This window comes from Chimaeribacter arupi (assembly GCF_002858805.1).
GTDB lineage: Bacteria > Pseudomonadota > Gammaproteobacteria > Enterobacterales > Enterobacteriaceae > Chimaeribacter > Chimaeribacter arupi.
In genome coordinates this window covers 1-49,206 of the sequence record NZ_PJZI01000037.1, presented here as the reverse complement: position 1 = coordinate 49,206, position 49,206 = coordinate 1, and the positions used below count along the sequence as shown (strand labels likewise).

Sequence of the window (49,206 nt, the reverse complement as noted above, 5' to 3'; positions counted from 1 at the left end):
CGCCGGTATGATCTGGTGGTCAACCTGGCGGATCAGTGGCGCAGCGCCGTGATCACCCGCCTGAGCGGCGCACCGGTCCGCATCGGCTTTGATTTCCCGAAACGCCGCCACCCGCTGTGGCGCGCCTGCCATACGCAGCTTGCGCCGACCGACGGCCATAACCGCCTGCACACAGTGGAGCAGAATCTCTCGATCCTCGCGCCGCTGGGGCTGACGCCTTTGGATCAGCACGTCACCATGAGTTACACCGCGGATGACCGGGCAGCCGTGACAACGCTGCTGGCCGCGCAACAGGTTGCCGTCCCCTATATTGTGGTGCAGCCGACGTCGCGCTGGTTCTTCAAATGCTGGAGCGAAGAGAAGATGGCTGAGACGCTGCGCGCCCTGCTGGCTGACGGCCACCGCATTGTGCTCACCTCGGGGCCGGATGCCAAAGAGCTGAAGATGGTTGCGCAGATCCAGGCGCTCTGCCCGCAGCCTGGGCTGGTGTCGCTGGCCGGGCAATTGACGCTGCGCCAGCTGGCGGCGCTGATTGATGGGGCGCAGCTATTTATCGGCGTGGACTCGGTGCCGATGCATATGGCTGCCGCGCTCGGGACGCCGTGCCTGGCGCTGTTCGGCCCCTCAAAACTGACCTTCTGGCGGCCCTGGCAGGTTAACGGCCGGGTCATCTGGGCCGGGGATTACGGCATCCTGCCGGACCCGGATGCGATCGATACCCGCACTGACCAGCGCTACCTGAACCTTATTCCGACAGACGCGGTGATTAATGCCGCGCGGGAACTCCTGTTATGACACCTTTCCGTTTGGCGATTGTGCGCCAGAAATACCGCCCGGATGGCGGTGCAGAACGTTTTGTCGCCCGCGCACTGGATGCGCTGGATAACCAGAACCTGGATTTGAACGTGATCACCCGTGAATGGCAGGGCGAAACCCGGCCCAACTGGCACCTTCACTTGTGCAACCCGGTGAAATGGGGCCGCATCAGCCGTGAGCGCGGCTTTGCGGAAGCGGCCCGCGCCCTGTGGCAGCGGGAGAAATTTGATCTGGTGCAGAGCCATGAACGCATTGCCGGCTGTGATATCTACCGCGCCGGGGACGGCGTGCACCGCCGCTGGCTGTTGCAGCGTGCACGGCTGCTGCCGGTGTGGCGGCGTAAGCTGCTGTTTTCTGACCGCTACCACCGCTATGTGATGTGCGCCGAGCGGGCGATGTATGCCGCGCCGGAACTCAAAGCCGTTATCTGTAATGCCGAGATGATCAAGCGCGAGATTGTGGCGGATTTCGGCGTGGCACCGGAGAAAATTTCGGTGATTTACAATGCCATCGACAGCGAGAAATTTGTCCCGGCGGAGGAAGCGGCGCGCCAGGCGTTGCGTCAGCAACTCTCCCTGCCGCCCACTGCACATTGTTTGATCTTTGTCGGCTCCGGTTTTGAGCGCAAAGGGCTGGCCGCCGCCATTCAGGCGCTGGCCGCCACCGACAGCTACCTGATTGTGGTCGGTAAAGACAAAGACGAAAAACGCTACCGCGCGCTGGCGCAGTCGCTGGGGTGCCTGAACCGCCTGCGCTTTATGGGCGTACAGAAACAGACGTTGCCGTTCTATCAGGCGGCGGACGCCCTGCTGCTGCCGACGCTTTATGACCCGTTCCCCAACGTCATCCTTGAGGCGATGGCCTGCGGCCTGCCGGTGATCACCAGCAACACCTGCGGCGGCGCGGAGTTTATCCGCCAGGGTGAAAATGGGTTTGTCTGTGATGCGCTGGATGTGGCAGCGCTGGTGGAGGCGATCCGCGCCCTGCCGGCCTGCGCGCCCGGCTCGGCAATGGGCGAAGCCGCCCGGCAACGCATTCTGCCTGCCACGCCTGCAGCCCTGTCGGCGCAGCTGATTTCACTCTATTCGAGGCTTCTGGACTGATATGCGCATAGTAATGATGATCGATGGCCTGGGCGGTGGCGGTGCCGAAAAAGTGGTGCTGACGCTGTGCGAAGGGATGCAGAAGATGGGCCACCAGATAACGCTGCTCTCCTTGCAGGATGTCTGCGCATACCCGATCCCGGCCGGGATTCACTATCAGGTAATTGCGGACACCAGCCGCGCACCGTGGCGCAAAATGACCGAATTGCCGCGCCGCGCCGCCGCGCTGGACAAGGTTCTCCGCCAGCTGGAAAACGCGCACGGCCGCTTTGACCTGGCGATCTCCAACCTGCACAAAACCGACCGCATTGTGCGCCGCAGCCGGGTGCTGGGCAGCGACCGCCTCTGGTTCTGCGTGCATGGCGTGCTCTCCCGCACCTATCTCGGCCACCGTACCGGGCTGGATCGCTGGCTGAAAAAACGGAAAATGGCGCAGGTCTATCAGCATCAAAACATGATTTCGGTGTCGCAGGCGGTAGCCGAGGATTTGGTTACCGGGCTGGGCGTGAAACCGAACGCCAGCGAAGTGATCAACAACCCGTTTGATATTGACGCCATCCGGCAGCTCGCTGCACAACCCTGTGAATGGGCCGGTAAGCCGTACCTGATTCATGTCGGGCGTTTCCATGAGCAGAAGCGCCATGACCGGTTGCTGAACGCTTATGCCCTTTCCGGCATCACCGCCCCGCTGTTGCTGGCAGGCACCGGCAGCGACGCCCGCACGGCCGCCATCAAAAATCTGGCGAACCAGCTCGGCATCGCTGACCGGGTGATTTTTATGGGCTTCCAGGCGAACCCGTTCCCACTGATTAAACACGCCTCGCTGCTGGTGCTCAGCTCGGACAATGAAGGATTCGGTAACGTCCTGGTAGAAGCGCTGATCTGCGGCACGCCGGTTGTGAGCACCGATTGCCCCGGCGGCCCGCATGAGATTCTGGAAAGTACCGGCATGGGCCGCGGCCTGTCAGCGCTGACCGCGGAATCGCTGGCGGAAAAAATCCGTGAAGGGTTTACGCAGCCCCTGCCGATTCGGGAAGCGGCGCTGCAAAAATACAGCATCCAGGCGATTTGCCGCCGTTATCTGGCGCTTTACCGCAACTGACGCGCCAGCCCTGCGCCATCATCACCGGCAGGCCGCCCCTGCCGGTGTGTTTACCGGGCGCTGTTTTCCAGCGCCTGCCATGCTTCATCCACGCTGACATCCTGACATTCACCGGACGCCGTCTGGAGAATATGGTACTCCCCTGACCACGGGTGCCAGGCGGCTTTATCCGTGTCACCGAAAAACACCACGGTGTTTTTCCCGAGTGCGGAGGCCAGATGCATCTGCCCGCCGTCACTGCACAGAATCGGGTTACACAGGCTGAAACCGGCAATCACTTCCCGCACTGAGGCGGTCGGGTAGAGCGCGACCCGGTCGGAGCCGCATTGCGCCATCAGCGCCTCTGCGCGCGCCTGATCGCCGATGTCATCGGGCGACAGCGTGCCCTGGGGCGACCAGAAGATCAGCACACCGGCATCAGGCTGCTGCACGATGCGCGCAATCACCTCCGCATAACGCTCAACCGGCCAGCGGCGTTTCGGGCTGCGGCTGCTGATGTGCACCCCATAAATTTTCTGCACCGGCGGCAACAGCGCAGCGCGGCGGCGGGCCGCCTCAGTGAGCTCCTCCGCCGTGGGGTAGACGCGCACCGGCGGCACCGGCAGCGGGGTATCGGTGATCGCCTTTAAATAACTGAAGGTACGCTCAACCTGGTGATGGCCGGAAAAGTCTGATTTGCCGAAAGGCCGCGCTATTTCTTTACGCCCCAGATCGGCCCCGATAATATTTTTCGCCCCCACCATGCGCGCCAGTTGCAGGCTATATTTGCAGGGTGAAGGGTTGGCCAGAATTACCGCGTCAAACTTCACCCGGCGTAATTTCAGGATAATCGCGGCGCGTTCCAGATATACGCTCAGCGCAGACTGGTTTTTATCGCGGTGCTTGGCTTTTTTATAGATAAAAAGATGATCAACATGGGGATTGTTCTTTACGACATCTTTGCTGACGGAATTAATCAGCAAATAGATATTGGCGTGCGGATGGGCGGTTTTTACCCCTTCGATTAACGGTGTAGTACAAACCAGATCACCAATATTATCCCGGCGGATAATCAGTATATTTTTCATTTTATCCTTTACGGCAAAAAGTGTCGCCTGCCCCGGACAGCCGCCCGGGCTGCGCAAGATAGCGCCTTTCGGCGGCAGGTATGATACTATTCACGCTACCCCATATAAATGAATTTGATAGAATGTTGCTGCGTTTATATCAGGTATTACTCTACCTCATCCAACCTCTGATCTGGATTCGCTTACTGGTCCGTAGTCGCAAATCCCCGGCTTACCGCAAACGCTGGGCAGAGCGCTATGGCTTCTGCGAAGGAAAAGTAATACCCGGCGGCATCATGCTGCATTCGGTGTCCGTCGGTGAAACGCTGGCGGCTATCCCGTTGGTTCGCGCCCTGCGCCACCGTTACCCCTCGTTGCCGATTACTGTGACCACAATGACCCCGACAGGTTCCGAGCGGGTGCAGTCCGCGTTCGGCAAGGATGTGCACCATGTTTACCTGCCCTATGATCTGCCGGGATCGGTAAACCGCTTCTTAAACAGCGTCAGCCCCAAGCTGGTGATTGTGATGGAAACCGAGCTGTGGCCTAACCTGATCAGCGCGCTGCATCAGCGGGAGATCCCGCTGGTGATTGCCAACGCCCGCCTTTCCGCCCGTTCCGCCGCCGGCTACCACAAAATCGGCGGGTTTATGAAAACCCTGCTGCGCCGCATTACGCTGATTGCCGCGCAGAATCAGGAAGATGGCGAGCGCTTCATCGAGCTGGGGCTGAAACGCAGCCAGCTGGCGGTGACCGGCAGCCTGAAGTTTGATATTTCCGTCACGCCGGAGCTGGCGGTACGCGCGGTATCCCTGCGCCGCCAGTGGGCACCGCACCGCCCGGTATGGATTGCCACCAGCACCCATGACGGCGAAGAGAGCGTGCTGTTGCAGGCACATCGCCAGTTGCTCGCTCAATTCCCCACGCTGTTGCTGATCCTGGTGCCGCGCCACCCTGAACGCTTCTCCACGGCCAAAGATCTCACCGCCAAAGCCGGGATGAGCTATACCCTGCGCAGCAGCGGCGAATTGCCGAACAGCGGCACCCAGGTGGTGATCGGCGATACCATGGGCGAACTGATGTTGCTGTACGGCATTGCCGATCTGGCATTTGTCGGCGGCAGCCTCGTCCCGCGCGGCGGCCATAACCCGCTGGAAGCGGCAGCCCATGCCATTCCGGTGCTGATGGGGCCGCACACCTTCAATTTCAAAGACATCTGCACCAAGCTGAGCGAGGCCGATGGCCTGATCACGGTTAACGATGCCGGAACGCTGGTGAAAGAGATTACCACCCTGCTGACCGATGAAGATTACCGCCTCTATTATGGCCGCCATGCCGTTGAGGTGCTCCACCAGAACCAGGGGGCGCTTCAGCGTCTGCTGCATCTGCTGGAGCCTTACCTGCCGCCCCGGAGCCATTGATGAGCGCCCGTAAACGCCTTTCCGTGGTACTGATTGCCAAAAACGAAGCGGACTTGCTGCCGGACTGCCTGCGCTCTGTGGCGTGGGCGGATGAAATCATCCTGCTTGACTCCGGCAGCCGGGACGCCACCGCAGAGGTCGCCCGGCAGGCCGGTGCCGCCGTTTACCAGAGCCAGGCCTGGTCCGGCTTCGGCAAGCAGCGCCAGCAGGCGCAGCAGTATGCCACCGGCGACTATATTCTGATGATCGATGCGGATGAGCGGGTCAGCGCCCCCCTGCGCCAGGCGATTGAACAGGTGTTGCAGGCACCGGACGAGGGTGCCGTCTATAGTCTTGGGCGGCGCAACCTGTTCCTCGGGCGCTTTATGCGCCACAGCGGCTGGTACCCGGATCGCGTTGTGCGTTTATATGATGCGCGGAAATACCGCTATAACGACAATCTGGTGCATGAGTCGCTGGAGACACAGGGCGCGCGCGTCATCGCTTTGCCGGGGGATCTGCTGCACCTGACCTGCCGCGACCTGCCGGCATTCCAGCAAAAACAGCTGGGTTATGCGCGGGACTGGGCGCAACAGCGCCATCAGCAAGGGAAAGGGTGCAGTTTCTTCTCCATCCTCAGCCATACCGCCGGGGCCTTCTGCAAAACCTGGCTGCTGCGCGCCGGTTTTCTGGATGGAAAACAGGGTTTCCTGCTGGCCGTGGTCAATGCACAATACACGTTCAATAAATACGCAACCCTGTGGGCGCTGCGCCATACCCAGCCAACAAGCGAGCCATCATGAGCAATAAAGCCATCTACCCCGGTACGTTTGATCCGTTGACCAATGGGCACCTTGAGCTGATGACCCGCGCGTCAGTGATGTTTGATCACGTGGTGCTGGCCGTTGCCGCCAACCCGGCCAAAAAACCGCTGTTCTCCCTGGAGGAGCGGGTCGCGCTGGCCCGGCAGGCGCTGGCACACCTGCCGAATGTCGAGGTCATCGGGTTCAGCAGCCTGATGGCACACTTTGCCGAACAGCAGCAAGCCAACATCCTGATCCGCGGTTTGCGGGCGGTGACTGACTTCGAATATGAGAAGCAGCTCGCCGCCATGAACCGCCACCTGTTGCCGACGCTGGAAACCGTGTTCCTGATGCCGTCTGAGCAGTGGGGCTTCCTCTCCTCCACACTGGTGAAAGAAGTGGCGCGCCACGGCGGCGAAATCGACCCGTTTTTACCGGCCCCTGTCGCGCAGGCGCTGAAACAAAAACTGGCCTGATTACTGCTGGCAGCGCGGGCAGAAGAAGGTACTGCGCTGCCCATGCCGTGCGGATTCAATCAGTGAACCGCACACCCGGCAAGGCTCACCCGCCCGGCCATAGACCTGCAACTCCTGGGCGAAATAGCCCGGTTTGCCGTCTGATTGCAGAAAATCACGCAGCGTCGTCCCGCCCTGCTCAATCGAGCGTTGCAGCACTGCTTTGATAGTGGTCACCAGCAACGCCGCTTCACTCTGCGACAGGGAGCCGGCCGCCCGGTCCGGCGCAATTCCGGCCATAAACAACGATTCGCTGGCATAGATATTCCCGACACCCACCACCAGTTTGTTGTCCATCAGCCAGGGTTTGACCAGCGTGCGCTTATTGCGTGCCTTTTCAAACAGGTACTCAGCCGAGAACTCATCATCCAGCGGCTCCGGCCCCAGGTGGGCCAGCACATTGCTGGTGGTCAGGTCTTCACACCACAGCCAGGCACCGAAACGGCGTGGGTCGGTGTAACGCAGCACGTAGCCGTTGTCCATCACCAGATCGACATGGTCATGTTTGCCCGCATCATGCTCCTCACGCAGCATCCGCAGGCTGCCGGACATCCCCAGGTGCACGATAATCCAGCCACGCGGCAGCTCAATCAGCAGGTATTTGGCCCGGCGCTGTACGCTGAGCACCGGCTGGTCGCTTAACGCCATAATCTCAGTGGAAACCGGCCAGCGCAGGCGGCTGTTACGGACAATGGCGTGTTGGATGGTATGGCCGACCATAAAAGGCTCGATGCCGCGGCGGCTGGTTTCAACTTCAGGTAATTCAGGCATGGAGGCTCCCGTTTACTGAACTGGTAAACACACCGCCCGGCCAGGCTGGGTGCCTGTGGCGGCTTCATAAAAACAAAAAACCCGGCCGAAGCCGGGTTTTTCATTAATCCACTAAAATTATTTAATTTTAGCTTCTTTGTAGATCACGTGTTGACGGACAACTGGATCGAATTTCTTCAGTTCCAGTTTTTCCGGCTTAGTACGCTTGTTCTTCGTGGTGGTATAGAAGTGACCAGTACCAGCAGAAGAAACCAGCTTGATCTTCTCGCGAACACCTTTAGCCATGATTCAGTTCCTTAATACTTCTCACCGCGGGTACGGAGATCGGCCAAGACCGCTTCAATACCCTTCTTATCAATAACACGCATACCTTTAGCAGATACACGCAGAGTTACAAAGCGCTTCTCGCCCTCAACCCAAAAACGGTGAGAGTGCAGGTTCGGCAGAAAACGGCGTTTGGTCGCGTTCATTGCGTGGGAACGGTTGTTACCGCTCACCGGGCGCTTGCCAGTAACTTGGCAGACTCGGGACATGTCTATTCTCCAAAAATCAAATCAGCTCGAGCTTCGTATAGGATTTGGCCGCCTCGTCAGGCTTTAGAGCCCATCTCAGCAAATTTCACTGAGAAGACTCGTCATCATCAGGTGTAAAAACCGTCATCAGGTCAGAAACCTGCTGAGATAGGCTCTTAACGCCAAACCCAAGATTCTCAAAGGTGGCGTAGTATACGCTCTGAAGCGTATGTGCTCAAGTCCCGAACAGCTAAAGATCCCGAAGGATCGCGAAAAAAGGGCTCAAATCCAGCCGCGCGCGGCGAAAGAGACCGATTCACCATTACCAATCACCAGGTGGTCCAGCACGCGGATATCCAGTAACTGGCAGGCTTTTATCACCTGTTCGGTTATTATTCTGTCGGCCTGGCTGGGTTCAGCCTTACCCGACGGGTGATTATGCGCGAGAATTAATGCGGCTGCATTAGCCTTCATTGCTTCCCGGACAATTTCCCGCGGATGGATCTCGACGCAATCAATAGTACCAGCAAACATCTCTTCATGGCGAATCAGCCGGTGTTGATTGTCCAGAAACAGCACAAGGAAAATCTCCCTCTCCCGCCGCGCTAATATCCCCTGAATATAACGCGTCACCACTTCCGGCGAACGCAGGGCATCGCCGCAGGCCAGATGGCGGATAACGCTGCGCCGTGCCAGTTCAGAGACGGCGCTTATCTGTGCATATTTCGCCTCACCGATGCCGTCGCACGCGGCCAGCGTCGCGTAATCGGCCGTCATCAACGCATGGAGGGAACCGAATTCCGCCATTAACTGCCGGGCCAGTTGTGTAACGTGCATACCGGGGTAACCGGTGCGTAAAAAAATCACCAGCAACTCCTCATCCGTTAAATGGCCCGCGCCGAACTTCATCAGCTTTTCCCGTGGTGCCATGCCCTCATTCCAGGCCATCGCCTTTTCCTCACCCCTGCTCAAGGCCTTATATCATAACGATTGCCCACCGGGACGCGACACCCGGCGGCTGACGTTGCGAGACGCTTTCCAGTCTTGATCTTTCCCGCCCACAAGCCGGACGCAGTAGCGGTTCTGCCGGAGGGTTATGCTAAAATGCGCGCATTAATGGCTGAAAAGTGGACAACCATAATGGCGGGACTTACCGGTAAACATATTGTGCTTGGCGTCAGCGGCGGTATCGCGGCCTATAAATCCCCGGAGCTGGTGCGCCGGTTGCGGGATCGCGGCGCAGAAGTGCGCGTGGTGCTGACCAGCGCCGCCAAGGCCTTTATTACCCCGTTAAGCCTGCAGGCCGTCTCCGGCTACCCGGTGTCAGATGACCTGCTGGACCCGGCCGCTGAGGCCGCGATGGGGCACATTGAGCTGGGGAAATGGGCTGATCTGGTGATCATGGCCCCGGCGACCGCCGATCTGCTGGCGCGTGTTACCGCCGGTATGGCGAACGATCTGCTGACCACCGTCTGCCTGGCGACCGCTGCCCCGGTCGCCGCCGTGCCGGCCATGAACCAGCAGATGTACCGGGCACCCGCGACTCAGGCCAACCTGGCGACACTGGCCCAGCGCGGCGTCCTGCTGTGGGGGCCGGACAGCGGCAGCCAGGCCTGTGGGGATGTCGGCCCCGGCCGGATGCTGGATCCCCTGGAGATCGTCGAGCGTGCAGTACAACACTTTTCGCCCGTAAAGGATCTGCAACACCTGAAGATTATGCTCACCGCCGGCCCGACGCGCGAAGCGCTGGACCCGGTGCGCTTCATCAGCAACCACAGCTCCGGCAAGATGGGGTTCGCCATTGCCCAGGCGGCGGCCGCACGTGGCGCACAGGTCACGCTGGTCGCCGGGCCGGTGTCGCTGCCGACGCCCGCCGGTGTGACGCGTATTGACGTCACCAGCGCGCTGGAGATGGAACACGAAGTGATGAAGCGGGCCGCCGGGCAGCAGATCTTTATCGGCTGTGCCGCCGTGGCGGACTACCGCGCCGCCCAGATCGCCCCGGAGAAAATCAAAAAGCAAGGCGATGAAATCACGTTGAAAATGGTCAAAAATCCGGACATTGTGGCCGGTGTCGCGGCGATGGCGACCCATCGCCCGTTTGTCGTGGGATTTGCCGCCGAAACCCAGAATGTGGAAGAATACGCGCGACAAAAATTGATACGCAAACATCTCGACCTGATTTGCGCTAACGATATTTCACTGGCCGGGCATGGTTTCAACAGCGATACCAATGCTTTGCACCTTTTTTGGCAGCAAGGGGATGTGCGTTTGCCGCACGCTGATAAAACCCTCCTTGGCCAACAGTTACTAGACGAGATTGTCAGCCGTTATGATGAAAAAAATCGACGTAAAGATTCTTGATCCGCGCATTGGTCAGGATTTCCCCTTACCGACTTACGCTACCCCCGGCTCTGCCGGCCTTGACCTGCGCGCCTGCCTGGATGCCGTCGTTGAACTGGCCCCAGGCCAGACAGCCCTGCTGCCGACCGGCCTGGCGATTCATATCGCCGATGCATCGCTGGCAGCGGTGATCCTGCCGCGTTCCGGGCTGGGCCATAAACATGGCGTGGTGCTGGGCAACCTGGTGGGGCTGATTGATTCTGACTATCAGGGGCAACTGATGGTGTCGGTGTGGAACCGTAGCCAGACCGCGTTCACCGTCGAGCCGGGCGAACGTATCGCACAGATGGTGTTCGTGCCGGTGGTTCAGGCAGAATTTAACCTTGTTGACGCGTTTGACAGCAGCGAACGGGGCGAAGGTGGTTTCGGCCACTCCGGCCGTCAATAAACCCTGTCCCGCGTCGCGCCCGACCGCGATCGTGAACAGCGCTTTACCTGAACATACCTGCCACTAATTACATCTCTTTTTATAAGCCGCAGAGTTTTCTGAACTCATGCGGCATGGGTTGTGGGTTTTCGTTGATTAACGCCGTTATTAGCAAGGATCTTCTGGATATGGCAGAAAAAGAAAATAAAAGGAACCGGCGCGAGGAGATTTTACAGGCCCTGGCACAGATGCTGGAATCCAGCGACGGCAGCCAGCGCATCACCACCGCCAAGCTGGCCGCTACGGTGGGCGTGTCCGAAGCGGCGCTGTACCGGCATTTTCCCAGCAAAACCAAGATGTTTGACAGCCTGATTGAGTTTATTGAAGACAGCCTGATCAGCCGCATCAACCTGATTTTGCAGGATGAAAAAGAGACGTTGGCCCGGCTGCGCCTGATCCTGTTATTAATTCTTGGTTTTGCAGAGCGCAATCCAGGGCTGACCCGAATTATGACCGGCCATGCATTGATGTTTGAACAAGACCGGTTGCAGGCCCGCATCAATCAATTGTTTGAACGGATTGAAGCGCAATTGCGACAGGTATTACGCGAACGTAAATTGCGTGAGGGAACGGCGTTCAATAATGACGAGGCGCTGCTGGTCAGCCAGATGCTGGCGCTCTGTGAAGGAATGCTTTCCCGCTATGTCCGTTCCGATTTCCGCTACCGGCCCACGCAGGACTTCGATCACCGCTGGCCGCTGATTGCCGGCCAGTTGCAGTAATCCGCTTACTGCCATAAACAACAAAAGGGCCATGCGGCCCTTTTCTTTTATGGCAACCGGCTGCCGGGTTTATGGGTTATACACCGTATTGCTGGCGATAAGCGCGCACTGCCGCCAGGTGGTCAGCCATTTCCGGTTTTTCTTCGAGGTAAGCGATCAAATCGTTCAGCGTCACGATGGAAATCACTTTGCAGTGATAGTCGCGTTCCACTTCCTGAATCGCGGAGATCTCGCCACGGCCGCGCTCCTGACGATCCAGTGAGATCAATACCCCGGCCAGCGTTGCGCCCTGCGCGTTGATGATCTCCATCGACTCACGGATGGCTGTCCCGGCGGTAATCACATCGTCCACCAGCATGACGCGCCCCTGAAGCGGGCTGCCTACCAGTGTGCCGCCTTCGCCATGATCTTTGGCTTCTTTGCGGTTGAAACAATAAGGCACGTCGCGCTCATGATGTTCAGCCAACGCCACCGCCGTGGTGGTCGCAATCGGAATGCCTTTGTAGGCCGGCCCGAACACCAGGTCAAAATCAATTCCGGAGTCCATCAGCGCTTCTGCATAGAAGCGCCCCAGCAGCGCCAAATCACGCCCGGTATTAAACAGGCCGGCATTAAAGAAGTAGGGGCTGGTACGGCCCGATTTCAACGTAAATTCGCCGAACTTCAATACCTGTTTATTAAGCGCGAACTCAATAAATGTACGCTGATAGGCTTTCATGGTTTCTCTCCTCGTTTATGACTGATCGCACATATCCCGCAAACGGGACATAAAAAAGGCGACTTAGCGTCGCCTTAAAAAATCTTATTGCTCAAGCGCCGCTTTCTGCGCCGCGAAAATGGTGTCGATTCCCTCGCGCGCCAGCGCCAACAGGGAGAGCAGCTCCTCGTGGCTGAACGGCTCGCCTTCAGCGGTGCCCTGCACTTCAATCATGCGGCCATCTTCGGTCATCACCACGTTCATGTCAGTTTCTGCAGCTGAGTCTTCCACATACTCCAGATCGCATAGCGCTTCACCGTTGACGATCCCTACAGACACCGCTGCCACCAGCCCTTTCATCGGGTTGGCTTTCAGCTTGCGGGCTGCCACCAGCGCATTCAGCGCATCGGCCAGCGCCACACAGGCACCGCTGATGGACGCCGTACGCGTGCCGCCGTCCGCCTGCAACACATCACAGTCGAGGGTGATGGTGAATTCGCCCAGTTTTTTCAGGTCAACCGCTGCACGCAATGAACGCGCAATCAGGCGCTGGATCTCCAGGGTACGGCCGCCCTGCTTGCCTTTGGCCGCTTCACGCGGGTTACGGGTATGGGTGGAACGGGGCAGCATGCCATATTCCGCGGTGATCCATCCCTGGCCTTGCCCTTTCAGGAAGCGCGGTACGCCCTCTTCTACCGTGGCAGTGCACAGGACTTTGGTCTCACCAAATTCCACCAGCACTGAACCTTCAGCATGTTTGGTGTAGTTGCGGGTGAACGTGAGGGGGCGCATCTGGTGTGCATTACGGCCTGCTGGACGCATGGATTGATCTCCGGCTTGCAAATCTTAGTTGGCTGCGCATTATACGGGCTTCGTGAGGTAATGCCTATCATGACCGGTAGGCCGCGGCTATAATCCCCCCATCTTTACATTATGGGGACGCATCTATGATCCGCAGCATGACCGCCTACGCCCGGCGTGAAATCAAGGGCAACTGGGGCAGCGCAGCCTGGGAACTCCGTTCCGTTAACCAGCGTTATCTGGAAACCTACATCCGCCTGCCGGAACAGTTCCGCGGCCTGGAGCCGGTTGTCCGTGAGCGCATCCGCGCGCGCCTGACCCGCGGCAAGATCGAATGTAACCTGCGTTTCGAGCTGGACCCAGGTGCTCAGAGCAGCCTGGTCCTGAATGAAAAACTGGCCAAACAGCTGGTGGAAGCCGCCAACTGGGTCAAAATGCAGAGCGACGAGGGGGAAATTAACCCGGTCGATATCCTGCGCTGGCCGGGGGTGATGTCGGCAGAGGAACAGGATCTGGACGCCATCAGCGCAGAACTGCTCAGCGCCCTTGACGGTGCGCTGGATGATTTCATCGCTGCCCGTGAAAGCGAAGGCGCTGCCCTGAAAAGCCTGATTGAACAGCGGCTTGCAGGGGTAAGTGCTGAGGTGACAAAAGTGCGCGCCCAGATGCCGAACATCCTGCAATGGCAGCGTGAACGGCTGGTCAGCAAACTGGAAGAAGCCGAAGTGCAGCTGGAGAATAACCGGCTGGAACAGGAGCTGGTGCTGATGGCCCAACGTGTGGATGTGGCGGAAGAGCTGGACCGCCTCGATGCACATGTGAAAGAGACGCACAAAATCCTGAAGAAAGAAGAGGCCGTGGGCCGCCGCCTGGACTTCATGATGCAGGAGTTCAACCGCGAGTCGAACACCCTAGCGTCAAAATCGATCAATGCCGATGTCACCACCTCCGCCATCGAGCTGAAAGTGCTGATCGAACAGATGCGCGAACAGATTCAAAATATCGAGTAACTGCCGCGCATGCGCCGGCCCTGAACCGGCCTGTCTGAAAGCCCGCCCTGTGCGGGCTTTTTGCTGCCGGGTGGATCAGCGGTGGCGTTTACGGCCCCGCGTCAGTGCGGCAATGCCCAGCCCGGCCAGCGCCAGAACGGTGACGCCGACCATATGGGAATCCACAGAGATCGCTTTGTTTTTGGCGTTCTCACTGAACCGGCCGTGGGTGCGGTGCAGATTTTCCACCGGTTCATACAGGTAATCCGGGCGCGACGGCGATTCCGGCTCGTCAGTCATCTGCCCGCTGTAGGCTTGTTTTGCCAGCAATTTATCCAGCATACCGGGGAATAACATGTTGCCGAGAATCGATTGCAGCGTTGCTTTGCCCAGCCAGATTTCACGCGGGGCGCGTCTGGCGGCATCAAAAATGGCCCTGGCGGCCACCTCCGGCTGGTAAATCGGCGCGACCGGCTGCACGCGGTGGCTGAGTTTATTGCGCGCCCATTCAAATTGCGGCGTATTGATGCCCGGCAGATGCACCATCGTCAGGCGTACCCGGCTTTTATCATGGATAAGCTCACTGCGCAGCGAGTCCGTAAACCCTCGCAGGGCGGCTTTGGCGGCACAATACGCTGATTGCAGCGGAATCGAGCGGTAGGCCAGCGCGGAACCGGTCTGCACAATGGTGCCGCGGTTGCGTGGCTGCATACGTTTCAGGGCAGCGAGCGTGCCGTTTACCGCCCCAAGGTAGGTGACATCGGTGACGCGCTTATATTCGTCAGCCGTCATTTCACTGACCGGGGCAATGACGGTATTCATCGCCACATTGACCCAGACATCAACAGGGCCAAGTCTGTTTTCCACCTGATCCGCCGCCCGCTCAACCTGCGCTGCATCAGAGACATCCACTGCCAGCCCCAGTACCCGGCCGCCACAGGCTTCCAGTTCCTCAACCGTACTGCTTAATCCCTCTTCTCCTCTGGCAAGTATGGCAACATCAAACCCTTCCTGAGCGAAATGGAGAGCGGTAGCCCGGCCAACCCCTGCGGTTCCGCCTGTAATTACTGCCACACGTGCGTGGTTACCCATTGATTACCCTCCGTTGAAATAGTCCTCTGTGGAAAAAAGCATAGCAGCCATGCGCCTGCCCGCCGCCTTCCCAAGAGGAATAGGCAAGACACAAAGAGGTCTGGGTATTTTTCAACCAGGCCGCCAGGCCTATTATTCCCCCTGTGTTGACGCACATCCCGTACCTGTTTTTTCATTCTGAAAGGGGAAACCTATGACCGGTATCAAGAACAAAGTGATTGCCATCACCGGCGCAAGCAGCGGCATTGGCGAAGCCACAGCACGTTTACTGGCGGAAAAAGGCGCACGGGTCATCGTCGGTGCTCGCCGGGTGGACAGGCTGGCTACGCTGGTAGACGAGATTCGCTCCGCAGGCGGTGAAGCCTGGAGCCAGGCACTGGACGTGACCCGCCTCGAAGACATGGAAGCGTTTGTTGAGCTGGCGATGCGCAAATTTGGCCGCCTGGATGTCATCATCAATAATGCCGGTGTCATGCCGCTTTCGCCTTTATCGTCCCGTAAGGTGGAGGAGTGGAACCAGATGATCGACGTCAATATCCGTGGCGTGCTGCATGGTATTGCCGCAGCACAACCGGTGATGGAGGCCCAGCAATGTGGCCACGTCATTAATATTTCCTCAATTGGCGGGCTGAGCGTCTCCCCCACCGCGGCCGTGTACTGCGCCACGAAATATGCCGTGCGCGCGATTTCAGACGGGCTGCGTCAGGAGTCAGATACGCTGCGCGTCACCGTGATCTACCCCGGTGTGGTGGAGTCTGAGCTGGCAAACACCATCACGGATGAGACTGCCCGCCAGGCAATGGACACGTTCCGGCGCATTGCCATCAAACCAGATGCCATTGCCCGCGCCGTGGCTTACGCCATCGAGCAGCCGGATGAGGTAGACGTGAGTGAATTGGTGGTTCGCCCGGTCGCCAGCCCTTACTGATGTTATCCCGCATTAGCCGGCGGGGTGTCCGGCAGAAACGCGGCGATGCCCTGCTGTTGCAATGCGGAAATCATGGCCGTGAACGCCGGGTGGTGCAGGAATGCCCACAGGTGCGCGGCCCGCTTTTTGCCGATGCCGGCATGGGCGCGCCAGTCATGTTCTGTGCGACGGCTGATCACCTGCCAGCCGCTGCCGGACAGAGTGCCCAGGGCATACGGCGGCAGGCCCAGGGCGCTCAGCCACTGCCTGAGGTTTTTTTGCCGCGCCAGCTGGAGGCTGGCATAGAGTTTTTCGGCCTGCTTCAGGCTCAGCCCGGTATCTGCGGCCAGATCGGCACTGTTCAGCCGCAGCCAGCCCACCAGCGAGTCCAGCTTTCCGCTGTCGATCAGTGTGCCCCAGCTCTCCGGCCCCAGCCCGGCCAGCTCCAGCCCATGCGGGCCACTGAGCCAGACAAGCCGCGCCAGAAATTGCTCCCGGCATACCGGCGTCAGGGTAAAACAGGTAAAAGGGGTAAACTGCTGTACATCCGGATACACCACCGGCTGACGCGTTTTCACCCGCCAGGCGACGCCTTCCAGCCGGGGAATGCCTTGCCCTGCCAGCCCGATAATGACGTGATCCCCTACCGTCAGATCCCAGCGTTTCAGGCGGGCCGGAGAGCCGATATTGACGCGCTGCACCTGTTTGTCATCCAGCTGAACCGGGTGAAGGTGAAGGATAGCAGCGACTTTTCCGGTTCTGCCGACGGTGAATTCAATGGCGCGCACCTCCGCCGTCTGGCGCGCGGGCGGGTATTTCCAGGCGATGGCCCAGGCCGCAGGCTGGTTATGCCAGTAGCGCCCGGCCGGGCTTTTCCCCTCACGGATCACTACGCCATCCGTCACGAAAGGCAATGGCGCATGGAACCATTGTGTCCGTTGCGCGGCCGCTTGTGCGAAGGTAGACAACGGCAGGGTATAGTGTGCAGTCAGGGGAAAGCCCAGCCCGGTTAAGGCCTGCAGGCGGGCGGGCATCTCTTCCGGGCCATCCGGCCACTCCCACACAAAGAAACCGAGTTGCTGCAGTTCAGGCGTGGCCTGGCGGCGCATCAGCAGCCCGGCCGCTTTATTGCGCGCATTGAGGCCGCCCTGTACCGCCTGTTGATGACCGTTCATCCGCAGAAAAATTTCCCCCTGGAGGGTAATATCCTGCCAGCGGCTGCCGGGCGGCAAGGTCAGCGGCACGCTGCCCATCCGGCGGACATGCGCCGTCCATGACTGCCCGCGAAGGCCATCACCGCGGCTGACGGCAGACACCAGCTTGCCGTGGCGGTAAGTCAGGGTTACCGCCACACCATCCACTTTGGGCTGTATCCAGGTGTCCGGCTTCCCTGCCAGCCAGTTTTTCACGGCGCGGTCATCCGCTGCTTTTTTCAGGCCTGTATGGGCCACCGGATGCGGCACTTTTCCCGCCGCCAGTACCGGGGCCTCTGCCTGATGCCCTGCACAGTGTTGCCATTCGCCCAGCGTCCGGCGCAGCTGATCGTAAAGCGTATCCTCGATCAGGCTGACGCCTTGTTGGTAGTACGCGGTGTCACACGCTTCCAGCCGGTGGCTCAACGCGGCAATTTCCTGGGTCAGCCGCGCGGCATCCCAGGCCGGGCAATGGATGGAAGCTTTCGCCGGGGCCGTGCTATATAACAGCACCATTCCTGCCAGCATGAATAATAAACGCATAGCGCCCTCCTTTTGCCGCCGAGTTAACCGCATTGGCAAGTCAGATTCGAGCAGCAAAATACCGGTCTGGAAGCGGTGCCGAAACAATAAATACCGGAATGCAACAGGGAGATTTTGTTTGCGGGGCGTCTCGACTCTCCGGCAGAAGGGATGGCGCAGGCCGGGAGTTTAGGGTGAAATAAACGTGAACGCTGCATCCGGACGGGTAGCCGTGTATACTGTGCGGAGACATTCTCTTCCGCATCAACATATCAACCGTTACAGCTGAAACATCACCTATGGCTCAAGGCACGTTATATATTGTCTCTGCCCCCAGCGGCGCAGGGAAATCCAGCCTGATTCAGGCTTTGCTGAAAACACAACCGCTCTACGACACTCAGGTTTCCATCTCCCATACCACCCGCGCGATGCGTCCGGGCGAACAGCATGGTGAGCACTACTTTTTTGTGTCTGAGGCGGAATTTTGCGACATGATTGAGAAAGATGACTTTCTTGAACATGCACAGGTATTCGGCAACTATTACGGCACGTCACGCGCCGCTATTGAGCAAGTCCTGAAAACGGGTGTTGATGTGTTTCTGGATATCGACTGGCAGGGCGCTAAGCAAATCCGGGAAAAAATGCCGGACGCGCGCAGCATCTTTATTTTGCCGCCGTCGAAAGAGGAACTGGGGCGTCGCCTGCGCGGCCGCAACCAGGACAGCGAAGAGGTTATCGCCAAACGTATGGCGCAAGCCGTCGCGGAGATGACCCACTTTGCCGAGTATGATTACCTGATCGTTAATGATGATTTTGATCTGGCCCTGCTGGATTTAAAAACCATTATTCGCGCTGAACGTCTGCGTCTGGGCCGCCAAAAGCTCAAGTATGACGGTTTAATCACCAAATTATTGGCAGACTGAAGTCACTTTCAGTATTATGCCCAGTCATTTCGTCACCTGTGGAGTAGCACTTATATGGCACGCGTAACTGTTCAAGACGCTGTAGAGAAAATTGGTAACCGTTTTGACCTGGTGTTGGTCGCTGCTCGTCGGGCGCGCCAGATTCAGGTAGGCGGTAAAGATCCGCTGGTTCCGGAAGAGAACGACAAATATACCGTTATCGCCCTGCGTGAAATCGAAGAAGGCCTGATCAACAGCCAGATTCTTGATGTCCGCGATCGTCAGGAACAGCAAGAGCAGGAAGCCGCTGAAATTCAGGCTGTAACCGCGATCGCTGAAGGCCGTCGTTAATCGGAGTTGTGAAAATACCTTGTACCTGTTTGAAAGCCTGAATCTGCTGATTCAAAAATACCTGCCCGAGGAGCAGATCAAGCGCCTCAAACAGGCATACCTCGTTGCGCGTGACGCGCACGAAGGTCAGACCCGCTCCAGCGGTGAGCCGTATATTACTCACCCTGTGGCGGTTGCCTGCATTCTGGCGGAAATGCGCCTTGACCACGAAACGCTGATGGCGGCCCTGCTGCATGACGTCATCGAAGATACCCCTGCGACATATCAGGATATGGAGCAGTTGTTCGGCAAAAGCGTGGCTGAACTGGTTGAGGGCGTCTCTAAGCTGGATAAGCTTAAATTCCGCGACAAGAAAGAAGCGCAGGCGGAAAACTTCCGCAAGATGATCATGGCGATGGTGCAGGATATCCGCGTCGTCCTGATCAAGCTGGCCGACCGGACGCACAACATGCGTACCCTCGGTTCGCTGCGGCCGGACAAGCGCCGCCGTATTGCGCGCGAAACCTTAGAGATTTACAGCCCGCTGGCCCACCGGCTGGGTATTCACCATTTAAAAACCGAGCTGGAAGAGCTGGGTTTTGAAGCCCTGTACCCGAACCGTTACCGTGTGATTAAAGAAGTCGTGAAAGCGGCGCGCGGCAACCGTAAGGAAATGATTCAGAAGATTTTATCTGAAATCGAAGGACGGCTGACGGAAGCCGGCATTGAATGCCGCGTGAGTGGGCGTGAAAAGCACCTGTACTCGATCTACTGCAAAATGCACCTGAAAGAGCAGCGTTTTCACTCCATCATGGACATCTACGCATTCCGCGTCATCGTGAAAGAAGTCGATACCTGCTACCGCGTTCTTGGCCAGGCCCACAGCCTGTATAAGCCGCGCCCCGGCAGAGTCAAAGATTATATCGCCATTCCCAAAGCCAACGGCTACCAATCCCTGCATACCTCCTTGATCGGCCCGCACGGCGTGCCGGTTGAAGTGCAGATCCGCACCGAGGATATGGACCAGATGGCAGAAATGGGGGTGGCCGCGCACTGGGCCTATAAGGAACAGGGCGAATCCGGCACCACGGCGCAAATCCGTGCGCAGCGCTGGATGCAAAGCCTGCTGGAACTGCAACAGAGTGCCGGCAGCTCGTTTGAATTTATTGAAAGCGTGAAATCTGATCTGTTCCCGGATGAGATTTACGTGTTCACGCCGGAAGGCCGCATTGTGGAATTGCCGGCCGGTGCGACGCCGGTGGACTTCGCCTATGCGGTGCATACCGACATCGGCCACGCCTGTGTGGGCGCGCGCGTTGACCGCCAGCCTTACCCGTTGTCGCAGTCACTGAGCAGCGGCCAGACGGTCGAGATCATCACCGCGCCGGGCGCCCGCCCGAATGCCGCGTGGCTGAACTTTGTCGTGAGCTCTAAAGCACGCGCCAAAATCCGCCAGATGCTGAAAAACCTCAAGCGTGATGATTCCGTCTCGCTGGGCCGCCGCCTGCTGAACCACGCCCTGGGCAATGGCCGCAAGCTGTCAGATATTCCGGAAGAGCATATCCAGCGTGAACTGGAGCGTATGCGGCTCGCCTCTATGGATGACCTGCTGGCGGAAATTGGCCTGGGTAACGCCATGAGTGTGGTGGTTGCCACCAATCTGCTGGGTGACCACACCACTATCGGCCCAAGCGGGATGCGTAACCTGCCGATCAAGGGCGCGGATGGGGTGCTGATTACCTTTGCAAAATGCTGCCGTCCGATCCCAGGTGACCCGATTATCGCCCACGTCAGCCCCGGCAAAGGGCTGGTTATCCACCATGAATCTTGCCGAAATATCCGTGGCTACCAGAAAGAGCCAGAGAAATTCATGGCGGTGGAGTGGGACGACCAGGAGCTGGATCAGGAATTTATCACTGAAATCAAAGTGGATATGTTCAACCATCAGGGTGCGCTGGCGAACCTCACAGCCGCGATTAATGCGGCGGAGTCCAACATCCAGAGCCTGAGCACCGAAGAGCGTGATGGCCGGGTTTACAGCGCCTTTATCCGCCTGACAGTGCGTGATCGTATTCATCTGGCGAACGTGATGCGTAAGATTCGTATTATGCCGGATGTGATCAGAGTAAACCGAAACAGAAACTAAGGCTGATGACTCCACAACGATACGCGCGAATCCGCGAAATGCTGACTGCCAGACAACCGGATCTCACGGTCTGTATGGAGCAGGTTCATAAGCCCCACAACGTCTCGGCCGTGATCCGCACGGCCGATGCGGTGGGTGTTCACGAGATCCACGCGGTCTGGCCCACCAACCGTATGCGCACGCTGGTCTCTTCCGCCGCCGGCAGCAATAGCTGGGTCCAGGTTCAAACCCATAAAACCATCACCGACGCCGTCGCCAGCATGAAAAGCCAGGGGATGCAGGTGCTGGCGACCCACCTTTCCGACCACGCCGTAGATTTCCGCGAGATTGATTACACCCGCCCGACCTGCATCCTGCTCGGGCAGGAGAAAACCGGCATCACGCCTGAAGCGCTGGCGCTGGCCGATCGCGACATCATCATTCCGATGGTGGGCATGGTGCAGTCGCTGAATGTGTCGGTGGCCTCTGCCCTGATCCTGTATGAAGCGCAGCGCCAGCGGCAGAACGCCGGGATGTATCATCGCGATACCTGCATGCTGGATGAAGAGGAACAGCAGCGGTTGCTGTTTGAAGGCGGCTACCCGGTGCTGGCCAATGTGGCAAAACGCAAAGGGTTGCCACGCCCAACGCTGGATGAAACCGGCCAGATTGTGGCTGACCCGGCCTGGTGGGCCGCTATGCAGTCTACGGAGCGCTGAATGGAAGGCCGCCTGCTGGATGCCGTGCCGTTAACCTCCCTGACCGGGGTTGGTGCCAGTCAGGCGGGCAAACTGGCAAAGCTCGGCCTGGAAACGATTCAGGATTTACTGCTGCATCTGCCGATGCGCTACGAAGACCGCACCCACCTTTACCCTATCAATGACCTGCTGCCGGGCATTTTCGCCACGGTGGAAGGAGAAGTCCTGCGCACCGATATCAGCTTCGGCCGTCGCCGGATGATGACCTGCCAAATCAGCGACGGCACCGGCGTCGTGACCCTGCGTTTTTTCAATTTCACTGCCGCCATGAAAAACAGCCTGGCCACCGGGCGCCGGGTCACGGCATATGGTGAAATTAAACGCGGCAACCACGGCGCGGAAATTATCCACCCGGAATACCGTATCCAGGGTGAGAACAGCGAAGTGATGCTTCAGGAGTCACTGACGCCGGTCTACCCGGCGACAGAGGGTATCCGGCAGGCGACGCTGCGCAAGCTGACCGATCAGGCGCTTGAGTTGCTGGACACGGTGCCGATTGCCGAGTTGTTGCCGGAGGAGCTGCGCCGCTCGATGATTTCACTGCCGCAGGCACTGCATACGCTGCACCGCCCGCCGCCGGACATCCGGCTCGATGATCTGGAAAAGGGGCGGCATCCGGCCCAGCGCCGTCTGATCATGGAAGAGTTGCTGGCGCATAACCTCAGTATGCTGGATGTGCGCGCCGGCACGCAGAGCTATCAGGCGCTGCCCATCCCACACGATACCCAATTGACCCAGCGCTTCCTTGCATCCCTGCCGTTCAGCCCGACCGGCGCACAACAACGCGTGGTCGCGGAGATTGAACAGGATCTGGCGCGCGGTTTCCCAATGATGCGCCTGGTGCAGGGCGACGTAGGCTCAGGGAAAACGCTGGTGGCCGCCTTGGCCGCATTGCAGGTGATCGCCCAGGGCAAACAGGTCGGCATGATGGCACCAACCGAGTTACTGGCGGAGCAACATGCCAATAACTTCCGGGCATGGTTTGAACCGTTGGGCATTCAGGTTGGCTGGCTGGCGGGCAAACAGAAAGGCAAAGCGCGGCTGGCCCAGCAGGAGGCGATCGCGTCCGGCCAGGTGTCGATGGTGGTGGGCACCCACGCCATTTTCCAGGAGCAGGTGCAGTTCAACGGCCTGGCGCTGGTGATCATCGATGAGCAGCACCGTTTTGGGGTGCATCAGCGGCTGGCACTGTGGGAGAAAGGGCTGGAGCAGGGTTTCCATCCGCACCAGCTGATCATGACCGCCACGCCTATCCCGCGCACGCTGGCGATGACGGCCTATGCCGATCTTGATACCTCCGTGATTGATGAACTGCCGCCGGGCAGGACACCGGTGACGACGGTGGCGATCCCCGATACCCGCCGTGAAGACATCATTCAACGGGTGAAGAACGCCTGTCAGCAGGAGGGGCGGCAGGCGTACTGGGTCTGCACCCTGATTGAAGAGTCTGAGATGCTGGAGGCGCAGGCCGCCGAAGTCACCTGGGAAGGGCTGAAAGAGTCCCTGCCCGGCCTGAATATCGGGCTGGTGCATGGCCGGATGAAGCCGCAGGAGAAACAGGCGGTGATGCAGGCGTTCAAACAGGGTGACATTCAGTTGCTGGTAGCGACTACGGTGATTGAGGTGGGCGTTGATGTGCCGAACGCCAGCCTGATGATTATCGAAAACCCGGAGCGGCTGGGGCTGGCCCAGTTGCACCAGTTGCGCGGCCGCGTTGGCCGTGGCGCGGTAGCCTCCCACTGTGTGCTGCTCTATAAAACGCCGCTGAGCAAAACCGCCCAGCGTCGCCTTCAGGTATTACGTGACAGCAATGATGGTTTCGTGATTGCCCAGCAGGATCTGGAAATCCGCGGGCCGGGTGAGCTGCTCGGCACCCGCCAGACCGGCAGCGCCGAATTTAAAGTTGCCGATCTGCTGCGCGATCAGGCGATGATTCCGGAAGTGCAACGCGTGGCGCGCCATATCCACCAGCGCTACCCAGACCATGCCAAAGCGCTGATCGAGCGCTGGCTGCCGGCGCGCGCCCGCTATACCAATGCCTGACCCAACGGCCATTTCCATGCCTGAGCCGGGAACTCAATGCCCGGCAGCATCAGAAACAGTTTAATCACCAGCGCATTCGCGATATCAATAAAGAACGCCCCGACCATCGGCACAATCAAGAAGGCCAGGTGGGAAGGGCCAAAGCGCCCGGTGATCGCCTGCATATTGGCAATCGCCGTGGGTGTCGCGCCCAGTCCAAACCCGCAATGCCCGGCCGCCAGCACGGCCGCATCATAATTCCTGCCCATGACCCGGTACGTCACAAACACGGCATAAAGCGCCATCGCCAGCGTCTGCACCGTCAGGATCACCAGCATCGGCACCGCCAGCGCCGACAGCTCCCAGAGTTTCAGGCTCATCAGCGCCATCGCCAGAAACAGTGACAGACTGACATTCCCCACCACCGAAACCGCGCGATCAAACACCCGGTACATCCCGGTCACCGACAACATATTGCTGAGCACCACACCGATAAACAGCACGCAGACAAACGTAGGCAACTCGCAGGGCGTGCCGTGCAGCAGGCGGGCAAGATAGCTGCCGGCCGACAGGCAGATGGCGATCATCGCGATAGTTTCGATCAATACCAGCGGGGTAATCAGGCGGCCGGTCAGGGGTTTTTCAAAGGCGCTGGGGGTGGCTAAATCTTCCGGGCAGCCCTCCGGCGTGGCGGAGTGCTTCACCAGATAACGCGCCACCGGGCCGCCAATCAGCCCGCCTAACACCAGCCCAAACGTGGCGCACGCCATCGCCAATTCAGTGGCACTGCTGAACCCGTAACGCTCAGTGAATACTTTGCCCCAGGCCGCGCCGGTACCGTGGCCGCCGGAGAGGGTAATGGAGCCGGAGAGCAGCCCGGTCAGCGGGTTCAGCCCCATTAACGTCGCCAGCCCGATGCCGAGGATATTTTGTACCAGCAACAGCCCCACGACCACGCCCACAAAAGAGCACAGTGCTTTGCCGCCGGTGCGCAGGCTGCTGATGTCCGCATTCAGCCCGATGGTGGCAAAAAAGGCCAGCATCAGCGGCTCTTTCATTGCATTGTCGAACATCAGCTCCCAGCCAAAAAAGTGTTTGGCGGCCAGTAATCCCAGCGCCACCAGCAGCCCACCCGCCACCGGTTCCGGAATGGTATAGCGGTTAAGCAGCGGTACGGTCTGGACGCATTTTCGCCCCAGCAACAATACCAGCGTGGCCGAGACCAGCGTGCCGAAGGTATCCAGTTCAATCATAAAAGCGCTCCCAGGAAATGATAAATATTCGCTATATCAATCTATTATTGTTATACCCATACAAAATGTAGGATAAGCCGGAGGGATTAAAAACCGAAAGACCCGGCAAAATCAAGGGTCATACCCGTTTAATGGGGAAAAGAGGCACGCTAAGATTTCGCTGCCGTCCATTAGCAAACGTTTGCTTTTTGCGGTGCGGGATCATTAAAATGCCCCCTTTGCCGCCCTGGAAACCATCATGAGCCTGCAAACCGCGGAGCGGGATAACGCCGCTGCCGCTACGCCCCGTAATAGTGAACTGATTTACCGGCTTGAAGACCGCCCACCGTTGCCGCAAACCCTGTTCGCCGCGTGTCAGCACCTGCTGGCGATGTTTGTCGCGGTGATCACCCCGGCGTTGCTGATTTGCCAGGCACTCGGCCTGCCGGCACAGGACACGCAACACATCATCAGCATGTCGCTGTTCGCCTCCGGCCTTGCCTCTATCCTGCAAATTAAGACCTGGGGCCCGGTGGGCTCGGGGTTACTGTCGATTCAGGGCACCAGTTTTAACTTCGTCAGCCCGCTGATTATGGGCGGTATGGCACTGAAAAACGGCGGCGCAGATGTGCCCACCATGATGGCGGCGCTGTTCGGCACGCTGATGGTCGCTTCCTGCACGGAGATTGTGCTGTCCCGCTTCCTGCATCTGGCGCGCCGCATCATCACGCCACTGGTGTCCGGCATTGTGGTGATGATTATCGGCCTGTCGCTGATCCAGGTCGGGTTGACCTCCATCGGCGGTGGGTATGGCGCAATGAACGACCACACCTTTGGCGCGCCGAAAAACCTGCTGCTGGCCGCGGCGGTGCTGGGGGTGATTATCCTGCTGAACCGCCAGCGTAACCCTTACCTTCGCGTGGCGTCCCTGGTGATCGCCATGCTGGTGGGTTACCTGCTGGCCTGGGCGATGGATATGCTGCCCGCCACAACGGCCGGAAGCGCCCCGCAATCCTGGATCATGCTGCCGATGCCGCTCTACTACGGGCTGGGCTTTGACTGGAACCTGCTGTTGCCGCTGATGCTGATTTTCATGGTCACCTCGCTGGAAACCATTGGCGATATCACCGCGACCTCTGATGTCTCTGAACAGCCGGTATCCGGCCCGCTTTATATGAAGCGCATCAAAGGCGGCGTGCTGGCGAATGGCCTGAACTCCCTGCTGTCGGCGGTGTTTAACACCTTCCCGAACTCCTGTTTCGGCCAGAATAACGGCGTTATCCAGCTGACCGGCGTAGCCAGCCGCTATGTGGGCTTTGTGGTGGCGCTGATGCTGGTGGTGCTCGGCCTGTTCCCCGGCGTAAGTGCGCTGGTGCAGCACATTCCTGAGCCGGTGCTGGGTGGCGCGACCATCGTGATGTTCGGCACCATCGCGGCCTCCGGCGTGCGTATTGTCTCCCGCGAGCCGCTGAACCGCCGGGCGATCATGATTATCGCGCTCTCCCTCGCGGTCGGGCTGGGCGTCTCCCAACAACCGCTGATTTTGCAGTTCGCACCGGACTGGGTGAAAAACCTGTTCTCCTCCGGTATTGCGGCCGGCGGCATCACTGCCATTGTGCTGAACCTGATCTTCCCGCAGGAAAAGTAACGCCCTCCTGCTGCGCGTCTGACCACGGCCGGTGTGTTCACACATCGGCCGTTTTTTATGAATTGTGTTTGGTTGCGCTCTTGTGATAACCCGCTGATTGCGGCATAAACAGGGTTAACTTTTTTGGGCGAACTGGATTGGGCGATGAAATTTCTCGGAAAGCTGGTGCTGACCGTACTGTTAGTGTGCGTTTTGGTGATCGTACTGGGATATGTGCTGTTGCAGACTCAGTGGACGGCGGGCTGGCTCAGCCGCTGGGTCAGCGCCAACAGTGATTACCGGCTCACCGTGGGGAAAATCAACCATGACTGGTCTGCCCCTGCCTCCCTGACGCTGCAACATGTCCGGCTGACGCGGGCCAACCAACCGGAGATGCTGAATGCCGAAGAGGTGACGCTGGGCCTCGACTGGGAGCAGCTCAATCAGCCGGGCCATCTTGACCGCCTGACGCTGCGCAACGGTAGCCTGAACCTCAGTAACCCCAATGCCGCGTTACCGGTGCAGGCCAACCTGCTGCAACTCAGCAATATGCGGCTGGTGGCGGGCATTGACCGCCTCTCGGTGACGGCCCAGCAGGTGGATGCCGGGATCGCCCCGTGGCACCCCGCGCCCGGCCGCGTACTGGGTAATGACGCCGAGTTCCAGCTGAGCGCCGGTGAGATGACCATCAATGACATGCCTGCCACCCAGGTGCTGGTGCAGGGGCGTATCCAGCAGAACCGGCTGCTGCTGAATAATGTCGGTGCGGATTTCGCCCGCGGCCAGTTAACCGCCAATGCCAGCCGCGACGCAGACGGCAGCTGGAACATCAATAACCTGCGGCTGAGCAATCTCCGCCTGCAATCCCCGCATCCACTGTCGACTTTCCAACAGGATTTCAACGCCCTGCCGAAAATCACCCTGCAACGGCTGGACGTGATCGACGCCCGTCTTCAGGGGCCGGACTGGGCGTTTAACGATCTCGACGTCACGTTGCAGAACATGACCTTTGAACAGGGTGACTGGCAGAGTGAGGACGGCTCGATCGCTTTTAATGCCAGTGATCTGATCAACGGCAGCCTGCACGTCACTGACCCGATTGTCGATCTGGCCTTTGACCAACAGGGCATGACCATTAAGCAGCTGAGCACCCGCTGGCAAAACGGGCTGCTGCGTACCACCGGCCACTGGTCGCGCACCGACCGGCAATTACAGTTGGATGAGCTGGTGGTGGCCGCGCTGGAATATACCCTGCCGGCCAACTGGCGGACGCTGTGGATGCAGCCGCTGCCCGCGTGGCTGAGCGGCGTCTCCGTCAGCAAGCTGACCGCCAACCGTAACCTGATTATTGATGTATCGCCGGATTTCCCCTTCCAGCTCACCGCCCTGGACGGCACCGGCAATGATCTGGTGCTGGCCCGCGATCATCAGTGGGGCATATGGAACGGTAAGCTGACACTGAACGCCAGTGATGCCACCTTTAATAAAATTGATGTGCGCCGCCCTTCCCTGAGCCTGGCGGCGGATGCTGACCAGATCGCCGTTACTGAGCTGAGCGCCTTTACCCAGGCAGGGTTGCTGGAGTCCACCGCCACACTGAGCCAGCAGCCGCAACGCACGTTCAGCGTCACGCTGAATGGCCGCGCGGTGCCGCTGGCGCTGGTGCAGAACTGGGGCTGGCCGACCGTACCGGCAAGCGGTGACGGTACGCTTCAGGTGCAGTTGCAGGGGCAACTGGCGGCCGGTACGCCGCTGAAAACCGGGCTGAACGGCCAGTTGACCGCAACCGATGCACAGGGCCAGCAGATCACACAGCAGATGGTTAACGGCACGGTGACCGGTGCCGCCCCGGCCGCACCGGCTGCCGCGCCGCTGCCGCAGAATCCGGCACCGCCGGCACCCTGAGTGCCCGGCAGCACGACATCACTGCAATGCAAAACGGGTGGCGTGAGCCACCCGTTTTTTGTTTCTGTCTGCGCCTTACGCGACGCCCAGTTCAGAACCGCCTTTTTCCAGCGGGTCATACGGGTTTGCCGGCAGCACAATATAAGTCCCTTCAAACACGGCACCTTTCTCCTCGTCACCATACAGCGCCACATCCAGCTGCACCCGCGCTTTGCGGCCACGCGCCAGGCGGTCGAGATCACCGCTGATGGAGCCGAGATCAGCCACCGCCCGCGGCCGCCCGCTGACTGGGTTGCTGTAGCGGATATGGGCATCGGCCAGGATAATGGTGCCGCCCAGATGGCGCTCCCGCAGCAGTAACCAGATCAGCCCCCAGCCGGTGAGTGTCGCCAGCGAAAAGAGGCTGCCGGCAAACAGCGTATGGTGCGGGTTCTGGTTGCCCGTCTCCGGCATGGTGGTGACAAAGCGCTGGCCGGTATACTGGCTGATGCGCACGCCCATTTTTTCGCTGAGCGGGATATGTTCATACCACGCCTGCTGAAGCTGCCCGCACCAGTCCGGCCGGTGGAGGATGTCATCCAGCGTCGCCACCGGTTTGATCATCAGGAAGTGGCGCACCGGCGTGGTTTGCGGCGCCACGATTTCCCCCTGGTTCTCAAACCCCAGCGAGGCGAAGAACTCGACCGCATCCTCACGCGCGCTGCACACTACCCGCTTGACGCCCTCCTGGCGCGCCACCGATTCCAGCGTCATCGCCACCAGCGTCCCTAAGCCTTTGCTCTGGACACTGGGGTCGACCGCCAGGAAACGGATGGATGCCTCATTGTCCGCGTTGATGTAGAGCCGCCCGGCGGCAACGATTTTCCCGTGCTCATCCACCACCATCTGGTGATGGGCCATCGCGTCATAGGCATCTTTTTCCGAGCCGATCGGCTGATGCAGCGGCTTGCGTAACATCTCCCAGCGGAACTGGTAATACTCTTTCAATTCCTGTTCAGTCACAGGTACACGCAGGTGATACATAGACACAGTCTCTCATTGAAGTCGTCAGTCAGAACCGCCGGGCTGCCCGGTCGCTTTTTAGTTATTTATCATCACTTTTATCCGGTTACACCTGTAACCAGAAGGTGACCGGCCCGTCATTCACCAGGGAGACTTTCATGTCTGCGGCGAAGCGGCCGGTTTCGGTCGGGATGCCCTGCTCCCGGCACAGGCCGGTAAAGTGCTGGTAGAGGCGCTCCGCCTCGGCCGGGGCCGCACCGCGCGAGAAGCTCGGGCGCATCCCTTTCTGGGTGTCGGCCACCAGGGTAAATTGTGAAACCACCAGCAGGCTGCCGCCACTCTGCCGGATATTCAGGTTCATCTTGTCGTTCTCGTCGCCAAAGATGCGGTAGCCAATCACACGCTCGCACAGGCGCGCGGCTTTCTGCTCATCATCGCCCTGCTCCACGCCCAGCAGCACCAGCAGGCCCGGCCCGATTTCACCACACACCTCGCCGTCCACGGTGACACCGGCCTGCAATACCCGTTGAATCAATGCAATCATAACGTCCTATTTCTCCTCTCCAGGAACGCTGCTCTGCGCCCGCTTTTTGCGGCGCAGGCTGCGGTATTCGCCCAGCGATACCGTGATCTCCGCGCCGAGCAACACGATACACCAGCTGACATAAATCCAGAGGAACAATATCGGTATTACCGCCAGGACGCCATAGATCAGCTGATAGGAGGGGAACAGGGTGATATAAAGCGAAAACAGTTTCTTACCCATCTCAAACAGGATGCCGGCCACCAGCGCGCCGATCAGCGCATCTTTGCCCGCGACGCGCACGGTCGGTACCAGGCTGTAGAGCAGCCAGAAGGAGCCCCAGGAGAGCAACAACGGCAATACCCGCAGAAGCTGGTCAATCACGCTGTGCATCCCTTCTACGTTTAGCCAGTTCAACGACAAGAGATAGGAGCTGATGGCGACACTCGCCCCCACCAGCAGCGGCCCCAGCGTCAGCACCATCCAGTAAACGGCAAAGGAGTAGACAATCGGCCGCTTGTTTTCGCTGCGCCAGATTTTGTTCAGCACACTGTCTACCGCCGCAATCAGCAGCAGCGCGGTGACAATCAGCCCGCAGGTGCCGATAGCGGTCATCTGGCTGGTGTTCGACATAAACTGCTCCAGATAGCGCTGGAGGTTATTGCCGGCGGCGGGCATGAAATTGGAAAAAATGAAATTTCTGACCTGTGCGCTGATTTGCGAGAACACCGGGAAAACCGAGAGCAACGAGAAAGCCACGGTAATCAACGGCACCAGCGACAGCAACGAGACATAGGCCAGATGGCCCGACAGCAGCAGCAGGTCATCATGGTTGATGCGTGTTATCAGCATCCTGAGATAGCGCACGCTGAAGCGGAATGCCGCCACCGTGCGCTCGGGTTTAAATCTTAACTTCACCATAGGCCTGAAGGCTCCGGGAAATGGGCCGGCACGCCTTAAGAAAAGTACGCCGGCACTGTGGCGGCATCCGTGACCAGCACACCTTCAATCCCCAGCGCGCGGGCGGCTTCAACATTCTCCAGGGAGTCATCAAAGAAGACGGTCTGATCGGGCGTGACGGCCTCGCGGCGCAAGACATACTGATAGATGCCCGGCTCCGGCTTGCGCATCCCAATCTCCTGCGACAGGTAAATGGCATCGGCCGCAGCCCGGACTTCCGGGTACTGCTCCGGCCAATAGGTGCTGTGCAGCCGGTTGGTGTTGGAGAGCACTACCACCCGGTGCCCGGCGTTGCGCAGCCGCTCCATGATGGCGAGCGTGTCTTTGCGCAGCCCGACAAATACCGCCTGCCAGCCCGCCGAGAACTGCTCGAAACTCAGGGCGATCCCCATTTCATTACACAGCTGTACGGCAAACTCCTCATCACTGATCTCGCCGCGTTCGTGGCGGTGGAACGCCTCGCCCATGGAGAAGCTGGCACTCAACGACGCCAGCGGCACCCCACTCAGGTTACTCCACACCCCCAGTACACGCCTGAAGTCGATATCAACAATCACATTCCCTAAATCAAAGATATACAACATGGCACACTCCTGATGTTGCGATGCGGTTTCTCACTGTAGCGGGAAAGTGTAGACCTGAACAGGCACCGGTGTGGCAGAAGCGGGGAAAGTTTGGCCCGGCGGGGCAGCAGGCAAAAAAAAACAGGGCACCCAAAGGTGCCCTGCTCTTAGTGTAACGGCTGCTGTGGCGAACGCTTACGCGTCTTTCGGGCCACGGCTGGCGCGTTTACGATCGTTTTCAGTCAGGTGACGTTTACGGATACGAATTGACTGCGGCGTCACTTCGACCAGTTCGTCGTCATCGATGAACTCGATAGCCTGTTCCAGCGTCATTTTCTGCGGTGGAACCAGGGTGGTGGCTTCGTCAGTACCAGACGCACGCATGTTGGTCAGTTTCTTACCGGTCAGGCAGTTCACGGTCAGGTCGTTGGAACGTGAGTGAATACCGATGATCTGGCCTTCATACACTTCCGCACCGTGGCCGAGGAACAGCTTACCGCGATCCTGCAGGCCGAACAGGGCGAAGGCCACTGCTTTACCCTGGCCGTTGGAGATCAGCACGCCGTTCTGGCGCTGGCCCACTTCGCCCGGACGCACATCGTCGTAGTGGCTGAAGGTGGAGTACAGCAGGCCGGTACCGGAAGTCATGGTCATGAATTCGTTACGGAAGCCGATCAGGCCACGGCTTGGGATCACGTAGTCGAGACGTACGCGGCCTTTACCATCCGGATCCATGTTTTTCAGGTCGCCTTTACGCTCACCCATCGCCTGCATCACAGAACCCTGGTGGGTTTCTTCGATGTCCAGCGTTACGTTTTCGAATGGCTCCTGCTTACGGCCTTCGAATTCGCGGAAGATAACTTTCGGACGGGATACCGCCAGCTCGTAACCTTCACGACGCATGTTTTCGATCAGAACCGACAGGTGAAGCTCACCACGGCCGGACACGCGGAAGGCGTCAGCGTCTTCGGTTTCTTCAACACGCAGGGCCACGTTGTGCACCAGCTCTTTGTTCAGGCGCTCCAGGATCTGGCGCGACGTCACGAACTTACCTTCTTTACCGCAGAACGGCGAGGTGTTGACGTTGAAGAACATGGTCACGGTCGGCTCATCTACGCTCAGTGCCGGCAGCGCTTCCACATTCTGCGTGTCACAGATGGTGTCAGAGATGTTCAGCTCGCCCAGGCCGGTAATCGCGATGATGTCGCCGGCTTCAGCCACGTCAGTCTCGATACGCTCCAGGCCGAGGTGGCCCAGCACTTTACCGACTTTCGCGTTGCGGGTTTTACCTTCGCTGTCCACGATGGTGACCTGCTGGTTCGGCTTCACTTTACCGCGCTTGATGCGGCCGATGCCGATAACACCCAGATAGTTGTTGTAGTCCAGCTGCGAGATCTGCATCTGCAGCGGCGCGTCAACTTCCACCTGCGGCGGGGAAACGCGGTCAACAATCGCCTGGTACAGCGGGGTCATGTCGTCGGCCATGTCAGTGTGATCCAGGCCGGCGATACCATTCAGCGCAGACGCATAAATGACCGGGAAGTCCAGCTGCTCGTCGGTGGCGTCGAGGTTAACGAACAGGTCGAAGACCTGATCAACAACCCAGTCAGGACGCGCGCCCGGACGGTCAACTTTGTTGATAACTACAATCGGCTTCAAACCGTGGGCAAAGGCTTTCTTGGTTACGAAGCGGGTTTGCGGCATAGGGCCATCCATCGCGTCTACAACCAGCAGCACCGAATCCACCATGGACATGACGCGCTCTACTTCACCACCGAAGTCGGCGTGCCCTGGGGTATCAACGATGTTGATACGGTAGTCATTCCATTTGATGGCGGTGTTTTTCGCGAGGATGGTAATCCCACGCTCTTTCTCCAAATCGTTGGAGTCCATCACGCGCTCAGTCGCTTCGGTACGGGCATCAAAAGTACCGGACTGTTGCAGGAGTTTATCAACCAGGGTGGTCTTTCCATGGTCAACGTGCGCGATGATGGCGATGTTACGCAAATTTTCGATCACAGCTTTGCCTCAGGCATTTAGAAATAACGCGCTATTGTACACGTATTAAGCGAGGTACTAAACAAGATCACAGCACTCTGTGTAAAACAACCTGAGTCCGGTTAGTTTGTGATCCCTTTCACGGTGCAATGATCGCAAAATGAGCCGATTGCGCACCAAAACAGCGCACACTTTTTGCCCATATGCACTATTTTAGTGCAAAAAACCCGTTATGGTGCATACTTGAACCAGCAGAAAGGCACGAAAAGAGGGATAATTCACCGATCATAAAAGTTGGCACACTTCTCGCTTAACTACAGCAAGAGCGAAAAAAGTCTGATCAGGGTGAAAACGCCTTACAAAAGGTGAGCCGCCAGTCTGTTACGGTACTTCGTTCCACGACGACAAAAAAATCCGGGAGAAACTAGTATGTCCGCTGAACACGTTTTGACGATGCTGAATGAGCATGAAGTGAAATTCGTTGACTTGCGTTTCACTGATACCAAGGGTAAAGAACAGCACGTCACGATTCCAGCCCACCAGGTCAATGCCGACTTCTTCGAAGAAGGCAAAATGTTTGATGGTTCCTCCATCGGTGGCTGGAAAGGCATCAATGAGTCCGACATGGTTCTGATGCCGGATGCCAGCACCGCGGTGCTTGATCCGTTCTACGAAGAATCTACCCTGATTATTCGCTGCGACATCCTGGAGCCGGGCACCATGCAGGGCTATGACCGCGACCCGCGTTCTATCGCCAAACGTGCTGAAGAGTTCCTGCGCTCATCCGGTATTGCCGACACCGTGCTGTTCGGGCCGGAGCCGGAATTCTTCCTGTTCGACGACGTGCGTTTCGGCAGCAGCATCGCCGGCTCCCATGTCGCCATCGATGACATCGAAGGCGCGTGGAACTCCTCAACCAAATACGAAGGCGGCAACAAAGGCCACCGTCCGGCTGTGAAAGGGGGTTACTTCCCGGTTCCGCCGGTCGACTCCTCCCAGGATCTGCGCTCTACCATGTGCCTGACCATGGAAGAGATGGGCCTGGTGGTTGAAGCTCACCACCACGAAGTGGCGACCGCCGGTCAGAACGAAGTGGCAACCCGCTTCAACACCATGACCAAGAAAGCGGACGAAATCCAGATTTACAAATACGTGGTACACAACGTGGCCCACGCATTCGGCAAAACCGCAACCTTCATGCCGAAACCGATGTTTGGTGATAACGGCTCCGGTATGCACTGCCACATGTCACTGTCCAAAAACGGCAACAACCTGTTTGCCGGTGACAAATACGGCGGCCTGTCTGAAATGGCGCTGTTCTACATCGGCGGCATCATCAAACACGCGAAAGCGATCAACGCCTACGCCAACCCGACCACCAACTCTTACAAGCGTCTGGTCCCAGGTTATGAAGCCCCGGTGATGCTGGCCTACTCTGCCCGTAACCGTTCTGCGTCCATCCGTATCCCGGTGGTGGCCAGCCCGAAAGCACGCCGCATTGAAGCCCGCTTCCCGGATCCGGCTGCCAACCCGTACCTGGCGTTCGCTGCCCTGCTGATGGCCGGCCTTGACGGCATCATCAACAAGATCCACCCGGGCGATGCGATGGACAAAAACCTGTATGACCTGCCGCCGGAAGAAGAAGCAGAAATTCCAAAAGTGGCCGGTTCACTGGAAGAAGCGCTGGCTTGCCTGAGCGAAGACCGCGAATTCCTGACCCGTGGCGGCGTATTCACCGATGACTCCATCGATGCCTACATCGACCTGCGCAAAGAAGAGATGGACCGCGTACGCATGACGCCGCACCCGGTTGAGTTCGAACTCTACTACAGCGTTTAAAACGACAGCGTTTAAAACGACCGCCTTTAAAAGGGCGGCGTTTTAAACAACAGAGTAAAACCACGGCGTGTCATCCATCACGCCGGGTCAGACGATTTTTTGTTGCCGTGGAAACTTTCAGCCCATCTCCGGATGGGCTTTTTTCTCCACGCGCTTCCCCGCCCAACGCCGCCATCCGGTAAATGTTACCCCGTGGTCAGGCGACGTGCACCATACAGGTGCAGGAGACTGCTTTTATGGCAACTGGCAAGCTGCCCGATGCTGGGCAGATCCTGAATTCTCTTATCAACAGCATTCTGCTGCTGGATGAAGAGTTAGCCGTTCATTACGCCAACCCGGCCGCACAACAACTGCTGGCGCAGAGTTCGCGCAAACTTTTTGGTACCCCCCTGCCGGAACTGCTGGGCTACTTTTCGCTTAACATCGAGTTAATGCGTGAAAGCCTGAATGCCGGGCAAGGGTTCACCGATAATGAAGTGACGCTGGTGGTGGATGGCCGAGCGCATATCTTCTCACTGACCGCACAGGCGTTACCGGAAGGCTTTATCCTGCTGGAACTGGCCCCGATGGATAACCTGCGCCGCCTGAGCCAGGAACAATTGCAGCACGCCCAGCAGGTCGCCGCGCGTGATCTGGTCCGCGGGCTGGCACATGAGATTAAAAACCCCCTCGGCGGTTTACGCGGCGCAGCACAGCTGTTGTCAAAAGCGCTGCCCGACCCCTCTCTCAACGAGTACACCAGGGTGATTATCGAACAGGCCGACCGCCTGCGGAACCTGGTGGACAGATTGCTGGGGCCACAACGGCCGGGGCAACACATTACCCAAAGTATTCATCAGGTTGCAGAGCGCGTTTGCCAGCTGGTGTCGCTGGAGAAGCCGGATAACGTCGCCCTGATCAAGGATTACGACCCCAGCCTGCCGGAGCTGGCGCACGATCCCGACCAGATTGAACAGGTGCTGCTGAATATTACCCGCAATGCCCTGCAGGCATTGGGGGAACAGGGCGGCACCATCACAATCCGTACCCGCACGGCTTTCCAGATTACCCTGCATGGCGTGCGTTACCGTCTGGCCGCCCGTATTGATATTGAGGATGACGGCCCCGGCGTGCCCTCGCTGTTGCAGGACACGCTGTTCTACCCAATGGTGAGCGGCCGCGAAGGCGGCACCGGCCTTGGCCTCTCCATTGCACGGAATCTGATTGACCAGAATTCAGGGAAAATTGAATTTAACAGTTGGCCGGGTCATACCGAATTTTCGGTTTACCTGCCTATTCGCCAGTGAGGTTTGTTATGCAACGAGGGATAGTCTGGATCGTCGATGACGATAGCTCCATCCGTTGGGTGCTTGAACGTGCGCTCACCGGCGCGGGTTTAAGCTGTGCGACGTTTGACAGCGGCAATGCGGTGCTGGATGCCATCGCCACCCAAACCCCTGACGTTTTGCTGTCTGATATCCGGATGCCCGGCATGGATGGACTGGCATTACTGAAGCAGATTAAACAGCGCCACCCGATGCTGCCGGTGATCATTATGACGGCGCATTCAGACCTGGACGCTGCCGTCAGCGCCTACCAGCAGGGCGCGTTTGACTACCTGCCCAAACCGTTTGATATCGATGAGGCGGTGGCGCTGGTGGAACGCGCCATCAGCCATTATCAGGAGCAGCAACAGCCGGCCCGCAGCCAGCCGGTGAGCGGGCCGACGGCAGACATCATCGGTGAAGCGCCGGCGATGCAGGATGTGTTCCGCATCATCGGCCGTCTGTCGCGATCGTCAATCAGCGTGCTGATTAACGGCGAATCCGGCACCGGTAAAGAGCTGGTGGCCCATGCGCTGCACCGCCACAGCCCGCGCGCCAAGCTGCCGTTTATCGCGCTGAATATGGCGGCGATCCCGAAAGACCTGATTGAGTCTGAGCTGTTCGGCCATGAGAAAGGGGCATTTACCGGTGCCAACCAGATTCGGCAGGGACGGTTTGAGCAGGCTGACGGCGGCACGCTGTTCCTGGATGAAATCGGGGATATGCCGCTGGATGTGCAGACCCGCCTGCTGCGCGTACTGGCGGATGGCCAGTTCTACCGTGTGGGCGGCTATGCGCCGGTCAAAGTCGATGTGCGCATCATCGCCGCAACGCACCAGAACCTTGAATTGCGGGTGCAGGAAGGGAAATTCCGTGAAGACCTTTTCCACCGCCTGAATGTTATCCGGGTGCATCTGCCGCCGCTGCGCGACCGCCGGGAGGATATCCCACGGCTGGCACGTTATTTCCTGCAGGATGCCGCCAAAGAGCTGGGCGTAGAGGCCAAAAACCTGCACCCGGAAACCGAGGCCGCCCTGACGCGGTTACCGTGGCCGGGCAACGTGCGCCAGCTGGAAAACACCTGCCGCTGGCTGACGGTGATGGCCGCCGGGCAAGAAGTGCTGATCCAGGACCTGCCGGGTGAGCTGTTTGAAACCAGCGCCCCGGAGAGCGGCGGCCAGAGCCTGCCGGACAGCTGGGCCACGCTGCTGGCGCAGTGGGCCGATCGCGCCCTGCGTTCCGGTCATCAGAACCTGCTGTCTGAAGCGCAACCAGAGATGGAGCGTACCTTGCTGACCACCGCCCTGCGCCATACCCAGGGGCATAAGCAGGAAGCGGCGCGCCTGCTGGGCTGGGGCCGTAACACGCTGACGCGTAAGCTGAAAGAGCTGGGCATGGAGTAAGCCGGGCCGGAGAAAAAAAGAGGGGCACTGACGCGCATTTTTTCCGTGTGCCCGCGCTTTACAACCCGCTGCGCCGGATTATGATAAGGGCGCTAAATCGGGAGATAGTCGATGCTGAATTCACTTTTTGCATGGGTATCGCAAGGCGCGGACGTCACATCAGCCGCTGTCAGCCACTCTCCACAGACGGTCGCGGCGGCGGTGTTATGTTACGCGTTGATGAACCTTGTTAATTGAAAAATACATTGAGAAAACAGCCGCGGATGCGGCTGTTTTTTTATGGCATGTGATGGCGCGTCAGATCACCCGCGAGAATTGCTGCTGCCGCGCCTGGCGGCGCAGATAGCGGTCAAAGCACATACAGATATTACGGATCAGCAGCCGCCCACGCGGCGTGACCTGCAGGCCATGCGCAGAGTGCACCACCAGCCCATCCTCTGCCAGCGGCGCAAGCAGCGCCAAATCCTCTGCAAAGTAATCCTGGAAATGAATACCGTACTGCTGTTCAAGCGGTGCCACATCAAGGCTGAAGTTGCAGATCAGTGAGCGGATCACGTCCCGCCGCAGGCAGTCATCCTGCGTCAGCGTCAGCCCGCGCCATAAGGCATCGCCCCCGGCTTCCACCCGCGCATAATAGGTTTTGAGGTCTTTTTCATTCTGCGCGTAGCTGTCCCCCAGCATACTGATGGCCGAAACGCCCAGCCCCAGCAAATCCGTATCGCCCTGCGTGGTGTAACCCTGGAAATTACGGTGCAGCGTGCCTTCACGCTGGGCGATCGCCAGTTCATCATCCGGGCGGGCGAAATGATCCATGCCGATAAACTGATAACCGGCCTGCGTCAGGAAAGCGATGCTCTGTTGCAGGATCGCCAGCCGCTGCTCCGCGCCCGGCAGATCCGCCTCTTTGATTTTACGCTGGGCGGCGAACAGGGAAGGCAGGTGAGCATAATTGAATACGCTCAAACGATCCGGGCTGAGTTCCGCCACCCGTTGCAGGGTGTAGGCGAAACTCTCCGGCGTCTGTTTCGGCAGGCCGTAGATCAGGTCAATATTGGTTGAGCGGAATCCCAGTGCGCGCGCCCGTGCCACCAGCGCAAAAATGAAGTCTTCATCCTGCTCACGGTTAACCAGCCGCTGCACCTGTTTGTCAAAATCCTGCACGCCCATGCTGAGGCGGTTAAAACCTTCGGCCCGCAGATGGTCCAGCACATCCAGCTCGATTTCACGCGGGTCCAGTTCCAGCGACTGCTCGACCTCCGGCAGAAACTCAAAATGGCTGCGCAGCAGGCCCATCAGGCGGCTGATTTGCGCATTGTCGAGGTAGGTCGGTGTACCGCCGCCCCAGTGCAACTGGCTGACCTGACGGCCCTTAAACAGCGGTGCCCGCTGCCGGATCTCCTGCGCCAGGCGGTCCATGTACAATTCCGCCTTGTGCCGCTGGCGCGTGACCACTTTATTGCAGCCGCAGAAATAGCAGAGCTTATGGCAAAACGGGATATGGACGTAAAGGGAGAGCGGGCGGTCAGGATAGCGCGCCACCGCCTGCTGAAACGCATCGGCGCCGAAATCCTGATGGAATTCCAGCGCCGTAGGGTAAGAGGTATAACGCGGCCCTGACTGGTTATACTTTTGAATCAGGGCCTGATCCCAGATAACGGCCTGCTCAGACATCTCATTTACTCCTTCCGGTATCGTTGCCTACCGGGTCGGAGAAACGGTGAGCGACTCACCTGCCTGGCCACGGTGGCACTGCGCAAACGGGCTTTACGTTGCGACAGCCGCCACAGTTTACCTAATAACCCGGCCAGATAACACATAAGCAGCAGGGTTATTACCGGGATAATCCATTTCATGGATTAATGGTTATCTTTCGGGTTTCCACGTTTGAGCAGCTGGTACATATCTTCTTTCGGCTCGTCTTCATCGATGATGTCATCTTCATCGTCGCCCAGCTCAATGCCCAGCAGCTCCATCAGCACATCAATGCGATCCAGCGTTTGATCAACAAATGCCTGATCTTCTGCGCTCAGTGTTTCGCCGTCGTCCAGTTTATCCAGCAGGGCATCCAGACGCGGATCGTTTTCCAGCAACGTGAGCTCTTCTTCCGGCGACAGGCGCGGTTTCGCCTCTTTCTGCGGCTTGGCCGCTTTTTTCGGCGTATTGCCGTATACCGTTTCAACCACCAGCGGAACCGCTTTTTTACTGCCTAAGCGCGGGTCACGTTTTTCCTGGGTTGCGGTTTTTTTCTGATCGGTCTCCCCGGTAGCGCGAGAACCGGGTGCATGGCCACGGCGTTTTTTCTGGCGCTTACGCTCGCGGGCCTCTAAATCCAGCTCGACACGACTTTTTTTCTTATTTTTGGTGTGGGATGCCGCGGCTTTTGCACGTGGCGTTTTGGATGGCTGGTTCATGGCATCTGCTCTCAGGGGGAAATCATTTCAGTATAGAATTGCGGCGGAATCTAGCAGAAAGCGGACAAAGAAAAAAGGCGGCAGGAGGCCCCGGCGCCTTTTTATCTGCTTCCTTATCAGGGAAGCGCTGTTTTTGCCCTGCCGCCCGGCAATATTCCCTTATTCCGGGCAGTAGGCACCTCCTTGTCCTGCCTCATCCTTGTGTGCTCCTGAACCGGCGTTATCCGTTACCGGCCGTTTCCTTTGCATCCTGCTTACGCGCTCCCGGCGTACTTTTCCTGAGGGCTGCCTTCCCGGCAACCCGGCAGCTTCCTTTGCCGGCTCTCCTTACCTGCCACCCATCCCTGCATGGCGAATGTCGCGTGCCTGCGCCTCCTGAAGCATCCTGCTGGAGAACACTTTACGCCGATGGAGCGGCGGCTCAACCCAGCCGGAGAGGCCACCCATTGGTGTTGCACAAATAATTCATTGAACTGATTGGTTTTATCATTAAATAAACCCAAATTATCAGTGAAAGCCGCCGCCACGCCGGGCTGATCGCTTACACACGTGCAGTAAAATGCCTGCATTTACGCCGCCGACAGGGATTAAAACCCACAAACATGCCGCTTTTGGTAACGATGCAGTTATAATCGCCAGCCAGAGATATTTAGCCTTACGGAGACAACATTTTGACCAGCCGAACTTATAACTATCAGGTGACCCATTTTGTCACCAGTGCTCCGGACATCCGGCACCTGCCTGCGGATGAAGGCATTGAAGTCGCATTTGCCGGGCGTTCGAACGCGGGTAAATCCAGCGCGCTGAACACCCTGACCAACCAGAAGAGCCTGGCGCGTACCAGTAAAACACCGGGCCGTACCCAGCTGATTAACCTGTTTGAATTGCAGCCGGGCCTGCGCCTGGTGGACTTGCCGGGCTACGGCTATGCCGAAGTGCCTGAAGAGATGAAACGCAAATGGCAGAAGGCGCTGGGTGAATACCTGCAAAAGCGTAACTGCCTGAAAGGGCTGGTGGTGCTGATGGACATCCGCCATCCGCTTAAAGATCTGGATCAGCAGATGATTCAGTGGGCCGTGGCAGTGGATCTGCCGGTGCTGGTATTGCTGACCAAAGCCGACAAGCTGGCTTCCGGCGCGCGTAAAGCGCAATTGAACATGGTGCGTGAAGCCGTGCTGGCCTTTATGGGCGATGTGCAGGTAGAAGCCTTCTCTTCACTGAAGAAAATTGGCGTCGACAAACTGAGCCAAAAGCTGGATACCTGGTTTAACGAGCTGCCGCCGGCGGTGGCGGATGACGTGAGTGACGAAGAAGAGTAACCGCCGGCGTGTGATAACACGCGATGGCAGTGAAGCAAAAGAGACAGCCGATGCGCTGTCTTTTTTATGCCTGTCGATCCCCTACGGAAAGAGGCAGAAGGCAGCGAATTTCCCAATAAAAAACGCCCCAGTCAATACTGACTGGGGCGGCTAAATATTCAGCCAAATCCGATTACGTGAAGTAAAAGGTCTGAAAGATAGAACATCTTACCTCTGTACCCTACGCCGTTAACTCTACAACATTTTTTCAAAGGGCAAAAGAAATTTTTGTAGTTTACTTACACAAGATCCGGCGTTTTTGCGGCATATATCGTCATATCTTCCGCTTATGATGTAGCTTAATTACAAAAAGTGCTTAGGTTATCGCCGTTTAGTGCGCCTGATCCCAGTTTTCGCCGACACCGACTTCAACCTGCAACGGCACATCCAGCTGCATACTCTGTTCCATCAGGGAACGGATCTTCTCTGATGCGTCCTCCAGTACGGATTCATGCACTTCGAACACCAGTTCATCGTGTACCTGCATGATCATACGCACGTGCGGGTCCTGCTGCTGTTGCAGCCAGGCATCCACGTCGATCATCGCACGTTTGATGATATCCGCTGCGGTACCCTGCATCGGGGCGTTGATCGCCGCCCGCTCTGCCGCTTTACGGCGCATCGCATTTTTCGAATTGATGTCCGGCAGGTAGAGACGGCGGCCGTCCAGCGTGGTCACATACCCTTTTTCGGCCGCCAGTTTGCGCGTACGGTCCATGTAATCCAGCACGCCGGGGTAGCGCTCAAAGTACTTGTCCATATAGCGCTGGGCTTCATTACGCGGGATGTTCAGCTGACGCGACAGGCCAAAAGCGCTCATGCCGTAAATCAGGCCAAAGTTAATCGCCTTGGCGCTGCGGCGCTGGTCACCGGTGACGCTCTCCAGCGACATACCAAATACTTCTGCCGCCGTCGCACGGTGGATGTCCTCGCCACCGGCAAACGCTGCCAGCAAGCCTTTATCCTGCGAGAGGTGCGCCATGATGCGCAGCTCAATCTGTGAGTAGTCCGCCGCCACAATCTTGTACCCTTCCGGCGCAATAAAGGCCTGGCGGATACGCCGCCCTTCCTCGTTACGCACCGGGATGTTTTGCAGGTTTGGATCGCTGGATGACAACCGCCCGGTGGCCGTGACCGCCTGATGATAGGAGGTGTGCACCCGGCCGCTGGCCGGATTGATCATCTGCGGCAATTTGTCGGTATAGGTGGACTTGAGCTTCGCCAGGCTGCGGTACTCAAGAATGACTTTCGGCAGCGGGTAATCCAGTGCCAGTTCAGCCAGCACTTCTTCATTGGTGGACGGCGCGCCGCCCGGCGTCTTTTTCAGGATCGGCAGTTTCTGTTTATCGTACAGAATCGCCTGCAACTGTTTGGTGGAGGAGAGGTTAAACGGCTCCTCCGCCAGTTCGTGTGCTTTGCTTTCCAGCTCGCCCAGACGTTCAGTCAGCTCTACCGAATGCGCCGCCAGAATGGACTTGTCGATCAGCACCCCGGTACGTTCCATGCGTGATAACACCGGCACCAGCGGCATCTCAATTTCACGGAAGACATTCGGCAGGCCGTCACTGGCCTCGATTTTTGGCCACATCGCCTGATGGAGTTGCAGGGTGACATCGGCATCTTCCGCCGCGTAATGGCTGGCCTCTTCCAGGGCAATCTGGTTGAAGGTCAGCTGGTTTTTCCCTTTCCCGGCAATCTCAACAAAGCTGACGGTGGTATGACCCAGATGGCGATCGGCCAGGGTATCCATGTCATGGCGGCTGGAGACGCTGTCCAGTACATAGGATTCCAGCATGGTATCGAAAGCGATGCCGCGCAGCTCAATGCCATAGCGCTTCAGCACGCCCTGATCAAATTTCAGGTTCTGGCCGATTTTCAGCGCTTTTTCGCTTTCCAGCAGCGGTTTCAGCTTTTCCAGTACCAGATCGAGATTCAGCTGATCGGGCGCATCAATATAATCATGCCCGACCGGCAGATAGGCCGCTTTGCCCGGCTCAATGGCAAAGGAGAGCCCCACCAGGTTGGCCGTCAGGGTATCGAGGGAGTCGGTTTCTGTATCAAAGGCGAACTGTTCTGCTGCGGAGAGTTTCTCCAGCCACTCATCCAGCTCCGCCTCAGTCAGCAGCGTGACATACTCATCCTGCGCCAGCTGGGCGCGTTCTACCTCCGGCACCGGCACATTGATGTCGATTTCTTCTGCGCCGCGACTGCCTGACGCCGGGGCTTTTTTGTTGATCAGCCACTTACCGGCTTCCAGATCGCTGGTCCAGCGCTTGAATTCATAATGCTGGAACAGGGCGCGCAGCTCATCTGTCGCCGGTGCCATCACATTCAGCTCATCACAGCGGACGTCCAGCTCTACATCGGTTTTGATGGTGGCTAACTGGTAAGAGAGATACGCCACCTCTTTGTTCTGCTCCAGCTTCGTTGCCATGGTTTTTGCCCCACGGAAACTCAGGCCGGCAATGGCGTCCAGGTTACTGTAGAGCGCATCCAACCCGCCAATCCCCTGTAACAGCGCCTGGGCGGTTTTTTCGCCCACACCAGGGACGCCGGGAATGTTATCGGAGGAGTCACCCATCAATGCCAGAAAATCGATGATCAATTCCGGAGGAACACCATATTTGGTGATCACTTCTTCAGGGCCAAGGATCGCATTATTCATGGTGTTAATCAGCGTAATGTTCGGCGTAACCAGCTGGGCCATGTCTTTGTCGCCGGTGCTGATCAGCACTGCATGACCCGCTTTTTCCGCCTGAAGGGCCAGGGTGCCGATCACATCGTCTGCTTCAACACCGGAGACCGCCAGTAACGGCAGCCCCATCGCTTTCACCATAGTATGCAGCGGTTCAATCTGCGCACGCAGATCGTCCGGCATTGGCGGGCGGTGCGATTTATACTCAGCAAATAACTCATCGCGGAATGTCTTGCCCTTGGCATCAAACACCACAGCAACATGGCTGGGCTGATACTGCTGCAACAGGCTTTTCAGCATGTTGATTACGCCGTACATGGCGCCGGTCGGCTCACCGGCAGAGTTGGTCAGCGGTGGGAAAGCATGATAGGCGCGGTAGAGGTAAGAAGACCCATCAACCAGGATCAGGGGATTTTCTGCAATATGTGCCATAGCGACTCTTTTTCGTCATCGGTCAATGTACTAAGGATGCCATAGCTGGCGCGAAAGGCGAACCTTCGGCGGCTCATCACCGCGATCAATCCGATCATTTGCGGGATGATCCGCAGGATCTATATTGTGGATAACTTTGTGCATAAAAGATCGTGCAATTGCAACACCTGTGTTTTTCTCTGACAGATCTTGTATTTTTTATAGTTAAATCAAACTATTAATTGAGAACAAAACGGTGGAGAGGCCCTTTCAGGGGGGAATAGCAAATGTGGATATAACTTTATGCTGATCCCTGTTTTACGGGGATTGTTTAAATAAACACCGAAAGAATAAAACCCTTTTCCACAACTTTTCTGCCGACGCCCCTTTTCATTTTCCCAGGAAAAGCCTGCGCATTTGTTAACACAGCCTTTGTGGCCGGTCTGCCTATACCGGGGCTGATGCAATCTGTTTCAGGTAGCCGACGGGAAGGAGCAGTGAAAATAATGGCGTGAGGACGTTAACGCACGACCGAATAGCTGCCATAAAAAATGCCGGATAATCCGGCATTTTTAGTGTCATTTCATTAACATTATTTCTGGGTCAGCAGGAAATTGACCACGTCAGAGTATTGCTTGCTGTAGATATCCATCGAGCTCATATCCAGGCCATCATTTTTGACCATATATTTGCCGTTAACAAAGATGGAAGGTACACCCTGTAAGCCCAAATCAGCCGCCGCTTTTTGCTGTTGCACCACCAGGGATTTCACCACAAAACTGTTCCAGGCAGAGTCATACTCTTCTGACGTTACACCTGCCTGAATAAACACTTTCTTAATATCATCCGGTGTCTGGACGACCTGGGTTTTCTGCACGGCATCAAACATCAGGGGAGCGACTTTATCTTCCACACCCAGTGCCAGCGCAACGGCCCATGCCTGCGTCATCTCTTTGCCTAATGGGCCAAGGAATTCAACGTGATATTTTGTCACTTTGGTTCCCTGAGGAAGGTTCTTTTTAATGGTGTCAGAGATATGGTAAATCTTTTCAAACTGGTAGCAGTGCGGGCAGTAGAAAGAGAAGAACTCCAGAACCTGTGGCTCTCCCGATACCTGCTTATCCAACGTGACAAATTGGTCGCCACTTGAAAATTGCGCGGCTGAAGCACTGAATGCCAGCACCATTCCTACCAACGCTAAAAATATCTTCTTCATAATTCCTTGTTCTCCGTTGATATTACCATTAATACATAGGCGTTAATTGCAGAGGGGGTTCCTGCAATTGGTTAAACTGCTCTCTGAAAGCTGCCGTCTGGCTCTCCCAGAAACTTCCTTCCGTCATCCACGGGAAGCTGCGGGGGAAAGCCGGATCCTGCCAGCGACGCGCCACCCAGGCCAGGTAATGCACCATGCGCATGGCCCGTAAAGGCTCAATCAGTGCCAGTTCGCGCTGATCAAACTCGCTGAATTCCTCATAAGCCTCCAGCAGAATATCAAGCTGGGTGCGTTGTTCCGCTTTATCCCCATGCAACAGCATCCAGAGATCCTGTATGGCAGGGCCGTTACGCGCATCGTCCAGATCCACAAAACAGGGCCCATCACGCCACAGAATATTACCTGGGTGGCAATCTCCATGCAGGCGTAATGCCTGCCACTGTGTATGCCAGCGAAGCTGAATGGCGTGAATAAGGTTATCCGTTGCCTGAAGGAAATTATCACGCTGGCCCTGGGGAATTAACCGGCTCTCTTCCAGCACTTGCCGGGCGTGAATAACATATTCATCCAATCCAATAGTCGGACGTACCTTGAAGAGTTTTTTACTTCCAACCTGGTGAATCCGCCCGAGATAGCGCCCCACCATTTCCAGCTGATCGAGGTTATCCACTTCATATTGCCGGCCGCCGGCACTCGGGAAAACGGTAAAAAAGTACCCCTGATAGTGATTCAGGGTATCACCGGCAAGCGGCAATGGCGCAATAAGCGGAATTTCAGCCTCATGTAATGCAGCCGCAAAGGCGTGCTCCTCACGTAACTGTACTTCGCTCCAACGTTCCGGCCGGTAGAATTTTACGACATAACGTTGGCGCGCTTCCCCCATAAACTGGAAAACACGGTTTTCATAGCTGTTGAGTTCAGTGAGGCCGGATTCAGCATAAAGGCCTACATGCTGTAACGCATCCAGAATGAGGTCAGGCGTCAATGCATGAAAATTAAAGGCAGGGGTTGTCGTCATAGGGCTCATGGGGTGGAATATTCAGTAGAAAAGAATAGAAGCATCACTCTTTAATGACGCCGCGGGCCCGCAAAATAGCCGTTTTAAAATCTTCTTCATAATCTTTTTTCAGGCCGGGGATCGCCTCAGACTGATCGCTGTCACGCATTTTCAGATGATAAATCAGCGTGTCATCTGTCAGCTCAGAGAGGTCGCCCTGAAAGCCGCTCTCTTGCGCCAGCTTTTGCAGGAATTGCAGCAAATTAAGATCGGCATCCTTTTCCCATGCCGGCTGAAGCAACTCGATCAGTTCTTTCACCCGATGGCTATTCATGACGTTATCCTTGCTTTGGAGGAAACGGACAAAGTAGCAGGGATGCCCTTTGAGTAAAAGGGTGGGAGTTGTCAATAAAAGTAAATCATCCCCTCCGGCAAACAGAGCGCTACAATCACTTTCTCAGTAAACAGGAGAGAATGACGTGATACCAACAGCGATTACCGGGGTGATACTGTGCGGCGGACAGGCAACGCGCATGGGGGGAAATGATAAAGGATTACTCCTTTTGCAGGGCAAGCCGCTCTACCAACATGTTGCTGAACGCCTGCAACCCCAGGTAACCCATATTATTCTCAGCGCTAACCGTAATCTTGAGCAGTATCGCCAGAGCTATCCCACGTTTGCCGATAGCTTTACCGGCTTTGCAGGCCCGCTGGCAGGCTTGTTAACCGGGCTGCAAAACAGTCAGACTGAATGGGCGGCCTTTGTGCCTTGTGATGTGCCTTTTCTGCCGGCTGATTTGATTGAAAGACTCTGGGCAGCGCGCCAGGACGCGTTTATCGCCTACGCGCATGATGGCGTACGCGCCCATCCCACCTTATGCCTGCTGCACCGAAGTATGATTACACCGCTTATGCAGTTCCTTCAGCAGGGCGATCGCAAATTAATGCTCTTTTTTGAACAAAATGGTGCCCAGGCTGTTTATTTCCGCGATCGCATTCAGGCTTTCCAGAATATTAATACTCCGGCTGATCTACACCATCTTTCACTTTTGGACAAAATATAATGACGATACCGCTATTGGGCATTGTTGCGTACAGCGGCACAGGCAAAACCACGCTGCTTAAGCAACTCATCCCGTTACTGGCGCAAGATGGCATACGGGTCGGGCTGATCAAACATAGCCACCATAATGTGGATGTCGATACTCCCGGTAAAGACAGTTATGAATTGCGTAAAGCGGGTGCGCTGCAAACGATGGTAGCCAGCTCGCGACGTTGGGCATTAATGACGGAGACGCCGGAAGAGACTGATGAGCCGGATCTTTTCTCTCTGGCCAGGCGTTTTGACAGCAGTAAGATCGATCTAATTCTGGTTGAAGGGTTTAAACATGAACCCGTTCCTAAAATTGCGCTCTATCGTGCGGCTGTCGGCAAGCCCTTGGATAACCTGATCGATCCGCACGTTATTGCCCTTGCCAGCGATCAGCCAATAATCACAACAGTATCGCAATTAGATCTGAATGCCCCATCAATGATCGCTACATTCATTGCAGACTGGTTAAAACGGACGCAATGAATACGGCAAAATAGCGTAGATAGCCAAGTTAGACAGCCGAAAACAAGCAAGGGAAGAAGAAAACACGCTGAGAAAAGCGCAGTAGATCAGTGTATTGGTGCAGATTTGCTCCATAGCAAAAAGGCCATCCTTGCGGATGGCCTCGTGCTTGATTTGATGCCTGGCAGTTCCCTACTCTCGCATGGGGAGACCCCACACTACCATCGGCGCTACGGCGTTTCACTTCTG

Annotated in this window: 47 protein-coding genes; 25 read left to right on the top strand and 22 right to left on the bottom strand. The window is 57.6% G+C overall.

The features are described from left to right. The 3 genes from rfaQ to CYR52_RS18655 form a co-directional block, all read left to right on the top strand. A partial coding sequence (rfaQ, locus tag CYR52_RS18665) for a putative lipopolysaccharide heptosyltransferase III (RefSeq protein WP_101829158.1) occupies positions 1-795 on the top strand: 795 nt, incomplete at its 5' end. Beyond that, positions 792-1,919, top strand: a complete 1,128-nt coding sequence (locus CYR52_RS18660) for a glycosyltransferase family 4 protein (protein WP_072931528.1) — start codon at positions 792-794, stop codon at positions 1,917-1,919. The genes rfaQ and CYR52_RS18660, both read left to right, overlap by 4 nt. 1 nt (position 1,920) lies before the next feature. Beyond that, on the top strand, positions 1,921-3,021 hold the full coding sequence (locus CYR52_RS18655; RefSeq protein ID WP_101829157.1) for a glycosyltransferase: 1,101 nt from the start codon (positions 1,921-1,923) through the stop codon (positions 3,019-3,021). A 50-nt stretch (positions 3,022-3,071) separates the two neighbouring features. Here CYR52_RS18655 and CYR52_RS18650 read toward each other — a convergent pair whose 3' ends face one another. Further along, a complete protein-coding gene (locus tag CYR52_RS18650; RefSeq protein WP_072931646.1) occupies positions 3,072-4,088 on the bottom strand; it encodes a glycosyltransferase family 9 protein in 1,017 nt (338 codons plus the stop codon). A gap of 122 nt (positions 4,089-4,210) precedes the next feature. On the opposite strand from CYR52_RS18650, the gene waaA reads away from it, so the two are divergent. Genes waaA through coaD form a run of 3 tightly spaced genes read left to right on the top strand, consistent with a single transcriptional unit; the run spans position 4,211 to position 6,746 of the window. Beyond that, on the top strand, positions 4,211-5,488 hold the full coding sequence (waaA, locus tag CYR52_RS18645) for a lipid IV(A) 3-deoxy-D-manno-octulosonic acid transferase (protein WP_072931523.1): 1,278 nt from the start codon (positions 4,211-4,213) through the stop codon (positions 5,486-5,488). Further along, complete coding sequence (locus tag CYR52_RS18640; protein WP_101829156.1) at positions 5,488-6,270, top strand: glycosyltransferase family 2 protein; 783 nt, start codon at positions 5,488-5,490, stop codon at positions 6,268-6,270. Before waaA ends, CYR52_RS18640 begins: the two co-directional genes overlap by 1 nt. Beyond that, complete coding sequence (gene coaD, locus CYR52_RS18635) at positions 6,267-6,746, top strand: pantetheine-phosphate adenylyltransferase (protein ID WP_101829155.1); 480 nt, start codon at positions 6,267-6,269, stop codon at positions 6,744-6,746. The genes CYR52_RS18640 and coaD overlap by 4 nt, the downstream gene beginning before the upstream one ends. Here the strand turns inward: coaD and mutM are convergent, their stop codons facing one another. From mutM to radC, 4 genes are all read right to left on the bottom strand, one after another. Then, positions 6,747-7,556: a bifunctional DNA-formamidopyrimidine glycosylase/DNA-(apurinic or apyrimidinic site) lyase gene (mutM, locus tag CYR52_RS18630; protein ID WP_101829154.1), complete on the bottom strand. Its 810-nt coding sequence runs from the start codon at positions 7,554-7,556 to the stop codon at positions 6,747-6,749. 117 nt (positions 7,557-7,673) lie between these two features. Then, on the bottom strand, positions 7,674-7,841 hold the full coding sequence (gene rpmG / locus CYR52_RS18625) for a 50S ribosomal protein L33 (RefSeq protein ID WP_004392084.1): 168 nt from the start codon (positions 7,839-7,841) through the stop codon (positions 7,674-7,676). A gap of 11 nt (positions 7,842-7,852) precedes the next feature. Then, complete coding sequence (gene rpmB, locus CYR52_RS18620; protein WP_072931514.1) at positions 7,853-8,089, bottom strand: 50S ribosomal protein L28; 237 nt, start codon at positions 8,087-8,089, stop codon at positions 7,853-7,855. A gap of 261 nt (positions 8,090-8,350) precedes the next feature. Continuing rightward, positions 8,351-9,016, bottom strand: coding sequence for a RadC family protein (radC, locus tag CYR52_RS18615; RefSeq protein WP_072931512.1), 666 nt, complete (start codon positions 9,014-9,016; stop codon positions 8,351-8,353). A 192-nt stretch (positions 9,017-9,208) separates the two neighbouring features. Here radC and coaBC point away from each other — a divergent pair, with 192 nt between their 5' ends. The 3 genes from coaBC (at position 9,209) to slmA (ending at position 11,620) form a co-directional block, all read left to right on the top strand. Then, a complete protein-coding gene (gene coaBC / locus CYR52_RS18610; RefSeq protein ID WP_101829153.1) occupies positions 9,209-10,432 on the top strand; it encodes a bifunctional phosphopantothenoylcysteine decarboxylase/phosphopantothenate--cysteine ligase CoaBC in 1,224 nt (407 codons plus the stop codon). Further along, positions 10,401-10,859, top strand: coding sequence for a dUTP diphosphatase (gene dut / locus CYR52_RS18605; RefSeq protein WP_165699101.1), 459 nt, complete (start codon positions 10,401-10,403; stop codon positions 10,857-10,859). Before coaBC ends, dut begins: the two co-directional genes overlap by 32 nt. A gap of 167 nt (positions 10,860-11,026) precedes the next feature. Continuing rightward, positions 11,027-11,620, top strand: coding sequence for a nucleoid occlusion factor SlmA (gene slmA, locus CYR52_RS18600; RefSeq protein WP_072931506.1), 594 nt, complete (start codon positions 11,027-11,029; stop codon positions 11,618-11,620). Positions 11,621-11,696: 76 nt separating this feature from the next. On the opposite strand, the gene pyrE is transcribed toward slmA, so the two are convergent. Together pyrE and rph are read right to left on the bottom strand one after the other, a co-directional pair. Further along, positions 11,697-12,338, bottom strand: coding sequence for an orotate phosphoribosyltransferase (gene pyrE / locus CYR52_RS18595; RefSeq protein WP_072931504.1), 642 nt, complete (start codon positions 12,336-12,338; stop codon positions 11,697-11,699). 84 nt (positions 12,339-12,422) lie between these two features. Continuing rightward, positions 12,423-13,139 (bottom strand): ribonuclease PH, encoded by a 717-nt coding sequence (gene rph, locus CYR52_RS18590; RefSeq protein ID WP_072931502.1) that lies wholly within the window; start codon positions 13,137-13,139, stop codon positions 12,423-12,425. Positions 13,140-13,264: 125 nt separating this feature from the next. On the opposite strand from rph, the gene CYR52_RS18585 reads away from it, so the two are divergent. Then, positions 13,265-14,128 (top strand): YicC/YloC family endoribonuclease, encoded by an 864-nt coding sequence (locus tag CYR52_RS18585; protein WP_072931501.1) that lies wholly within the window; start codon positions 13,265-13,267, stop codon positions 14,126-14,128. 75 nt (positions 14,129-14,203) lie between these two features. Here the strand turns inward: CYR52_RS18585 and CYR52_RS18580 are convergent, their stop codons facing one another. Further along, a complete protein-coding gene (locus CYR52_RS18580; RefSeq protein WP_101829151.1) occupies positions 14,204-15,199 on the bottom strand; it encodes an SDR family oxidoreductase in 996 nt (331 codons plus the stop codon). 193 nt (positions 15,200-15,392) lie between these two features. On the opposite strand from CYR52_RS18580, the gene CYR52_RS18575 reads away from it, so the two are divergent. Continuing rightward, entirely contained in the window at positions 15,393-16,127 is a 735-nt protein-coding gene (locus CYR52_RS18575; protein ID WP_072931498.1) for an SDR family oxidoreductase, read from the top strand. Positions 16,128-16,129: 2 nt separating this feature from the next. Here CYR52_RS18575 and ligB read toward each other — a convergent pair whose 3' ends face one another. Next, the gene (gene ligB / locus CYR52_RS18570; RefSeq protein ID WP_101829150.1) at positions 16,130-17,842 is read right to left on the bottom strand and encodes an NAD-dependent DNA ligase LigB; all 1,713 of its coding nucleotides are present in this window, start codon (positions 17,840-17,842) and stop codon (positions 16,130-16,132) included. 278 nt (positions 17,843-18,120) lie between these two features. On the opposite strand from ligB, the gene gmk reads away from it, so the two are divergent. The 5 genes from gmk to recG are packed head-to-tail and all read left to right on the top strand — an operon-like array spanning position 18,121 to position 23,979. Continuing rightward, positions 18,121-18,744 (top strand): guanylate kinase, encoded by a 624-nt coding sequence (gene gmk / locus CYR52_RS18565; RefSeq protein WP_072931496.1) that lies wholly within the window; start codon positions 18,121-18,123, stop codon positions 18,742-18,744. 54 nt (positions 18,745-18,798) lie between these two features. Beyond that, positions 18,799-19,074 carry a DNA-directed RNA polymerase subunit omega gene (gene rpoZ / locus CYR52_RS18560; protein ID WP_072931494.1) on the top strand — a complete coding sequence of 92 codons (276 nt, stop codon included), beginning with the start codon at positions 18,799-18,801 and terminating at the stop codon, positions 19,072-19,074. A gap of 19 nt (positions 19,075-19,093) precedes the next feature. Continuing rightward, positions 19,094-21,199 (top strand): bifunctional GTP diphosphokinase/guanosine-3',5'-bis pyrophosphate 3'-pyrophosphohydrolase, encoded by a 2,106-nt coding sequence (gene spoT, locus CYR52_RS18555; protein ID WP_072931493.1) that lies wholly within the window; start codon positions 19,094-19,096, stop codon positions 21,197-21,199. 5 nt (positions 21,200-21,204) lie between these two features. After that, positions 21,205-21,897, top strand: coding sequence for a tRNA (guanosine(18)-2'-O)-methyltransferase TrmH (gene trmH / locus CYR52_RS18550; RefSeq protein WP_101829149.1), 693 nt, complete (start codon positions 21,205-21,207; stop codon positions 21,895-21,897). Continuing rightward, positions 21,898-23,979 carry an ATP-dependent DNA helicase RecG gene (gene recG / locus CYR52_RS18545; RefSeq protein ID WP_072931489.1) on the top strand — a complete coding sequence of 694 codons (2,082 nt, stop codon included), beginning with the start codon at positions 21,898-21,900 and terminating at the stop codon, positions 23,977-23,979. Here the strand turns inward: recG and gltS are convergent. Further along, positions 23,964-25,211, bottom strand: coding sequence for a sodium/glutamate symporter (gltS, locus tag CYR52_RS18540; protein ID WP_101829148.1), 1,248 nt, complete (start codon positions 25,209-25,211; stop codon positions 23,964-23,966). The two genes, recG and gltS, sit on opposite strands and share 16 nt — an antisense overlap. A 238-nt stretch (positions 25,212-25,449) precedes the next feature. Between gltS and CYR52_RS18535 the strand changes: the two genes are divergently transcribed. Both CYR52_RS18535 and CYR52_RS18530 read left to right on the top strand, forming a co-directional pair. Then, positions 25,450-26,838 carry a nucleobase:cation symporter-2 family protein gene (locus CYR52_RS18535; RefSeq protein WP_072931486.1) on the top strand — a complete coding sequence of 463 codons (1,389 nt, stop codon included), beginning with the start codon at positions 25,450-25,452 and terminating at the stop codon, positions 26,836-26,838. A 144-nt stretch (positions 26,839-26,982) separates the two neighbouring features. Continuing rightward, positions 26,983-28,722 (top strand): AsmA family protein, encoded by a 1,740-nt coding sequence (locus CYR52_RS18530; RefSeq protein ID WP_101829147.1) that lies wholly within the window; start codon positions 26,983-26,985, stop codon positions 28,720-28,722. A gap of 75 nt (positions 28,723-28,797) precedes the next feature. Here the strand turns inward: CYR52_RS18530 and fabY are convergent, their stop codons facing one another. The 5 genes from fabY to typA all read right to left on the bottom strand — a co-directional run bounded on the left by fabY (position 28,798) and on the right by typA (position 33,789). After that, complete coding sequence (fabY, locus tag CYR52_RS18525) at positions 28,798-29,745, bottom strand: fatty acid biosynthesis protein FabY (RefSeq protein ID WP_072931483.1); 948 nt, start codon at positions 29,743-29,745, stop codon at positions 28,798-28,800. A gap of 85 nt (positions 29,746-29,830) precedes the next feature. Next, positions 29,831-30,268 carry a D-aminoacyl-tRNA deacylase gene (gene dtd, locus CYR52_RS18520; protein WP_072931481.1) on the bottom strand — a complete coding sequence of 146 codons (438 nt, stop codon included), beginning with the start codon at positions 30,266-30,268 and terminating at the stop codon, positions 29,831-29,833. A gap of 6 nt (positions 30,269-30,274) precedes the next feature. Further along, a complete protein-coding gene (locus tag CYR52_RS18515; RefSeq protein WP_072931479.1) occupies positions 30,275-31,168 on the bottom strand; it encodes a virulence factor BrkB family protein in 894 nt (297 codons plus the stop codon). 35 nt (positions 31,169-31,203) lie between these two features. Beyond that, entirely contained in the window at positions 31,204-31,791 is a 588-nt protein-coding gene (yihX, locus tag CYR52_RS18510) for a glucose-1-phosphatase (protein WP_101829146.1), read from the bottom strand. Between the two features lie 174 nt (positions 31,792-31,965). Further along, positions 31,966-33,789 carry a ribosome-dependent GTPase TypA gene (gene typA / locus CYR52_RS18505; RefSeq protein ID WP_072931475.1) on the bottom strand — a complete coding sequence of 608 codons (1,824 nt, stop codon included), beginning with the start codon at positions 33,787-33,789 and terminating at the stop codon, positions 31,966-31,968. A 408-nt stretch (positions 33,790-34,197) separates the two neighbouring features. Between typA and glnA the strand changes: the two genes are divergently transcribed. The 4 genes from glnA to CYR52_RS22480 all read left to right on the top strand — a co-directional run bounded on the left by glnA (position 34,198) and on the right by CYR52_RS22480 (position 38,551). Continuing rightward, a complete protein-coding gene (gene glnA / locus CYR52_RS18500) occupies positions 34,198-35,607 on the top strand; it encodes a glutamate--ammonia ligase (protein WP_072931473.1) in 1,410 nt (469 codons plus the stop codon). 236 nt (positions 35,608-35,843) lie between these two features. Beyond that, positions 35,844-36,893 (top strand): nitrogen regulation protein NR(II), encoded by a 1,050-nt coding sequence (gene glnL, locus CYR52_RS18495; protein WP_072931472.1) that lies wholly within the window; start codon positions 35,844-35,846, stop codon positions 36,891-36,893. Between the two features lie 8 nt (positions 36,894-36,901). Continuing rightward, complete coding sequence (gene glnG, locus CYR52_RS18490; RefSeq protein ID WP_072931470.1) at positions 36,902-38,314, top strand: nitrogen regulation protein NR(I); 1,413 nt, start codon at positions 36,902-36,904, stop codon at positions 38,312-38,314. A gap of 111 nt (positions 38,315-38,425) precedes the next feature. Continuing rightward, entirely contained in the window at positions 38,426-38,551 is a 126-nt protein-coding gene (locus CYR52_RS22480; protein ID WP_139300336.1) for a YshB family small membrane protein, read from the top strand. 60 nt (positions 38,552-38,611) lie between these two features. Here the strand turns inward: CYR52_RS22480 and hemN are convergent, their stop codons facing one another. Continuing rightward, complete coding sequence (gene hemN / locus CYR52_RS18485) at positions 38,612-39,985, bottom strand: oxygen-independent coproporphyrinogen III oxidase (RefSeq protein WP_101829145.1); 1,374 nt, start codon at positions 39,983-39,985, stop codon at positions 38,612-38,614. 185 nt (positions 39,986-40,170) lie between these two features. Beyond that, positions 40,171-40,725 carry a Der GTPase-activating protein YihI gene (gene yihI / locus CYR52_RS18475; protein WP_072931466.1) on the bottom strand — a complete coding sequence of 185 codons (555 nt, stop codon included), beginning with the start codon at positions 40,723-40,725 and terminating at the stop codon, positions 40,171-40,173. A 671-nt stretch (positions 40,726-41,396) separates the two neighbouring features. Between yihI and yihA the strand changes: the two genes are divergently transcribed. After that, the gene (gene yihA, locus CYR52_RS18470) at positions 41,397-42,044 is read left to right on the top strand and encodes a ribosome biogenesis GTP-binding protein YihA/YsxC (protein ID WP_072931464.1); all 648 of its coding nucleotides are present in this window, start codon (positions 41,397-41,399) and stop codon (positions 42,042-42,044) included. 158 nt (positions 42,045-42,202) lie between these two features. Here yihA and spfP read toward each other — a convergent pair whose 3' ends face one another. The 5 genes from spfP to CYR52_RS18450 form a co-directional block, all read right to left on the bottom strand. After that, complete coding sequence (gene spfP, locus CYR52_RS23170) at positions 42,203-42,250, bottom strand: small protein SpfP (RefSeq protein WP_071892919.1); 48 nt, start codon at positions 42,248-42,250, stop codon at positions 42,203-42,205. Between the two features lie 164 nt (positions 42,251-42,414). Next, a complete protein-coding gene (gene polA, locus CYR52_RS18465) occupies positions 42,415-45,210 on the bottom strand; it encodes a DNA polymerase I (RefSeq protein ID WP_072931462.1) in 2,796 nt (931 codons plus the stop codon). Positions 45,211-45,781: 571 nt separating this feature from the next. Beyond that, positions 45,782-46,405, bottom strand: a complete 624-nt coding sequence (dsbA, locus tag CYR52_RS18460) for a thiol:disulfide interchange protein DsbA (RefSeq protein ID WP_072931460.1) — start codon at positions 46,403-46,405, stop codon at positions 45,782-45,784. A 28-nt stretch (positions 46,406-46,433) separates the two neighbouring features. Then, entirely contained in the window at positions 46,434-47,432 is a 999-nt protein-coding gene (locus CYR52_RS18455) for a serine/threonine protein kinase (RefSeq protein ID WP_420912707.1), read from the bottom strand. A 34-nt stretch (positions 47,433-47,466) separates the two neighbouring features. Continuing rightward, positions 47,467-47,736, bottom strand: a complete 270-nt coding sequence (locus CYR52_RS18450) for a YihD family protein (RefSeq protein WP_072931456.1) — start codon at positions 47,734-47,736, stop codon at positions 47,467-47,469. 148 nt (positions 47,737-47,884) lie between these two features. Between CYR52_RS18450 and mobA the strand changes: the two genes are divergently transcribed. Beyond that, positions 47,885-48,466, top strand: coding sequence for a molybdenum cofactor guanylyltransferase MobA (mobA, locus tag CYR52_RS18445; RefSeq protein ID WP_101829159.1), 582 nt, complete (start codon positions 47,885-47,887; stop codon positions 48,464-48,466). Beyond that, on the top strand, positions 48,466-48,978 hold the full coding sequence (gene mobB / locus CYR52_RS18440) for a molybdopterin-guanine dinucleotide biosynthesis protein MobB (protein WP_072931454.1): 513 nt from the start codon (positions 48,466-48,468) through the stop codon (positions 48,976-48,978). Before mobA ends, mobB begins: the two co-directional genes overlap by 1 nt. The last annotated feature ends 228 nt before the right edge of the window (positions 48,979-49,206 follow it).

Excerpts from the sequence above, each read along its gene's own strand:
- dut (WP_165699101.1), top strand. The coding sequence starts at position 10,401 with ATGATGAAAAAAATCGACGTAAAGATTCTTGATCCGCGCATTGGTCAG.
- CYR52_RS18660 (WP_072931528.1), top strand. The coding sequence starts at position 792 with ATGACACCTTTCCGTTTGGCGATTGTGCGCCAGAAATACCGCCCGGAT.
- CYR52_RS22480 (WP_139300336.1), top strand. The coding sequence starts at position 38,426 with ATGCTGAATTCACTTTTTGCATGGGTATCGCAAGGCGCGGACGTCACA.
- CYR52_RS18515 (WP_072931479.1), bottom strand. The coding sequence starts at position 31,168 with ATGGTGAAGTTAAGATTTAAACCCGAGCGCACGGTGGCGGCATTCCGC.
- CYR52_RS18450 (WP_072931456.1), bottom strand. The coding sequence starts at position 47,736 with ATGAATAGCCATCGGGTGAAAGAACTGATCGAGTTGCTTCAGCCGGCA.
- rpmG (WP_004392084.1), bottom strand. The coding sequence starts at position 7,841 with ATGGCTAAAGGTGTTCGCGAGAAGATCAAGCTGGTTTCTTCTGCTGGT.
- polA (WP_072931462.1), bottom strand. The coding sequence starts at position 45,210 with ATGGCACATATTGCAGAAAATCCCCTGATCCTGGTTGATGGGTCTTCT.
- yihI (WP_072931466.1), bottom strand. The coding sequence starts at position 40,725 with ATGAACCAGCCATCCAAAACGCCACGTGCAAAAGCCGCGGCATCCCAC.
- waaA (WP_072931523.1), top strand. The coding sequence starts at position 4,211 with ATGTTGCTGCGTTTATATCAGGTATTACTCTACCTCATCCAACCTCTG.
- rpmB (WP_072931514.1), bottom strand. The coding sequence starts at position 8,089 with ATGTCCCGAGTCTGCCAAGTTACTGGCAAGCGCCCGGTGAGCGGTAAC.
- yihX (WP_101829146.1), bottom strand. The coding sequence starts at position 31,791 with ATGTTGTATATCTTTGATTTAGGGAATGTGATTGTTGATATCGACTTC.
- glnA (WP_072931473.1), top strand. The coding sequence starts at position 34,198 with ATGTCCGCTGAACACGTTTTGACGATGCTGAATGAGCATGAAGTGAAA.
- radC (WP_072931512.1), bottom strand. The coding sequence starts at position 9,016 with ATGGCCTGGAATGAGGGCATGGCACCACGGGAAAAGCTGATGAAGTTC.
- CYR52_RS18640 (WP_101829156.1), top strand. The coding sequence starts at position 5,488 with ATGAGCGCCCGTAAACGCCTTTCCGTGGTACTGATTGCCAAAAACGAA.
- coaBC (WP_101829153.1), top strand. The coding sequence starts at position 9,209 with ATGGCGGGACTTACCGGTAAACATATTGTGCTTGGCGTCAGCGGCGGT.
- dsbA (WP_072931460.1), bottom strand. The coding sequence starts at position 46,405 with ATGAAGAAGATATTTTTAGCGTTGGTAGGAATGGTGCTGGCATTCAGT.
- pyrE (WP_072931504.1), bottom strand. The coding sequence starts at position 12,338 with ATGAAAGCCTATCAGCGTACATTTATTGAGTTCGCGCTTAATAAACAG.
- slmA (WP_072931506.1), top strand. The coding sequence starts at position 11,027 with ATGGCAGAAAAAGAAAATAAAAGGAACCGGCGCGAGGAGATTTTACAG.
- ligB (WP_101829150.1), bottom strand. The coding sequence starts at position 17,842 with ATGCGTTTATTATTCATGCTGGCAGGAATGGTGCTGTTATATAGCACG.
- dtd (WP_072931481.1), bottom strand. The coding sequence starts at position 30,268 with ATGATTGCATTGATTCAACGGGTATTGCAGGCCGGTGTCACCGTGGAC.
- CYR52_RS18585 (WP_072931501.1), top strand. The coding sequence starts at position 13,265 with ATGATCCGCAGCATGACCGCCTACGCCCGGCGTGAAATCAAGGGCAAC.
- hemN (WP_101829145.1), bottom strand. The coding sequence starts at position 39,985 with ATGTCTGAGCAGGCCGTTATCTGGGATCAGGCCCTGATTCAAAAGTAT.
- CYR52_RS18575 (WP_072931498.1), top strand. The coding sequence starts at position 15,393 with ATGACCGGTATCAAGAACAAAGTGATTGCCATCACCGGCGCAAGCAGC.
- mutM (WP_101829154.1), bottom strand. The coding sequence starts at position 7,556 with ATGCCTGAATTACCTGAAGTTGAAACCAGCCGCCGCGGCATCGAGCCT.
- gltS (WP_101829148.1), bottom strand. The coding sequence starts at position 25,211 with ATGATTGAACTGGATACCTTCGGCACGCTGGTCTCGGCCACGCTGGTA.
- CYR52_RS18535 (WP_072931486.1), top strand. The coding sequence starts at position 25,450 with ATGAGCCTGCAAACCGCGGAGCGGGATAACGCCGCTGCCGCTACGCCC.
- CYR52_RS18580 (WP_101829151.1), bottom strand. The coding sequence starts at position 15,199 with ATGGGTAACCACGCACGTGTGGCAGTAATTACAGGCGGAACCGCAGGG.
- CYR52_RS18455 (WP_420912707.1), bottom strand. The coding sequence starts at position 47,432 with ATGAGCCCTATGACGACAACCCCTGCCTTTAATTTTCATGCATTGACG.
- recG (WP_072931489.1), top strand. The coding sequence starts at position 21,898 with ATGGAAGGCCGCCTGCTGGATGCCGTGCCGTTAACCTCCCTGACCGGG.
- CYR52_RS18655 (WP_101829157.1), top strand. The coding sequence starts at position 1,921 with ATGCGCATAGTAATGATGATCGATGGCCTGGGCGGTGGCGGTGCCGAA.
- CYR52_RS18650 (WP_072931646.1), bottom strand. The coding sequence starts at position 4,088 with ATGAAAAATATACTGATTATCCGCCGGGATAATATTGGTGATCTGGTT.
- CYR52_RS18530 (WP_101829147.1), top strand. The coding sequence starts at position 26,983 with ATGAAATTTCTCGGAAAGCTGGTGCTGACCGTACTGTTAGTGTGCGTT.
- mobB (WP_072931454.1), top strand. The coding sequence starts at position 48,466 with ATGACGATACCGCTATTGGGCATTGTTGCGTACAGCGGCACAGGCAAA.
- rph (WP_072931502.1), bottom strand. The coding sequence starts at position 13,139 with ATGCGTCCAGCAGGCCGTAATGCACACCAGATGCGCCCCCTCACGTTC.
- glnG (WP_072931470.1), top strand. The coding sequence starts at position 36,902 with ATGCAACGAGGGATAGTCTGGATCGTCGATGACGATAGCTCCATCCGT.
- coaD (WP_101829155.1), top strand. The coding sequence starts at position 6,267 with ATGAGCAATAAAGCCATCTACCCCGGTACGTTTGATCCGTTGACCAAT.
- glnL (WP_072931472.1), top strand. The coding sequence starts at position 35,844 with ATGGCAACTGGCAAGCTGCCCGATGCTGGGCAGATCCTGAATTCTCTT.
- trmH (WP_101829149.1), top strand. The coding sequence starts at position 21,205 with ATGACTCCACAACGATACGCGCGAATCCGCGAAATGCTGACTGCCAGA.
- gmk (WP_072931496.1), top strand. The coding sequence starts at position 18,121 with ATGGCTCAAGGCACGTTATATATTGTCTCTGCCCCCAGCGGCGCAGGG.
- fabY (WP_072931483.1), bottom strand. The coding sequence starts at position 29,745 with ATGTATCACCTGCGTGTACCTGTGACTGAACAGGAATTGAAAGAGTAT.
- rpoZ (WP_072931494.1), top strand. The coding sequence starts at position 18,799 with ATGGCACGCGTAACTGTTCAAGACGCTGTAGAGAAAATTGGTAACCGT.